This window comes from Neorhizobium tunisiense, assembly GCF_039631515.1.
Taxonomy (GTDB): Bacteria; Pseudomonadota; Alphaproteobacteria; order Rhizobiales; family Rhizobiaceae; genus Neorhizobium.
Map to the genome: position 1 here is coordinate 341,370 of NZ_JBDIUU010000004.1, position 51,541 is coordinate 392,910.

At 61.4% G+C, this 51,541-nt stretch carries 45 protein-coding genes (1 of these 45 running past the window's edge); 26 read left to right on the plus strand and 19 right to left on the minus strand.

Features of this window, described 5'->3' with window-relative positions:
- The 8 genes from ABCW43_RS17925 to uxuA all read left to right on the plus strand — a co-directional run.
- Positions 1 to 776: the 3' portion of a chromate resistance protein ChrB domain-containing protein gene (locus ABCW43_RS17925; protein WP_345926832.1), read on the plus strand. 37 nt of this gene lie to the left of the window's left edge; the window shows 776 of its 813 coding nt (coding positions 38-813); its start codon lies off the left edge, out of view; the stop codon is at positions 774 to 776.
- Positions 777 to 781: 5 nt separating this feature from the next.
- Positions 782 to 2,182: a chromate efflux transporter gene (gene chrA, locus ABCW43_RS17930; RefSeq protein WP_345926834.1), complete on the plus strand. Its 1,401-nt coding sequence runs from the start codon at positions 782 to 784 to the stop codon at positions 2,180 to 2,182.
- Positions 2,183 to 2,418: 236 nt separating this feature from the next.
- Complete coding sequence (locus ABCW43_RS17935) at positions 2,419 to 3,132, plus strand: FadR/GntR family transcriptional regulator (protein WP_345926836.1); 714 nt, start codon at positions 2,419 to 2,421, stop codon at positions 3,130 to 3,132.
- 57 nt (positions 3,133 to 3,189) lie between these two features.
- Positions 3,190 to 4,164 carry a sialic acid TRAP transporter substrate-binding protein SiaP gene (locus tag ABCW43_RS17940; RefSeq protein ID WP_345926838.1) on the plus strand — a complete coding sequence of 325 codons (975 nt, stop codon included), beginning with the start codon at positions 3,190 to 3,192 and terminating at the stop codon, positions 4,162 to 4,164.
- 70 nt (positions 4,165 to 4,234) lie between these two features.
- Positions 4,235 to 4,810: a TRAP transporter small permease gene (locus ABCW43_RS17945; protein WP_345926840.1), complete on the plus strand. Its 576-nt coding sequence runs from the start codon at positions 4,235 to 4,237 to the stop codon at positions 4,808 to 4,810.
- Between the two features lies 1 nt (position 4,811).
- Positions 4,812 to 6,218 (plus strand): TRAP transporter large permease, encoded by a 1,407-nt coding sequence (locus tag ABCW43_RS17950; protein ID WP_345926842.1) that lies wholly within the window; start codon positions 4,812 to 4,814, stop codon positions 6,216 to 6,218.
- 56 nt (positions 6,219 to 6,274) lie between these two features.
- Positions 6,275 to 7,330 carry an L-idonate 5-dehydrogenase gene (locus ABCW43_RS17955; protein ID WP_345926843.1) on the plus strand — a complete coding sequence of 352 codons (1,056 nt, stop codon included), beginning with the start codon at positions 6,275 to 6,277 and terminating at the stop codon, positions 7,328 to 7,330.
- 10 nt (positions 7,331 to 7,340) lie between these two features.
- Positions 7,341 to 8,540, plus strand: a complete 1,200-nt coding sequence (uxuA, locus tag ABCW43_RS17960; RefSeq protein WP_345926846.1) for a mannonate dehydratase — start codon at positions 7,341 to 7,343, stop codon at positions 8,538 to 8,540.
- A 54-nt stretch (positions 8,541 to 8,594) separates the two neighbouring features.
- Here uxuA and ABCW43_RS17965 read toward each other — a convergent pair whose 3' ends face one another.
- Complete coding sequence (locus ABCW43_RS17965; protein WP_445738965.1) at positions 8,595 to 9,677, minus strand: Ldh family oxidoreductase; 1,083 nt, start codon at positions 9,675 to 9,677, stop codon at positions 8,595 to 8,597.
- 134 nt (positions 9,678 to 9,811) lie between these two features.
- Positions 9,812 to 10,534: a FadR/GntR family transcriptional regulator gene (locus ABCW43_RS17970; protein WP_345926848.1), complete on the minus strand. Its 723-nt coding sequence runs from the start codon at positions 10,532 to 10,534 to the stop codon at positions 9,812 to 9,814.
- A 156-nt stretch (positions 10,535 to 10,690) separates the two neighbouring features.
- On the opposite strand from ABCW43_RS17970, the gene gudD reads away from it, so the two are divergent.
- Both gudD and ABCW43_RS17980 read left to right on the plus strand, forming a co-directional pair.
- Positions 10,691 to 12,082, plus strand: coding sequence for a glucarate dehydratase (gudD, locus tag ABCW43_RS17975; protein WP_445738966.1), 1,392 nt, complete (start codon positions 10,691 to 10,693; stop codon positions 12,080 to 12,082).
- Between the two features lie 78 nt (positions 12,083 to 12,160).
- Positions 12,161 to 13,129, plus strand: a complete 969-nt coding sequence (locus ABCW43_RS17980) for a Bug family tripartite tricarboxylate transporter substrate binding protein (protein WP_251090140.1) — start codon at positions 12,161 to 12,163, stop codon at positions 13,127 to 13,129.
- A 19-nt stretch (positions 13,130 to 13,148) separates the two neighbouring features.
- Here the strand turns inward: ABCW43_RS17980 and ABCW43_RS17985 are convergent, their stop codons facing one another.
- The 3 genes from ABCW43_RS17985 to ABCW43_RS17995 all read right to left on the minus strand — a co-directional run bounded on the left by ABCW43_RS17985 (position 13,149) and on the right by ABCW43_RS17995 (position 16,413).
- Positions 13,149 to 13,454, minus strand: coding sequence for a hypothetical protein (locus ABCW43_RS17985; RefSeq protein WP_345926851.1), 306 nt, complete (start codon positions 13,452 to 13,454; stop codon positions 13,149 to 13,151).
- A gap of 334 nt (positions 13,455 to 13,788) precedes the next feature.
- Complete coding sequence (locus ABCW43_RS17990) at positions 13,789 to 15,198, minus strand: tannase/feruloyl esterase family alpha/beta hydrolase (RefSeq protein WP_345926853.1); 1,410 nt, start codon at positions 15,196 to 15,198, stop codon at positions 13,789 to 13,791.
- Between the two features lie 237 nt (positions 15,199 to 15,435).
- Positions 15,436 to 16,413: a LysR family transcriptional regulator gene (locus ABCW43_RS17995; RefSeq protein ID WP_345926855.1), complete on the minus strand. Its 978-nt coding sequence runs from the start codon at positions 16,411 to 16,413 to the stop codon at positions 15,436 to 15,438.
- 125 nt (positions 16,414 to 16,538) lie between these two features.
- Here ABCW43_RS17995 and ABCW43_RS18000 point away from each other — a divergent pair, with 125 nt between their 5' ends.
- The 10 genes from ABCW43_RS18000 to ABCW43_RS18045 all read left to right on the plus strand — a co-directional run bounded on the left by ABCW43_RS18000 (position 16,539) and on the right by ABCW43_RS18045 (position 29,497).
- Positions 16,539 to 17,459 (plus strand): ABC transporter permease, encoded by a 921-nt coding sequence (locus ABCW43_RS18000; protein WP_105435320.1) that lies wholly within the window; start codon positions 16,539 to 16,541, stop codon positions 17,457 to 17,459.
- A gap of 10 nt (positions 17,460 to 17,469) precedes the next feature.
- On the plus strand, positions 17,470 to 18,309 hold the full coding sequence (locus tag ABCW43_RS18005; protein WP_345926858.1) for an ABC transporter permease: 840 nt from the start codon (positions 17,470 to 17,472) through the stop codon (positions 18,307 to 18,309).
- A gap of 41 nt (positions 18,310 to 18,350) precedes the next feature.
- Positions 18,351 to 19,928, plus strand: a complete 1,578-nt coding sequence (locus ABCW43_RS18010; RefSeq protein ID WP_345926860.1) for an ABC transporter substrate-binding protein — start codon at positions 18,351 to 18,353, stop codon at positions 19,926 to 19,928.
- Entirely contained in the window at positions 19,925 to 20,764 is an 840-nt protein-coding gene (locus ABCW43_RS18015; RefSeq protein ID WP_345926862.1) for a creatininase family protein, read from the plus strand. Before ABCW43_RS18010 ends, ABCW43_RS18015 begins: the two co-directional genes overlap by 4 nt.
- The gene (locus tag ABCW43_RS18020; RefSeq protein ID WP_345926864.1) at positions 20,761 to 22,413 is read left to right on the plus strand and encodes an ABC transporter ATP-binding protein; all 1,653 of its coding nucleotides are present in this window, start codon (positions 20,761 to 20,763) and stop codon (positions 22,411 to 22,413) included. Before ABCW43_RS18015 ends, ABCW43_RS18020 begins: the two co-directional genes overlap by 4 nt.
- Positions 22,410 to 23,087 (plus strand): RraA family protein, encoded by a 678-nt coding sequence (locus ABCW43_RS18025; protein ID WP_345926866.1) that lies wholly within the window; start codon positions 22,410 to 22,412, stop codon positions 23,085 to 23,087. The genes ABCW43_RS18020 and ABCW43_RS18025 overlap by 4 nt, the downstream gene beginning before the upstream one ends.
- Positions 23,084 to 24,634 (plus strand): gamma-glutamyltransferase, encoded by a 1,551-nt coding sequence (locus ABCW43_RS18030; RefSeq protein ID WP_345926868.1) that lies wholly within the window; start codon positions 23,084 to 23,086, stop codon positions 24,632 to 24,634. Before ABCW43_RS18025 ends, ABCW43_RS18030 begins: the two co-directional genes overlap by 4 nt.
- A gap of 11 nt (positions 24,635 to 24,645) precedes the next feature.
- Positions 24,646 to 25,518, plus strand: coding sequence for an N-formylglutamate amidohydrolase (locus tag ABCW43_RS18035; protein WP_345926869.1), 873 nt, complete (start codon positions 24,646 to 24,648; stop codon positions 25,516 to 25,518).
- A gap of 112 nt (positions 25,519 to 25,630) precedes the next feature.
- Positions 25,631 to 28,090 carry a PAS-domain containing protein gene (locus tag ABCW43_RS18040; RefSeq protein ID WP_345926871.1) on the plus strand — a complete coding sequence of 820 codons (2,460 nt, stop codon included), beginning with the start codon at positions 25,631 to 25,633 and terminating at the stop codon, positions 28,088 to 28,090.
- Positions 28,091 to 28,210: 120 nt separating this feature from the next.
- A complete protein-coding gene (locus ABCW43_RS18045; protein WP_345926873.1) occupies positions 28,211 to 29,497 on the plus strand; it encodes a GGDEF domain-containing protein in 1,287 nt (428 codons plus the stop codon).
- A gap of 219 nt (positions 29,498 to 29,716) precedes the next feature.
- On the opposite strand, the gene ABCW43_RS18050 is transcribed toward ABCW43_RS18045, so the two are convergent.
- Positions 29,717 to 31,099, minus strand: coding sequence for an MFS transporter (locus ABCW43_RS18050; RefSeq protein WP_345926876.1), 1,383 nt, complete (start codon positions 31,097 to 31,099; stop codon positions 29,717 to 29,719).
- A gap of 211 nt (positions 31,100 to 31,310) precedes the next feature.
- Positions 31,311 to 32,258 (minus strand): dihydrodipicolinate synthase family protein, encoded by a 948-nt coding sequence (locus tag ABCW43_RS18055; protein ID WP_345926878.1) that lies wholly within the window; start codon positions 32,256 to 32,258, stop codon positions 31,311 to 31,313.
- Positions 32,259 to 32,422: 164 nt separating this feature from the next.
- Here ABCW43_RS18055 and ABCW43_RS18060 point away from each other — a divergent pair, with 164 nt between their 5' ends.
- Positions 32,423 to 33,454 carry a LacI family DNA-binding transcriptional regulator gene (locus ABCW43_RS18060; RefSeq protein ID WP_345926961.1) on the plus strand — a complete coding sequence of 344 codons (1,032 nt, stop codon included), beginning with the start codon at positions 32,423 to 32,425 and terminating at the stop codon, positions 33,452 to 33,454.
- Between the two features lie 108 nt (positions 33,455 to 33,562).
- Here the strand turns inward: ABCW43_RS18060 and ABCW43_RS18065 are convergent, their stop codons facing one another.
- From ABCW43_RS18065 to ABCW43_RS18090, 6 genes are all read right to left on the minus strand, one after another.
- Positions 33,563 to 34,738 (minus strand): glycerate kinase family protein, encoded by a 1,176-nt coding sequence (locus ABCW43_RS18065; protein WP_345926880.1) that lies wholly within the window; start codon positions 34,736 to 34,738, stop codon positions 33,563 to 33,565.
- 142 nt (positions 34,739 to 34,880) lie between these two features.
- Positions 34,881 to 36,224: an SLC13 family permease gene (locus tag ABCW43_RS18070; protein ID WP_345926882.1), complete on the minus strand. Its 1,344-nt coding sequence runs from the start codon at positions 36,222 to 36,224 to the stop codon at positions 34,881 to 34,883.
- A 167-nt stretch (positions 36,225 to 36,391) separates the two neighbouring features.
- Complete coding sequence (locus ABCW43_RS18075; protein WP_345926885.1) at positions 36,392 to 36,751, minus strand: hypothetical protein; 360 nt, start codon at positions 36,749 to 36,751, stop codon at positions 36,392 to 36,394.
- Between the two features lie 179 nt (positions 36,752 to 36,930).
- Positions 36,931 to 37,647: a DUF6065 family protein gene (locus ABCW43_RS18080; protein ID WP_345926886.1), complete on the minus strand. Its 717-nt coding sequence runs from the start codon at positions 37,645 to 37,647 to the stop codon at positions 36,931 to 36,933.
- 75 nt (positions 37,648 to 37,722) lie between these two features.
- Complete coding sequence (locus ABCW43_RS18085; protein ID WP_345926888.1) at positions 37,723 to 38,463, minus strand: hypothetical protein; 741 nt, start codon at positions 38,461 to 38,463, stop codon at positions 37,723 to 37,725.
- On the minus strand, positions 38,460 to 39,002 hold the full coding sequence (locus tag ABCW43_RS18090) for an RNA polymerase sigma factor (RefSeq protein ID WP_345926890.1): 543 nt from the start codon (positions 39,000 to 39,002) through the stop codon (positions 38,460 to 38,462). The genes ABCW43_RS18085 and ABCW43_RS18090 overlap by 4 nt, the downstream gene beginning before the upstream one ends.
- Positions 39,003 to 39,123: 121 nt before the next feature.
- Between ABCW43_RS18090 and ABCW43_RS18095 the strand changes: the two genes are divergently transcribed.
- Positions 39,124 to 40,533: a S8 family serine peptidase gene (locus ABCW43_RS18095; RefSeq protein WP_345926892.1), complete on the plus strand. Its 1,410-nt coding sequence runs from the start codon at positions 39,124 to 39,126 to the stop codon at positions 40,531 to 40,533.
- A gap of 17 nt (positions 40,534 to 40,550) precedes the next feature.
- Here the strand turns inward: ABCW43_RS18095 and ABCW43_RS18100 are convergent, their stop codons facing one another.
- The 6 genes from ABCW43_RS18100 to ABCW43_RS18125 form a co-directional block, all read right to left on the minus strand.
- Complete coding sequence (locus ABCW43_RS18100) at positions 40,551 to 41,099, minus strand: hypothetical protein (protein WP_345926894.1); 549 nt, start codon at positions 41,097 to 41,099, stop codon at positions 40,551 to 40,553.
- A 240-nt stretch (positions 41,100 to 41,339) separates the two neighbouring features.
- Positions 41,340 to 42,266, minus strand: coding sequence for a dihydrodipicolinate synthase family protein (locus tag ABCW43_RS18105; protein ID WP_345926896.1), 927 nt, complete (start codon positions 42,264 to 42,266; stop codon positions 41,340 to 41,342).
- A gap of 10 nt (positions 42,267 to 42,276) precedes the next feature.
- Positions 42,277 to 43,158 (minus strand): SMP-30/gluconolactonase/LRE family protein, encoded by an 882-nt coding sequence (locus ABCW43_RS18110; RefSeq protein ID WP_345926898.1) that lies wholly within the window; start codon positions 43,156 to 43,158, stop codon positions 42,277 to 42,279.
- Positions 43,155 to 43,985: an NAD-dependent epimerase/dehydratase family protein gene (locus ABCW43_RS18115; protein ID WP_345926899.1), complete on the minus strand. Its 831-nt coding sequence runs from the start codon at positions 43,983 to 43,985 to the stop codon at positions 43,155 to 43,157. The genes ABCW43_RS18110 and ABCW43_RS18115 overlap by 4 nt, the downstream gene beginning before the upstream one ends.
- A 45-nt stretch (positions 43,986 to 44,030) precedes the next feature.
- Positions 44,031 to 44,750, minus strand: a complete 720-nt coding sequence (locus ABCW43_RS18120; protein ID WP_345926901.1) for a FadR/GntR family transcriptional regulator — start codon at positions 44,748 to 44,750, stop codon at positions 44,031 to 44,033.
- On the minus strand, positions 44,750 to 45,463 hold the full coding sequence (locus ABCW43_RS18125; protein WP_345926903.1) for a ribonuclease activity regulator RraA: 714 nt from the start codon (positions 45,461 to 45,463) through the stop codon (positions 44,750 to 44,752). Before ABCW43_RS18125 ends, ABCW43_RS18120 begins: the two co-directional genes overlap by 1 nt.
- 194 nt (positions 45,464 to 45,657) lie before the next feature.
- Between ABCW43_RS18125 and ABCW43_RS18130 the strand changes: the two genes are divergently transcribed.
- The 4 genes from ABCW43_RS18130 to ABCW43_RS18145 all read left to right on the plus strand — a co-directional run.
- Positions 45,658 to 47,607 carry an ABC transporter substrate-binding protein gene (locus tag ABCW43_RS18130; RefSeq protein ID WP_345926905.1) on the plus strand — a complete coding sequence of 650 codons (1,950 nt, stop codon included), beginning with the start codon at positions 45,658 to 45,660 and terminating at the stop codon, positions 47,605 to 47,607.
- A gap of 141 nt (positions 47,608 to 47,748) precedes the next feature.
- Positions 47,749 to 48,735, plus strand: coding sequence for an ABC transporter permease (locus tag ABCW43_RS18135; protein ID WP_345926907.1), 987 nt, complete (start codon positions 47,749 to 47,751; stop codon positions 48,733 to 48,735).
- 10 nt (positions 48,736 to 48,745) lie between these two features.
- Positions 48,746 to 49,867, plus strand: coding sequence for an ABC transporter permease (locus ABCW43_RS18140; RefSeq protein WP_345926909.1), 1,122 nt, complete (start codon positions 48,746 to 48,748; stop codon positions 49,865 to 49,867).
- 7 nt (positions 49,868 to 49,874) lie between these two features.
- A partial coding sequence (locus tag ABCW43_RS18145) for an ABC transporter ATP-binding protein (protein ID WP_345926911.1) occupies positions 49,875 to 51,541 on the plus strand: 1,667 nt, incomplete at its 3' end.

Consider the following 51,541-nt stretch of genomic DNA (forward strand, 5'->3'; position numbering starts at 1 on the left):
CCCGCATCATTGGCACCCCAAACCTGCCGACGATCATCGACGTCCGCAACGATGAGGATTTTGGAAGCGATCCTCGGTTGATCCCCGGATCGATCCGTCGAGACTTTTGCCGCGTCACCGAATGGGGCACCGAGATATCCGGTCCCGCCATTGTCCTTTGCCAGAGAGGACAGAAGCTTGGCCATGGTGTTGCGGCCCATCTCAGGGCGATGGGAAAACAAGCGGAGACGCTGGAAGGAGGATTTGAGGCCTGGCGCGACTCGCAAGGCATTCTCGTTCCCGAGGATAAGCTCCCTTCGCGAGACGTCCAAGGACGTACCGTGTGGGTGACAAGATCACGCCCAAAAATAGACCGCATCGCCTGTCCATGGCTGATCCGCCGGTTCGTCGATCCTTCCGCGATCTTTCTGTTCGTTCCGGCGAGCGAAGTCGCGCTGGTTGGCGATCGCTTCAATGCGACACCTTTTGATATCGAGGACGTCTTCTGGAGCCACCGCGGGGAACTGTGCACCTTTGACGTCATGATCGACGAGTTCGGATTGAAGAGCGACGCTCTTCTGCATCTCGCCACCATCGTGCGCGGCGCGGACACGGCCCGACCGGAACTGGCCCCTGAAGTGCAGGGGCTGCTGGCCATCTCACTCGGACTGTCACGGATGTTCAACGACGACCTTGAGCAACTGCAGGCAGGCCTGTTGGTCTATGACGCGATGTATCGCTGGTGTCGCGACGCCACGGAGGAGACGCATAACTGGCCAAATCCGAGGAAGGGGTGACGGCCATGACTGATACGGCAAAAAGCCTCATCGCCGGCCAGCCAGTCGCCGACGGCGATGTCGTACCTTTCTCCGAAGCAATCAAGGTCTGGGCACGGGTCGCCGCACTCAGCTTCGGCGGTCCGGCTGGCCAGATCGCGGTCATGCACCGGATCCTCGTCGACGAAAAGCGCTGGGTCGGAGAGCATCGTTTTCTTCACGCCCTCAACTATTGCATGCTACTGCCTGGCCCTGAGGCCCATCAGCTCGCCATCTACATCGGCTGGCTGCTCAACAAAACCAAGGGCGGCATGATTGCCGGCCTTCTATTTGTTCTACCCGGTTTCATCTCGATCCTGGCGCTGAGCTATATATACGTCCTTTTCGGCGACGTGACCGTCATTGAAGGGATGTTCTTCGGCCTGAAATGCGCCGTTCTCGCGGTCGTCGTTCAGGCGGTTTTCCGAATCGGCAGTCGCGCCCTCAAGAACAAGGTGATGGTGGCGATTGCCGCCGCTGCGTTTGTCGCGATCTTCTTTCTTCACGTCCCGTTTCCGCTGATCATCATAAGCGCGGGCGTCATCGGATACTTTGGTGGACGTGCCGGGGGCGCTGCGTTCAGGGTCGGCGGTGGGCACAAATCTGGCTCGGGCAAAATCCTGGAGGATCGGGACTCCCTTCTCGGCGAAGACATCCATGCACAATCGAACCTGGCCTGGTCGCTGAAGACCTCAGGCGTCCTTGCCGCGCTGTGGCTCCTTCCGGTCGCTGTTCTGCTGCTGACGCTCGGCCGCGATAACGTATTTTCGCAGATCGGTGTATTTTTCAGTCAGATGGCCGTCGTCACCTTCGGCGGCGCCTATGCCGTGCTCGCCTACGTCGCACAAGAGGCCGTCGAGCAGTTCGGCTGGCTCCGTCCGGGTGAAATGCTCGACGGACTGGGCATGGCAGAGACGACACCCGGGCCACTGATCATGGTCACGCAATTTGTCGGGTTCCTCGCAGGCCATCGCGATCCGGGAGCGATCAATCCACTGACCGCAGCCACCCTCGCCGCCATCCTGACGACCTGGGTTACGTTCCTCCCAAGCTTCCTCTGGATTTTCGCCGGAGCACCATTCATCGAAAAGATGCGAGGCAACATCGCCCTGACGGGAGCAATGTCGGCAATTACCGCGGCCGTGGTTGGCGTGATCCTCAACCTTGCCATCTGGTTCGGCCTGCACGTCCTGTTTGGCGAGGTTCGGGAAATAACAGCAGGTCCCTGGTCCATGGATATCCCTGTCCTGAATTCGGTTATTTTGCCGTCGCTCGTTTTGACGGCCATCGCCGCCATGTCAATCTTCCGCTTCGGCCTGTCGGTCGTCACGACGCTTCTGGTGTCGGCAGCTCTAGGAATCGGCTGGAAATTGATGGCCTTGAGCTAATATTTGCCAGACTCCTTGATCGGAATTACGCGAGGGCCATCTTGCGTCCTTAACTGCATATCTGAGTGACTCTCGAAGCATCCGTTGCCGGCGCCCATGCTATCTTCAGAAGTGCTTACATGCCATGAAATAGGCATCTGCTCGCTTGACAGATTTCTCAATTAACTCATAGTGGAAATTGGTCAGACAATCTGACCGCCTGCGCATCAAGGGAGTGATGCGCCCGGAGGAACTCGATGTTCGTGGCTTTGGAGCCGCGCCGGCTTTATCGCCAGGTTGCGGAACAGATTCGTGTGCTGATCGATACGGGGGAACTGAAGCCGGGTTCGAGGCTTCCGCCCGAACGAGAGCTTGCCGAGCGATTTTCCGTTTCCAGGCCAACAGTCCGCGAAGCCTTGATCGTGCTCGAGGTCGAAGGCCGGATTCAGATCCGGATGGGGTCCGGCGTCTACATCAGCAGCGTCCCGCGACAGCCCACTGGCGTCCTGCCGAACGACGAAGGAGGCGGCCCCCTCGAAATCCTTCAGGCGCGCTGCCTGATCGAAAGCGGCATTGCGGAAGAAGCTGCGCGTCTCGTGACACCCGACGGCATCGCCCGCATCGATCTGCTCTTGGAGCGCATGGAGCAGTCGCTGAACGACGGGCCGGTTGCTCTTGCCTGCGACCGCGACTTTCACACGGCGATCGCCGACATCATCGGCAATTCGGCACTGAAGCACTTCACCGGGCTGATCTACGATACGCGGATGTCGCCCTATTTCACCAAGCTCGCCAGCTATTTCGAAGGGCCGCACACATGGAAACTGGCGCTCGAAGAGCACCGTGTCATTCGTGACGCCATTGCCGCGGGGGACCCTGCCGCGGCGCGCGAGGCCATGCGTCGTCACCTGACGCTGGCGCAAAAGAGATTCTCGGAAAGCTTCGGGGAGGAGCCGACCCGAGAAGACTGACCGTCCGCCATCGCGGCCGGGTCGACCATACAGTTCCGTTTCACCTGGGAGGAAAGAATGAAACACCGACTGAAAACATTGCTGGGCGCCGCTGCAGTCATCGTAGCCTCGACGCTTTCGGCGCATGCCGAAACCGTGCTGAAATGGGCGCATGTCTATGAGACGCCCGAGCCTTTCCACACCGACTCGGTCTGGGCTGCCGGAGAGATCGCCAAGCGAACCAATGGCCGCTACAAGATCGAGGTCTACCCGGCCTCACAGCTTGGAAAAGAAGCCGACATCAACCAGGGCCTCAAGCTCGGCACCGTTGATATCATCATCTCCGGCTCCAGCTTTGCGGCGCGCGATCACAAGCCGATCGGCGTCACCTATTATCCCTATATCTTCCGCGACCCGAGCCATCTCCTGGCCTACACGAAGAGCGACGTCTTCAAGAAACTCGCCAAGGGTTACGAAGACAAGACCGGCAACCACATCGTCGCTCTCAGCTATTATGGAACGCGCCACACCACATCCAATCGCCCGATTTCGAAATGCGCCGACATGGCGGGCCTGAAGATGCGCGTACCGGATGTTCCGGCCTATCTGGCAATGCCGCGCTCCTGCGGTGCCAACACGACGCCGATCGCCTTTGCGGAAGTCTATCTGGCGCTGCAGAACGGCACTGTGGAAGCCCAGGAAAATCCGCTGACGACGATCGAAGCCAAGAAGTTCTATGAGGTTCAGAAGAACATCGTGCTGACCGGCCACATCGTCGATCATCTGAATACCGTCGTCTCCAAGACCCGCTGGGCCAGCCTCTCCGACGAGGACAAGAAGATCTTCACGGACGTGATGCTTGAAGCCGCAGCCCGCACGACGAAGACCATCGAAGCCCGCGAAAAGGCGCTCGTCGATGAATTCAAGAAGAAGGGCCTGACCGTTACCGAAGTCGACAAGGCAGACTTCGAGAAGAACGTCATCGACAAAGTAAAGCTCGAGGACTTCGGCTACGAAAAGGCCGATTGGGACGCCATCCGCGCGTTGAAGTGACGATCCCGGCCCCGGCGTGCAACGCGTCGGGGCAACCCCTTTGCGATTTTTCATGAACGGAGTGGACCCGATGACGGAGCATTCGCACGCGCCGATAAGCGTGGAAGAAATGGCGCATGCCTTTGAGGAAGAAGCAGCGCCCGTTGACCTGTCTCCCTATGCCATCGAGGATTGGGTGACGCTTGCGGTCTTCTGGGCCATGGGTCTATCCGTATTCCTGCAATTTTTCACACGCTACGTGCTGAACGACAGCTTTGCCTGGACGGAGGAAATCGCCGCCAACTGCCTTGTCGTCGTGGTGTTTCTCGGTTCGGTGATGTGCGTGCGAATGGTCCGCCACATTCATGTGGACCTGCTCTACCGCTTCCTGTCGAAGCGGGCCGGAAGGCTCCTGGAACTCATGGTCGATGCCATCAGCATTGCCTTCTTTGCCTATATCACATGGCTGATGTGGCGTTATCTCGAGATTGTCGGGGAAGAGCGAATGGTCACGGTCGACCTGCCGCGCGGCATCGTCTTCTACACCGTCTTTGCAGCTTTCGCGCTGATGTTCCTGCGGTCCGTCCACAATCTGGTGAAGGACATGACCGGCAGCAAGACCGTGCGCGAGCAGGCGCAGGACGACATCCACACGGGGGGAATCTGACATGCTGCTCCTGATCGGATCATTCCTCGCACTTCTGATAATCGGCTCGCCGGTCGCCGTTTCCATGGCTGTCGCGTCGCTCCTCTACCTGGTGATCTACGGCGTGGCACCTGACATCATCGCCGCGCAGCGCATGATCGCCGGCGTCGAAAGCTTTCCGCTGATTGCCGTGCCGTTCTTCATCCTGGCTGGCAACCTTATGAACATTGCCGGCGTGACAGGGCGTATCTATCGCTTCGCGCTCTCGCTCGTCGGCTGGATGAAGGGCGGCCTGGCCCAGGTCAACATCATCGGCTCCGTTGTCTTCTCCGGCATGTCCGGGACGGCGCTGGCAGATGCTGCCGGTATCGGCACGATCGAAATCAAGGCCATGAAGGATCATGGCTACCCGGTCGAGGCAGCCGTCGGCGTTACGGCGGCGTCGGCAACGCTCGGCCCGATCTTTCCACCGTCGCTGCCTTTCGTCATCTACGGCATGATGGCGAACGCCTCGATCGGCGCGCTGTTCATGGCCGGCATCATTCCCGGCATCGTGATGACACTGCTGATGATGCTCACGGTCTATATTTTCGCGAAACGCAAGGGCTGGGGCTCCGATACGCCCTTCGAACTGAAACAGTTGCTCGGCGCGTCGCTGGAAGTGGCGATCGTGCTTGCCTTCCCTGCCACCGTCTACCTGATGATTCTGGCGGGCCTGTCGATCAACGTCGCGGTTCTGATCGGGCTTGTGTTGCTGGTGGCGCTGGACTGGTACTTCGACTTCTCCGCTGTCATGGCCCTGATGACGCCGGTCCTGTTGATCGGTGGCATGACCATGGGCTGGTTCACGCCCACCGAAGCCGCCGTTGCTGCGGTCCTCTGGTCGCTCTTCCTCGGTCTGGTGCGCTATCGCACGATGACCGTGAGGGCATTGGCCAAGGCATCCTTCGACACGATCGAAACGACGGCCTCCGTTCTATTCATCGTTACCGCGGCGTCCATTTTCGCGTGGCTGCTGACGGTCAGCCAGGCGGCGCAGCTGTTCTCCAACTTCATGTTCGGCCTGACGGACAGCTGGTGGACTTTCCTGATCATCGTCAACATCCTGCTTCTGATCGTCGGCGCCTTCCTGGATACAATCGCCGCCATCAGCATCCTGGTTCCCATCCTGATACCAGTTGCCGCGCGTTACGGGATCGACCCGGTGCATCTCGGCCTCATCATCACCCTCAACCTGATGATCGGCCTGCTGACACCACCGGTCGGCATGGTGCTCTTCGTTCTCTCTCGCATCTCCAAATTGTCGGTGGAGCGAACCGCACTCGCCATCCTGCCATGGATGATCCCGCTGTTCATCGCGCTCGGCCTTATCACCTTCATACCGGCGATCACGCTCTGGCTGCCCACCCAGCTGGGCCTCATCCGATAGCGCCCGAGTTCATGTGCAGTGGACCGGCGACCTCTTGAACGAAAGGTACCAGTGCGATGTTAACGCGCGTTGCCCGCCTTCACGCTCAGCGTGACCTCCGAGTTGAGACGCTGGATGCCCCCGACCTCGGTCCAGGCGACGTGCTGCTGGCCATGGCGGCGGGCGGCATCTGCGGCTCCGATCTCCACTACTATCAGGATGGCGGTTTCGGGCCGGTGCGGGTTCGCGAACCCATCATCGCCGGCCACGAGGCTTCCGGCTTCGTCGAGGCCTTGGGCGAAGGGGTTACCGGGTTCGAGTTCGGGCAACTGGTGGCAGTCAATCCATCGCAGCCCTGCGGCCATTGCCAATACTGCCGGACCGGCCAGCCGATCCATTGCCTCGACATGCGTTTCATGGGGTCGGCGATGCGCCTACCGCACGAAAACGGCATGTTCCGCGAGAGGCTGGTCGTCCCGGCCATCCAGTGCCATCCGGTGGGAAATGACGTGTCGCCGGGCGAGGCCGCCTGTGCGGAGCCGCTTGCCGTGTGCCTGCATGCCGTCGCCCAGGCAGGAGACTTGTCGGCTCGCAAGGTGTTGGTCACGGGGGCAGGTCCCATCGGGCTTCTGACGGTTGCAGCGGCCCGGCACGCAGGTGCCGCTACTATCGTGGTGACGGATCTGGCCGATGCAGCACTGTCGCGGGCGCCATCCATGGGAGCGACCGAGACGATCAACGCGGCTTCCAACCCGGACGGGCTTCTCCCTTTCCAGGAGAACAAGGGCAGCTTCGACGTGGTGTTCGAATGCTCGGCTTCAGCTGCGGCACTGCGCTCTGCGTTTGCTGCGATCAAGCCGCGCGGGACGCTCGTCCAGGTCGGCGTGACCGGTGACATGACCATCCCGCTCAACGCGCTGGTCGGCAAGGAGATCGTCTGGCGGGGCTCGCAGCGCTTCCATGCCGAATTCGCCGAGGCGGTCGATCTGATCGCCAGGCGTCGCATCGACGTGCGGCCGATCATTTCGCACAGCTTCCCGCTGGATGCGGTGACCGCGGCTTTCGAACAGGCCGGAGACCGTTCCAAGGCCTGCAAGGTGCAGATCACATTCAAACAGACTGAAAAAGCGTGAAGGACGAGACATGAGACATACGTGGCGCTGGTTCGGCCCGGTCGACAAAGTAACCGTCAGAGATGCGGCGCAGGCCAGCGCGGAAGGCATCGTCTCGGCGCTCCACCACATTGCGACCGGCGAGGTCTGGCCGGTGGACGAGATCGCAAGGCGGCACGACGAGATCAAGGCTGGCGGCCTGGTATGGGATGTCGTGGAGAGTGTTCCCGTTTCCGAAGACATCAAGACGCAGACCGGCGAGTGGAAGCGTCATGTAGCCAATTGGCAGGAAACGCTGCGGCGTCTGTCGGCATCGGGCATCCGCACGGTCTGCTACAATTTCATGCCGGTCCTCGACTGGACCCGCACGGACCTGCGCTGGGACACGCGCCATGGCGCCAAGGCCATGCGGTTCGACCTGACCGATTTTGCAGCCTTCGATATCCATATCCTCAAACGTCCCGAAGCCTGCGGCGACTATCCGGAATGGCTGCAGGAGGATGCGGCTCAGCGGTTTTCCGAGATGGCGGATGCGAAGATCGCCGCGCTGGGCAAGAACATCGGGGCGGGGCTGCCGGGCTCGGCGGACGGCTACACGCTCGACCAGCTGCGGGAAAAGCTCCGTTTCTACCAGGGTATCGACCGGGCACGGTTGCAGCAGAACCTCGTCGACTTTCTGACCGAAGTCACGCCGGTCGCGGAGGAAGTCGGCATCAACATCTGCGCCCATGGCGATGACCCGCCCTGGCCGCTGCTTGGCCTTCCGCGCATCCTGTCGACCGAAGCCGATTACGCCCATATGCTGGATCAGGTCGGTGCTCGCGCCAATGGCGTGACGCTCTGCACCGGCTCGCTGGGTGCAAGGGCCGACAACGACCTGCCCTTCATCGCCTCGCGCTTTGCAGACCGTATCCATTTCGTACACCTGCGGAACGTGACGCGGGACACTGACACGGTCCCCTGCTCTTTCTTCGAGGACGAGCACCTGGAAGGCGCAACGGACATGGTTGCGGTGATCGCCGCTTTGCTTTCGGAAGAAGCCCGTCGGCGCGGGGAAGGCCGCGAGGATCATCGCATCCCCATGCGGCCGGATCACGGGCAGGAAATCCTCGACGACCTGACCCGCGGTGCGCAGCCGGGCTATCCTGCCATCGGGCGGCTCAAAGGGCTGGCGGAGCTTCGCGGCATCGAGCGAACTCTCACGCATCCCCGCTATGGCCTGGGGCCATGATCATCAGGTAGCTGCGGTTGCCGCGGCCCCATCGGCTCCTCCGCCGGCAAGTCGTCACGGTAGAAGCGCGGGGGTCTCCAACCTGAAGCGTTCGCCAAGCTTCGCGAACGCCTCCCGCGTTGCCGGATCCAATGGAACGCCACGCTGTTCGCGCTCTTCGGCGACCATCCATTCGCGGTCGCCCGGTGCCATCACCCGCATGCTCTCGCGCGGCGGCGAAGAGCGCAGCACCTCGACATAACGCCGCATGCCGGTTGTGAAGACGTCTTCCGGCACGAAAGCGCCGGGCTTCATGGCCAATACGAAAGCGCCAAGAGCGCGGGGGGTGGAAAAATCCGGGCCGTTCATCGGCAGGAGGTCGAAGCTCAGCCGCATGCCCGACAGGACCGCGCTCAGGATTTCCACCAGGCCCGCCAGCCCCGCGCCCTTGAAACCGAACTCGCCGCCGACCGGCGCCAGCATGTCCGCCAGCGACGGATCACGGATGTCGCGGCCCTCGACATCCGAGGCGACGCCCGTCGGAAGCTCACGGCCGAGGCTGCGGTAGAGCTTTACGCGGTTATAGGGAATGGCGCTCGTCGCCATGTCGAGCAGCCAGGGCCTTTGACCAGTGACCGGCACAGCAAACGCGATCGGATTGGTGCCGTGGAACCGCATCGCCCCGTCATGCAGGCGTACGAAACTGTCCGAATTGCAAAAGGCGGCGCCGATATAACCCTTCTGCGCCGCATCCAGCGCATAGGCGCCGGCAGGGCCGAAATGCGAGCTGTTGCGGATCGAGACGGCGCCTATGCCGCATGTGTCGGCAAGCTCAATCGCCTTGTCCATGGCGCGGTAGGCGGCAAGCGCCCCGTGGCCATGATCCGCGTCGAGCAAGGCCACCGCAGGCACGGACTGCGTCACCGTCATGTTCGGACGCTTGTTCACCCGGCCACCGGTCATCGCGGTGATATAATGGTCGAGCAGGCGCACGCCATGGCTGTCCACGCCAAGCCGCGAGCCATGCATCATTGCGCGGGTCGCTGCATCCGCGGTTGGCTCATCCGTCCCAGCGGCGAGAAAAACCGCGCGGCAGAACCGCTCGACATCGTCGATTGCCGCATGGACCGTCTCCTCGGGGGCTGAAATCGGGCTCAAAACGTCTGTCCTCCGTCGATCACGAGTATCTGGCTGGTCATGAATGCTGCCTAGCTCGACTGAACCTCCGCCGGCACGGAGCAACGGCACCGACGACCGGGCCGACTTTGCCGGTATCGGTACCTTTGGCCGCTTCACACGTCGTCTTCGACGAGAAGTCGAATGACGCTCTGCTTCATGTGAAAACTCATGACCTCCTGTGCCTGCCCCGGGTCACCAGCCTTGATGGCTTCAAGGACGCGGCGATGCTCCTCGACGACACGTGGCGCAACCTGGTCGGGCGGCCGTTCTTGCAGCTTGCGGGTGAACTCCATCATCAGCTTGATCTGGTTGCGCATCGTACCGAGCGCGAAGGGGAAATACGGATTGCGAGTGGCTTGCGCCACGGCCATATGAAAGGCGAAGTCTGCTTCAAAGACACTCTCGCCGGGCGGCAGGGTCAGCATCCGCCGGTGGGCTTCCTCGATCCCGTGGATCGCTTCGGGATCGCAAAGCCGCGCCGCGTCCTCCGCTGCCGCGCATTCCACCACCTGGCGAAACCGCATGCAGCGCTTCATGTCGAACACTGTCTGGATCGACAGCCCCTGGATATCAGCGGCCGACGGCACGACATCCGCTCGAGGCTGCACGAAATTGGCCGAGCCTCGCCGGGAAATGATCCGGCCGGCGTCACGCATCTTCACCAGCGCCTTTCGCAGGACCGGACGTGACACGCCGAATTGACGGGCGAGCTCCGCCTCCGGAGGCAGACGCCCGCCCTCCTGCCAGGCCGGCGCCTCCAGCATCGCTTCGAGCCGGGCGAACACATGCGACGACAGGTCCTTCACGGAGCGGGTTTGCTGAATTTTCTCATCCATCGCCGCATCCTATCCCCGCCCTTCGTCCTTTCCAATAGGGCCGGATGATTACTAATATTTACTTATATTGACAAATGAGTTCGCCTGCGCGATCTATTTGAGGGGGACGCCCGCGCCCAAGCCGGCCCCAACACCGCATGACCTGAAAAGCCCGACATGACAGAGGACCGGATGCTTATCGAGCCGAATTCGTCGACACACTCCGTAGACAGCCATCTCGCCCGGCATACACCGCGCGTGGTTTCCGTGCGGGCGATCCCGGTTGCGGGACGCGACAGCATGCTGCTCAACCTCAGTGGCGCGCACGCCCCCTTCTTCACCCGCAACCTCGCGATCATCGAAGATGATTCGGGTCACGTAGGCATCGGCGAGGTTCCAGGCGGCGAGACGATCCGTCAGACGATCGAGGAAGCAGGCCCTCTCCTGATCGGGCAGACGATCGGCGATTATAACGGGCTGCTCGACCAGGTGCGGAAGACTTTCGGCGACCGTGACAGCGGCGGCCGCGGGCTGCAGACCTTCGATCTGCGTACGACAATCCATGTGGTCACGGCGCTGGAGTCGGCGCTGCTCGACCTTCTCGGCCAGCATCTCGGCGTCCCGGTGGCGGCCCTTCTCGGCGACGGCCAGCAGCGCGACCGGGTCGAAATGCTGGGTTACCTCTTCTACGTCGGTGATCGCCAGAAGACGGATCTCCTCTATCGTGACGGCAAAGGCGAGACCGACGCCTGGTTGCGGCTGCGCGACGAGGAGGCGCTTACGCCTGAAGCGATCGTCCGGCTCGCCGAGGCGACGCAGGAGCGCTACGGTTTTCGTGACTTCAAGCTGAAAGGCGGGGTCTTGCGAGGCGATGACGAGATCGAGGCGGTGACGGCCATTGCTCGCCGCTTCCCCGAAGCCCGCGTCACGCTCGACCCGAATGGCGCCTGGTCGCTGGAGGAAGCGGTTCGCCTCTGCAAGGGGCGCGGCGACGTGCTTGCCTATGCGGAAGACCCCTGTGGCGCCGAGCAGGGCTATTCCGGCCGCGAGATCATGGCCGAATTCCGCCGCGCCACCGGCTTGCCGACCGCCACCAACATGGTGGCCACCGATTGGCGCCAGCTCTCGCACGCGATCCAGCTGCAATCGGTAGACATCCCACTCGCCGACCCGCATTTCTGGACCATGCAGGGCTCCGTGCGCGTCGCACAGGTCTGCCAGACCTTCGGCATGACCTGGGGCTCGCATTCCAACAACCATTTCGACGTGTCGCTGGCGATGTTCACCCATGTGGGCGCGGCAGCGCCCGGGCGCGTCACCGCACTCGACACCCACTGGATCTGGCAGGACGGACAGCGGCTGACCCGCGAGCCGCTGAAGATCGAGGACGGACATATTGCGGTGCCGGACCGGCCGGGGCTCGGCGTCGAGCTGGACATGGAGCGCGTCGAGGAAGCCCACCAGCTCTACCTGAAGCACGGGCTGGGCGCCCGCGACGACGCGACCGCCATGCAATATCTCGTCAAGGACTGGCGCTTCGACAACAAGCGGCCGTGCCTAGTGCGCTGACGAAGGAACGACAGGCCGCCATGCGCCGCGGCGGCCATCACCAGAAGCGGCGTCTAGGATCATTGAGGAGGATGAACCATGAAAGCACGAACACTGCTCGCCATCTCGCTTAGCCTCGGCATCGCCCTTGCCGCAGGCGCCGCAAGGGCGTTCCCGGACGGCCCGATCACCATTATCGTCCCCTTCCCGCCAGGGGGCGCGACCGATACGACTGCGCGGTTCATGGAGCCGCACATGTCCAAGGTGCTGGGAGCAAACATCGTCGTTGAAAACAAGCCGGGCGCCACCGGCGCGATCGGCGCCGGCCTGGTCGCCGATGCCGAGGCGAACGGCCAGACCCTGTTGGTCGCCTCGCTCGGCACTTTCGCCACCAACCCATATCTGCAAAAGAAGCTCTCCTACGATCCGATGAAGGACTTCGATCTTCTGACGGTCGCAGTGAGCACGCCCAACGTGCTGGTCGCCACGCCGAAATTCAAGCCGGCCAGCGTGCAGGAACTCGTGGCTGCGATGAAGGAAAAGCCGGAAAGCGTTACCTTCGCAAATTCCGGCACAGGCTCCTCGGACCACCTGACTGCTGCCCTCTTCTGGCAGGCGACCGGGACCAAGGGCGTACATGTGCCCTACAAGGGAGGCTCGGCGGCACAGGCCGACCTCGTCGGCGGACACGTGGACGTATCGTTCCAGAACCTCGGTGCCATCATCAACTTCGTGCAGGGAGGGCAGATGAAGGCGCTCGCACAGACGGGTGAGAAACGCCATCCGCTGCTGCCGAACGTGCCGACGCTCACCGAACTCGGATACAGCAATATCGTCGTCAACGCCTGGCAGGGCGTTGCAGCCCCGAAAGGTCTGCCGGCCGACGTCAAGGCAAAACTCAACCAGGCGATCCAGGCGTCGCTCAAAGACCCCGAGGTCGTTGCCAAGTTCAACAAGCTGGGCTTCGACGTCGTCGCCAATTCCAACGAGGAATTCGGCACCTATCTCAACAAGGAGATGGCGCGCTGGAAGGACGTCATCGAAAAGGGCAATATCAGCGCGGAATAATCCGTGGGTTCACGGCCACCTAAGTCCTGCCGGCGGCTTCCTCACAAATAGGGGAAGCCGCCTCAAGGTCTCTTAAAGGGATTTTTCCTGCATCCGGCCCTGTATCGGCGGCCTCGATGCGAAAGAGATCTTTCATCGACGCCACCACATCCTCGATCCGCTCTGCGGGACTGCGGCTTTCCAGCTCGACCGGCACGACTTCCAGCACGCTTGACAACTTAAACGACCGGACACCATCAGTTACAATTGTGTACAATCTTCCATTTTCAATCCTGATGCCTTCAGCAAAAAAATCATCACTGTCCGCAACTGTCACCAAAAACATTCAAAACTCCACGCCATCTTTGGATACCCCATAAGATCGAGCGGAGTGCATCATTTCAAATTGGGAAAACGACGTAGGCGCGGCTAAGTCCGGCTGCTCCTTTCGGTGGTCCCGAGTGGGGCATGTTCAACGACAGACTCTCGTTCCGCGGCCGGCGTCCCATTCTCCCCAATGTTGGCGCGGAAATAGATCGTCTGGCGGATATGCGAATCACGAGCAGTGAACAATGATGGCGATGCGGGAAGACCCCCACCATCAGCAATGGTCCCGCCTCGCGACTGGAGTCCGGAATCCAGTCGCTTGCCTTCAATAGCGCAACGCCAGGGGACCCATGTCAGCGGTTCCGGCAGTCGAAACTTGCCGCGTTGTCGACATTCCCATCCCCTTTGTATTGCGCATAGGACGGGTAGGGGCATAGCGGACGGGTCCGACCGGGAAAAGCCTTGCCCGAAGCTTCGACACTTCGCGGAGCTTCATCCTTTTCCACCCAGTCGACCAGCTTGCTCAACATGTCGAACTGGTCGAGGCTGGCAGGTCCGCCACGGCAATGGGCCATGCCCGGAACGAGATAGAGCTTGGCCCAGTCCTCCACCCGCTTGCCGGTCTTGGTCGCAGTGCTCATCCGGTTGAAGAAATCGACCGTATCGTTGGAGGAGAACCACGGATCACTGACCCCGTGAAAGAAAATGATCTTGCTCCCCCGGGCGGCGAAGGAACTGAGATCCGTCCATTGATCGGCATTGATCAGTCGCTGCTGCGGATCGCCGATGTCGGCTTTCTCGACGGCATCGTCCACATCGAAACTCATGGCGTTGTTCTTGAACTGCCGATTGCGCTTGTCATCGAACCGCATGAGCCCCGGAATGGGATCTGCAGAGTTCATGACGCCGGTATCGTAGGGAAACGCCACATAGGCGGGTCGGCCTGACGCATCGAGCGTCGGCGAAAACGTCTCAGTCACCACGTCCACCTGCTGCTTCGTGAGGCAGCCCTCGGCTTTACCGGCAGGGCAAAGGAGGCTTGCCGGATCGAATTTGCAAGCGGCTGTATTTGCGATCATTCCATCCTCGATGCCATCAAGACCATCGCAGGACTTCAATATCCCCTTGAGAACCAAATCGCGATCGGCATCCGAGAAGGCTTTCGCTCGGTCGGGCGCGCCGTCGGCGCCGGCCGGGGATATCTTGTTCATCGCAACGTTCTTGGCGGCGAGCGACATGTTCGAACGGCTTGTGCGCATGGCCGGAGCCCCGGCGATAATACCGTCGAACAGCGTGGGAAACCGTTGCGCAGAGGCCATCGCCTCACGCCCACCGGTCGAGCATCCTGCGAAATAGGAGCGATCGGCAACCTTGCCGTAGTAGGCGGCGACCAGTGCCTTGCCGAGCACGGTGACCTTCTCGACCGACCAGCCCGCGAAATTCAGCGTCGCAATCTGATCCGCCCTGAAAGAGGCGTCCCAGGCTTCGCCCTTGTGGCCGCTGTCATGGGAAATGACGGCGAAACCACGCGAAAGACCGTTCTGAGTTCCGGCGGCCACATCTCCCAGGGCTGGCCGCACGACGCCATTCAGACCTCCGCCGCCTTGGACCAGAAACCTTCCTGTCCAGTTGTCCGGCAAAGCAATGGAAAAACCGATGGCATAAGGCTTGCCGTCGGCGCCGGTGCGGTGTTCGAACGACCCGCTGACGAGACAATGCGCCGGTCCCTTGTCCTTGATGTGATCGGCGCTCGCGACCTTCATGTCGAATCCGGTCAGTTGAAGGGTTTTCGCCGCCGAGCATTTAGCTTCGGGCGAAGGTTCCGCGGCGACGGCCGGTGTCAAACCGGGCACAAGGGCAACAAAAGCTGTGGCAACAACCAGCCTGATCATATCCGATCGTCCTCCTCCATGACGCAGCCTCCTCAAGCCGCGCCACAACGCACCAGAGTTCAGGCTCCCTGTCAATCAACGACAGCGCCGCTTTCCCGTAACAGCCGGTCAGTCGGACCGTCCGTCGATCGTTTCCAATTGTGCCGGCGGGATGGACCTAGCTGGCCACTTGATAGCGGTCCTCACGTCCTTCATTGCTGCAATTCGACGCGTCGTCTCGACGAAATCGAGCACGATCTTTGATTTCTCCTCCGCATGCCAGGCGACGAGCAATTCGACTTCTGCTGGAATGTCGTCAAGCCGCCTGTACACGAGATAGGGGCTTGGATTGTGGGCGAGCCAGGACGGCGCGATCGCTATCCCGACTCCGGCCGCCACCAGCGTGCCGATCGCCAAGGTATGCGAGACCTCCTGCACGATGACCGGATAGACGCCGGCGCGGCGCAGTGCGCCCATGATCGCATGGTAATAACTCGCTCCAACAGTCGGGGCATAGGTGATGAGGGGTTCGCCGGCGAAATCCTTGACCGTCAGGTCCTCCTTCTGCGCCAGCCGATGTTCCCTGGGCAGCACCGCCACGAAACCTTCCTGCGAGATATGCTCGGTCTTCAGGAAACCTGCCGGGTTGGTCGGGCGGATGAAGGCCACCTGAACCTTGCTGCTCTGGAGCAGTTCGAGCTGCTGCGCCGTGCCGAGCACCTGCACGTCGACGGTCATCGCCGGATAGCGCTTTCGAAAGTCCGAAATTACCGGCGGCAGGACATGCGATAGCGCCACATGCACGCCGCTGACGGAAATCGTTCCGCTATCGTCACCCGAAATGGAACGGGTATGCGTGACCGCCCTGTCGATGCCGCCTAGGATTTCCTGGGCGTGCCGCAGGAAGATTTCGCCGGCCGGCGTCAGCTTCACGCGGCGCGTCGTCCGGCGGAAAAGCTTGGTGCCGAGGCGGTCTTCGAGCTGCCGGATTTGCTGGCTGAGCGGCGCTTGCGCCATGCCGAGTTTGTCGGCGGCGCGGCTGAAATGCAGTTCTTCCGCGACGCAGGCGAAATAGTGGAGGTGACGAAACTCGATGCCGTATTTCATATCGGAAACATATCAATGCCCCTGCGATTTTGTAATAGATAATAATCTATTCCCGTGATTAGTTTTCAAAAAAACGACAATAAGAATTGGAACAGCTGGAGCTTCGGCTCCCGAAACGGAGCGTGATGACGCGTTTCTGGGTGTTAAAAATTCTGCGGACCGTGTTGACGCTTTGGTTCGTGGTAACTTTCGTATTTGTGGTGCTGAGAACGTCAGGCGATCCGGTCGTGGCGCTTGTCGGCGCCGATGCCACGCCGGAGGAAGTCGAGCAGTTCCGCCAGCTCTGGCGTCTCGATGATCCGCTCTGGATCCAGTATTTCCGCTACGTCGTCCAGATGGCGACAGGCCAGTTCGGCATTTCCTATCGCGACGGCCGCGAGGTCATTGACATCATCGCCGAACGGGTTCCGTGGACGCTGATCCTCGGTCTTTTCTCCTATATCGGCGCCATCCTGATCGGCGTACCGGCCGGTATCATCGCCGCCATCAAGCGCGGCTCGACTTTCGATAACCTGATCATGGCAACCGCCGTGTTCGGCTTCGCGCTGCCGAACTTCTTTCTCGGCATCCTGATGATCCTGCTGTTTTCCTTGAGCCTGCAATGGCTGCCGAGTTCCGGCACCGGGACCGTCTGGCACCTGATCATGCCGGCGATCACGCTTGCGACCTTCACGGCCGGCACGCTCGCCCGCTTCACCCGCTCGGCGATGCTCGAGGTGCTGGACAAGCTCTATATCCGCGCCGCAGCCGCCAAGGGCGTCGGTTACTGGAAACGGATCATCTTCCACGCGCTGCCGAATGCCAGCATTCCGCTCGTCACCATCATCGGTCTCAATCTCGGCGAACTGATCGGCGGCGCCATCGTCGTGGAAACCGTCTTCGCCTGGCCGGGCGTCGGGCGCCTTCTGGTAACGGCGGTCTCCTCGCGCGACCTTGCGGTCGTGCAGGGGTTGGTGCTGATCATGGCGGTGACGATGGTACTCGCAAACCTCGTCGTCGACCTGCTCTACGGCCTTCTTGATCCGCGCATCCGCGTGCAGAATTGAGGGCCGGCCGATGAAGCGCATTTCTCCCATTCTCGTTTTTGCCGTTGTCATCCTGGTGATCGCCGTGTTCGTCGCGATCGTCGGCAATATCTTCACGCCGCACGGCATGTCGCAGCAGAACCTGCTTGCCCGCCTGAAACCGCCGGCCTTCATGAGCGGCAGCAATCCAAACTTCCCGCTCGGCACCGACCGCATCGGTCGCGACATGGTCGCAAGAGTGATTGCCGGCCTGCAGATGTCGCTTTCGGTGGCGATCGCCGGCACGATCATCGGCGCCGTCTTCGGCTCCCTGATCGGCTTCATCTCTGCGCATTTCCGCGGCTGGGTCGAGGAAGTGCTGATGATGCTGGTCGACTTCCAGGCATCCCTGCCCTTCATCCTCATCACGCTGACGCTGCTTGCCTTCTTCGGCAACAGCATGACGCTGTTCATCATCCTGATGGGCCTGTTCGGATGGGAGAAATATGCCCGCCTCTCCCGTGGCGTGGTCCTGTCGGCGATCAACCAGCCTTATGCCAAGGCGATCGTCGCACTCGGCGCCGGGAACGGCCGGCTCTACCTCAAGCATGTTCTACCGAACGTCGCGAGTGCCCTGATCGTCCAGGTGACCCTGACGTTCCCGCAGATCATCCTTCTGGAAACGTCGCTCAGCTTTCTCGGGCTCGGCATCCAGGCCCCCCAGACCAGCCTCGGCCAGATCCTCGGTGACGGCCGAGACTACCTCTCGACCGCCTGGTGGATCTCGGTCTGGCCCGGCCTGGTCATCTTTCTCGTCACTCTTTCGATGAGCATCGTCGGCGACTGGCTGCGTGACCGCCTCGATCCGATGCTGCGTGCCCGAACAACCTGAAAATGCCGTTTGACTATAAATGAACAAGGGAAGGTGGAACGATGTTTACAAGACGTGAAGTAGGAAATCTCATTCTCGGAGCGGGGGCGCTGTCGATGGTGGGTAGCCTGCCGAAAGCAAATGCTGCGGACAGGCCGTCGCTCAATATCGCGGTCGACAATCTCTGGGCCAATATGGCGACGATCAATGGCATCTCGACGACGTCGCGCCGTATCTTCCCGAACTTCTACGACAACCTCGTCGACCGCGACTACATCAAGGACGAGAACGGCCTGATCTTCGCGCCGAAGCTTGCCACCAAATGGGAGCAGAAGGGCAATATCTGGACCTTTACATTGCGTGAGGGCGTGAAGTTCCACGACGGCACCGAGATGACGGCAGAGGACGCCGTCTTCACGCTATCCCCGGAACGCCTCTGGGGCGCAAAACCCTTCGAGCCGCGCGGCAAGACTTTCACCGCCGGCTTCAAGCGCGTCGAGGCAACTGGCAAATACACGTTCGAGATCGAGACCGAGCGGCCGGACCCGAACATCCCGAGCAAGCTCACCGGCTATATCGGCTTCGTCGTGCCGAAGAAATACTACATGGAAGTCGGCGTCGACGCCTTCGGCCAGAAACCGATCGGCACCGGCCCCTACAAGGTGACGACCTTCCGCTCCGGCGAGATCATGGTCCTGGAAGCCTTCGACGACTATTGGGGCGGCCCGCCGCCGGTCAAGCAGATCTCCTGGAAGATCGTTCCGGAATTCGCCGCCCGTATGGCCGGTCTGGTCTCCAAGGAATTCGACTTCATCGTCAACATTCCGACCGACCAGGAAGCTGCGCTTGAAAAATACCAGGGCGTCACGCTGAAGCGCGTTCTCGCCGACAATTATCCGGCTTTCGCCTTCAACACCCGCCCCGATCCGGAAGACAATCCGTTGGTCGATGCCAACCTGCGCTACGCCATGGTCCAGGCGATCGACATGAACGCGATTGTCCAGGCGCTCTTCAACGGCACCACGGAACATCCGGCAGTGCCCTTCAACTTCAAGGAATACGGCAAATTCTATGACCCGAACTTGCCGGTGAAGCTTCCCTACGACGTCGCAGCCGCCAAGGCGCTGGTCGCCAAGACCAAGTACAAGGGCGAGAAGCTCCTCTGGCACATCACTCGCCAGTATTATCCGAACTACGAGGCCGCAGCCGAAATCATGGTCGAGCAATGGCGCGAGGTCGGCATCAATGTCGAGGCGCAGATCCTCGACAATTTCGAACTCGTCTACCGCCGCCCCTATCACCTTATGAACATGTCGATGAGCTCCGACTTCATCCCGGGCGACCCCTACCAGCCGCTGTGGCTCGATTGGGGTCCGACGGCGTCGCGCTCCACCGCCACCTGGAAGACCTGGGACCCAACCCCGGAATATCTGGCGGCCGGCAAGAAATTCGACCAAGCGATCGAGTTCGAGGACCGCAAGAAGGCCTATCTGGAACTTTCGGACGCATGGCAGAAGGTGACGCCCGGCTACTACATGTGGAAGAGCGTCTATAACTGCGCCCATCGCGCCGGCATTGAATTCAAGTTCAAGCCGAACGGCGAAATGCGCATCTACGGCGACTACTTCAAGTTCGTATGATGAGCATCAAACGCAAGCATGCGCTGAAGGACATGACGTTCGCGGAGTTCCGCGAACGTCTGCCCGAAAAGCCCGTCATCCTCCTGCCCTTCGGCAGCCAGGAGGAACAGGGACCCCATGCCCCGATGGGCGATTTCATGCTGACCGAAGCGGTTGCGGCGAGGGTGGCGGAAGCCTCCGGTGCGATCGTCGCGCCGATCATTCCCTTCGGTTACGCCGATTTCTTCAAGACCATTCCGGGCGGCATCCAGTTCCGGCCTTCGACCTTCTCGGCCGTGGTCGAGGACACCGTGACTGCCTTCCTGGACCACGGCATCGAGCATATCCTGATCCTGAACGGCCATACCAGCAATGCGCCGCTGTTCGACCAGACGCTGCGCCGCATCCGCGCCGAGCGCGGCGTTTCGGTCGCCTTCATCAATCTGTGGCAGGCCATCCCCGACGCGCTGTGGAAAGAGTTGCACGGCTCCTCCGCTGCGGCGGCCCGCGGCCATGGCGGCGATCCACTGACCTCGATCTACCTGTATTTGTTCCCCGAACTGATGCGCATGGATCTCGCCCGTCCCTCGGTGCGGGAAAAGGCCTTTGGCCTGCCGACCGGCGGCGTCAACAATGTGCAGTTCGAGGGCATGCCGGTGCATGTGCCGCTCAATTGCGACGAGGTGAACGCCGACGGCATGCTCGGCGGCGATCCGCTACTCGCCAGTGCCGAGAAGGGCGCAAAAATGGTCGAACATCTTGTGGGTTTCTGCGCCCGCTTCGTCGAGCACCTGCGTCGCTGCGACATGCGCTCGGTGACGGCCTTTTCACCGCAGACGGAAAAGGCAGTCTTATGAACAACGAGCGGCTTTCCATCGAACGCCTGAGCGTGCCGCTGCCGGGCGGTGCCGATCGCGCCTTTGCGGTCGAGGCCCTGTCCCTTTCGGTCAGCAAAGGCGAAATCCTCTGCATCGTAGGAGAATCCGGTTCCGGCAAGTCGCTGACCGCGCTCGCCGCCATGGGCCTCCTGCCCCGCAACCTCGGTAGGCCCAATGGCCGGGTGATGTTCGAGGGCAAGGACCTGCTCGCCCTCGACGAGGCGGCGCGGCGGGATATAACCGGCCGTCGCATCGCGATGATCTTCCAGGAACCGACGGCGGCGCTCAACCCGATTTTCCGGGTCGGAGAGCAGGTATCGGAGACGTTCCGCATCCACACGTCGCTCAGCCAGGCGGACATCCGCAAGAAGGTCATCGACCTGTTCCGCGAGGTACAGCTCCCCAATCCCGAGCAAATCTATCACTCCTATCCGCACCAGCTTTCCGGCGGCCAGTGCCAGCGGGTGATGATCGCCACTGCCCTCGCCCTCGATCCGTCGGTTTTGATCGCCGACGAACCGACCACCGCACTCGACGTCACCACCCAGGCACAGATCCTCAAGCTGATGCTCGACCTGCGTGCCAAACACGATACCGGCATCATCTTCATCACCCATGATTTCGGCGTTGTCGCCGAGATTGCCGACCGTGTCGCCGTCATGCAGATGGGCAAGCTGATCGAGATCGGCACGCGCGACGAGATCCTCAACCATCCGAGAGAGGACTATACCCGCCGCCTGCTCGCTGCCGTCCCGACACTGACACCGCGAAAAGAGCGCGAGGGCCTCGGTAAGCCGGTGCTCGTCGCCAGGAATATCGTCAAGACCTTCACGCGCTCGGGCCTCTTCGGTGGCGGCCGCACGGTGAAGGCTGTGGACGACGTCGATATCACCATCCGCCGCGGCGAGACGCTGGGCCTGGTCGGAGAGTCCGGTTCCGGCAAGTCGACGCTGGCGCAATGTGTCATCCGGCTCGTGCAGCCGGAAAGCGGGGACATCCTGATCTCCGGCGGCGATTTCGCCGGTCTTTCCGGCAAGGCGCTGCGCGAGGCGCGCCGCAAGGTTCAGATCGTCTTCCAGGACCCCTACACCGCACTCGATCCGCGCCAGAAGGTCGGCGACTCCATCGCCGAAGGCCCGGTCATCCACGGCCTCGACCGCAAGGCGGCGATGGCCCGCGCGCTAGACCTCCTCGAAGCCTGCGGCCTCGACCGCGCCTCGGCCACCCGCTTCCCGCACGAGTTCTCCGGCGGCCAGAGGCAACGCATCTGCATCGCCCGGGCACTCGCCGTCGAACCGGAACTGCTGATCGCTGACGAGAGCGTTTCCGCCCTCGACGTCTCTGTGCAGGCGCAGGTGTTGAAACTGCTTGCCGACATGCAAGAGAGGCTTGGGTTCGGCATCCTGTTCATCACCCACGATCTCAGGGTTGCGAGCCAGATCTGCGACAATATCGCGGTGATGAAGAACGGCCGCATCGTCGAGCGGGGCGATCCGGCCTCGCTGTTCGGTGCGCCGAAGGAAACCTACACGCAGGAACTGCTCGCCGCCGTACCGGGCAAGGGCTGGCAGCACCACGCCGATAAAAGCGAGGCCGGGACGGTAAAATCCCGGGAGGAAACCCCATGAAGAAATATCAGATCGGCAGCGTGCCGAAACAGGTCGATCCGGAACTCATCGCCAGGTTCGAGAGCGTCGAAGTGGCGACGATCGGCCATTTTCGCCACCGCGGTTTCGTGCATCATTCGATCACACCGGTGGTCGAGCCGGGCAGGACACTGGTCGGCACGGCGGTGACGGTGGCGATCCCGGCGACCGATTCCACCCTCCTGCATCATGCGATCGGCTTCATCCGCCCCGGCGATTTCCTGTTGGTCGACCGGCTCGGCGACGACCGGCATGCCTGCATCGGCGGCGGCGTTGCCTTCGCGATCAAGACCGCCGGCGCCATCGGCGTCGTGCTCGACGGTCCCTGCACGGATGTCGAGGAAATTCTCGAACTCGATTTGCCGTTCTGGTCACGCGGCGTCTCCGGCATCACCACCAGGCTCAACGATCTCGGCGGCTCGCTCAACCTGCCGATCTCCTGTGGCAATGTCCCGGTCATGCCGGGCGATATCGTGGTTGCCGATGCAAGCGGCGTCGTGGTGATCCCGATCGATGAGGCTGAAGACGTCGTCGAGGAGGCAATCGCCCGCCAGGCACGCGCCGGTCGCAACAAGGACAAGATCGCTGCCGGCGAAAAGCTCGGCGACCTCTCCGGCGCCAGCCGTCTGGTTGCCGCTGCGCTGGAGCCGAAATGATGGAAAATCCGCAATACAATCATCTCCGCGTCGAGCGCGGCATCTATCGCAAGGTGGCCGGCGTCAGCGAGCGCGGCGTCGTCACCTCTCAGCACTACGCGGCGGCCGAGGCTGGGGCGGTGGTTCTCGCGGCAGGCGGCAATGCCGTCGACGCCGCGGTAACCGCCGCCTTCACCTTGCAGACCGTCGAGCCCTGGATGACCAGCCTTGCCGCCTGCGGCTACATGCTGGTCGCCCAGCCGGACGGAAAGGTCGAAGTCGTCGAATTCACAGGGCGGGTACCTTCATATTTTGACGAAGAATTCTACAAGCCCGATCCCAGCATCAAGACCTTCATCGGCCACCCCGCTTCGATCGACAACCGCAATGTCCGCGGCTTTACCGCCGCCGTCGTGCCCGGTTGCGTGCGCGGTTTCGCCGAGGCCTTGAAACGCTACGGCACGATAGGCTTCGACCGGGCGCTCCAGCCCGCTATCGATCGCGCCCGCAAGGGCATGTATGTCGACTGGCACACGACGCTGGCGATCGCGATCGCCGAAGGCGAGCTCGCCATGGATCCGGGCGCCCGTTCGATCTTCTTGCCGGACGGTCACGCGCCCGAGCCGGGCGCCGCCCTGCCGCTGCCGCAACTCGCCAAGACGTTGGAGCAATTGGCGCACGAAGGCCCCGGTTCGCTCTATGGCGGCGCGATCGGCGAAAAATTGGTCGCCGACCTCAATGCCGGCGGCAGCTCCATCACCCTGGATGACCTGGGCAACTACGTCCCCCTCCTCTATCCGTCCCGGACCATGCCGCTGCAAGGCAAGACCGTGCATGTGGCGGGGGAAACCAGCGCCGGCCAGCGGCTCTTCGATGCCCTCGATCACTTCGACAGGAAGCGCGGCAAAGGCCCGGTCGACGCTGGTTTCTTTACCGCCATGGCCGAAGCCCTCTGGGAAAGTTTCGGCGCCCATCGCAAGCGCCTCAACCCGGCCGAGACGACCAACAAGACCAGCACGACGCAGGTCAACGCCGTGGATGCCGAAGGCCGGATGGTGGCGATCACCTTCACCCTGCTCAACCGGTTTGGCGCACGCGCGCTCTCCCCTTCGACCGGCATTCTCTTGAACAACGGCATGTCCTGGTTCGACCCGACGCCCGGCCGCGCCAATTCGCTGACGCCGAACGCCTATGCGCCAAGCAATATGTGCCCGGTGGCGATCACCGACGAGAACGGCGCTTTCGCAGCCTATGGCGCCGCCGGCGGCAATCAGATCGTGCCGTCGCTCGCCCAGCTCACCGGCATGATCCTGCATGCCGGCCTCGACATCGAGGAGGCGATGAACATGCCGCGCATGACGACCGGCCCGCACAGCGACATCATCGTCAATGTCGACATGCCGGCCGAGCAGATCGAGGCACTTGAAAAGATCGCCAAGGTGAAGCCCGCGGCAGCTGTCGTCTATCCCCGGCCCTTCGCCGCTCCGGGCATGGTGGGGAGGCGCGGCAATGCCTTCGTCGGCATGCCCGACATCACCTATCCGGCCGCCTACGCCGCCACAGCCTGAACGAGACCAAGATGACAGAGCTGACTTTTGCCCCCGTCGAGATCGACGGTGTTCTGAAGATCATTCCGCCGACGGCACCGGCCGTCCCGCTGGTGTTCGACTCGCCGCATAGCGGCCTGACGCTGCCGGATTTCGAACGAACGGTGTCAGACGAACTGGTGCGCCTCGCCTCCGACACCTATGTGGATGACCTTTTCGGCTTTGCGCCGTCGATCGGCGCGCCGCTGCTGATCGCCCATTTTCCGCGCAGTTTCCTTGATCTCAACCGGTCGCTGAAGGATGTCGACCTGCAAATGGTTGAGGGCGAATGGCCTCACCCAACCCGCGACAGCGCCTCGGCCCGCCGCGGCATGGGGCTCACCTGGCGTTACGCCTGGGGTGATACGCCCATGTACGGCCGCAAGTTGACGGTGAAGGAGCTGGAAGATCGCATCGACACCTATTGGCGGCCCTACCACCGCGCGCTGGTGCGGCTGCTCGACGACACCTATGCCGCCTTCGGCAAGGTCTATCACGTCAACTGCCACTCGATGCCGGCGATCGGCCATGTGCTCTCGCCCGATCCCGCCGGCACGGTCCGCAAGGATATCGTGGTCGGCGATTACGAGGGCGTGTCGAGCGAACCGGATTTCGTGAACCTGGTCGTCGAGACGCTGCAGGGGTTCGGTTATTCGGTCTCGCTCAACGTGCCCTTCAAGGGCGCCGAGCTGGTCTCGGCCTATAGCTCACCTGGAAAAAACCGCCACAGCATCCAGATCGAACTCAACCGCAAACTCTACATGGACGAGGATACCCGCGAGAAGATCGAAGGCTATGACGAGCTGAAAGTCAATCTTACCAAGCTTGGCACGGTCATGCGCGACTACGTCATACACAGACGCTGAGACGCGCAGGGCGCCACCGGTTCCCGCGACAAGCGGCCATAAGCTCTCTTTAACGCTCGATACGTATTGTGGGTGTGCAACAGGCCAGTGGCGGAATGGTAGGCGATCCTCATTGACGATAGCGGTTCCCGTTCAATTATCCTCATCTTCGCTGCCCGCGGCTCCGGACAGCCGGGCCGCTTCGATGGTGATCGCCCAAGGCATTGCTCATCGACGGACCGCAATTCTCGTCATCGGCGGGGATGCGGCCAAGCTGGACTTCGGTCGACTGCCGGCGGAAAACATCGAGCTTTCGGTTGCTTCAGCCTTCGACCGCCCGGAGAGCCTGCAAGCGATCGTGGAGGCGTCACAACCTCACCTTATCCTGCTCGACATAAAATTAGCGGACCTATGCGGTGTCCAAATCTGCCGCCAGCTGAAACACGGTTCGGTGACGTCTGAAATACCGGTAATCCTGGTCGCTCCTCCGGGCGATATCGACGGACGGATTGCTGGTTTTGAGGCCGGTGCGGTTGACTGTGTCTCAAGCACGATCGACGGCAGGGAACTTGGTGCGCGCGTGAACGCGCAACTTGCCTCAAGCAGCAGTCGCAAGCAGATTCTTGGCCAGGATCAACGGCTTCGGACCGCACTCGCCAGCATGAGCCAGGGGGTTTGTCTCTTCCATGCGGACGGTACGTTGGCGTTGTCCAACAGTCGCTACGCCGAGGTTTACGGGGTGGACCCGGCCTTGATCCACCCCGGGCAGTCGCTCGAAGACATTATAAAGTTGAGGGACGACATCGGTGCCTTTCCCACGATGTCCCGAGAGGAGTATCTCGAATGGGCGCAAGACACCAATGCCGGCGCTTCGCCGCAAGTCTGGATAAAAGAACTTAGATCGGGAAAGGTCATCCGAGGCTGCCATCAGCGTACGGCTGACGGAGGATGGGTCTCGACGCATGAGGACGTTACCGAGGCGCGACTGGCCGAACGATCTCTTGCTCAAGCGCATGCTCAGGCCGAGCGTGCGGAACAGGAGGCAAGAGCAGCGCATGCGCGCCTGCTGGCCGCCTTCGAGGTCGTCCCGGAAGGCTTGGCACTGTTTGATGAAGATGATCGATTCGTGATGTGGAACCGCCGCTATGAGCAGCTTTACGCTGACAGCGGCGCTCCCCTGGTCAAGGGCATGGGTTTCGAGGACAGGCTTCGCAGCGGGCTGCAGCGTGGCCAATATCCCGACGCGATCGGCCGGGAGGAAGAATGGCTGGCCGATCGATTGGCCCGTCACGCGGAGCCAAAGAGTGCCCATGAGCAGCGCCTGCCGGGGAACCGCTGGGTCCGGATAGAGGAACGACGCGTTTCGGGCGGCGGAAGCGTGGGGATTCGCGTTGACATCACGGATCTCAAGATGCGCGAGGCTTCCTTCCGGCTCCTGTTCGAAGGAAACCCTCTGCCAATGTGGGTCCAGGATCGGGAGAGCCTTCAATTTCTCGACGTCAACCAGGCAGCTCTTGATCACTACGGTTATGATCGTGACCTTTTTCTTTCCATGACTCTCTTGGACATCCTTCCTCCAGAGGATCGAGAAAGAATGAAAATTGCGGGCGCGGAGCATGCGAGCGAAGCCAATCGTTCTCAGCGGCACCGGACGGCGCGCGGAGCCGAAATCGAGGTCTTCATCTATGCGAGCCAGCTTGCCTTCGATACTCATCCGGCGTCACTGATTGCCGCCGTCGATGTCACCGAGCGGAAACGTGCGGAAAGGGCACTGCTTCAGCATCGCGATGATCTCGAGGAAACAGTGCGCAGCAGAACCGCAGAAATTGCCCGTCAGGCTGCGGAACTCGAACGGATGCTCGATCAAGAGCGGCAGGTCAACGAGCTGCAGCGGCAGTTCGTCTCGATGGCTTCTCACGAATTCCGGACGCCGCTTTCGATCATCGACGGCGCGGCGCAACGGCTCGTTCGCCGCAAGAACGCGGTGACAGCGGAATTCATCGGAGAGAAGACGGAGCAGATCCGCAGCGCAGTTTCTCGAATGCTGGAATTGATGGAGAGCATCCTTGCCGTCGGGCGCTTGGATCACGGCCACATCGACATCGTCCGGAAGCCATGTGCATTGGGGGACATCATCAGGACCTGCAGCGGGCGGCAGGAAAGTATACGCAAATCGCACCGGTTCCTGCTCGATCTGGAGCGGCTTCCCTCGACTATTTACGGCGACGGAGTGGCGCTGGAGCAGGTATTCACCAATCTCTTCTCGAATGCTGTGAAATACGCGCCGGACTCTCCAAACGTCTATGTGACGGGGTGGCAGCAAAACGACTTTATCCAGATTACCGTTCGCGACGAAGGCATCGGCATCGATGCGGACGACTTGCCCAAGATGTTCGGGCGCTATTTCCGGGCAAGAAGTTCGTCCGGCATCGCCGGGACGGGTATCGGCCTGAACCTGGTGAAGCAGGTGGTAGAGTTGCATAGCGGCGAAATTCACGTTGACAGCGTGAAGGGCGAAGGGACCGTCTTTACAATCAAGCTGCCGATAGCCAGGCCTGACCAAATGGACGCGGCCCGGACGTTGACCGACTAGATGGGCCTGCCGACCGAAACCGTAAAAGTAACAACCCCCAGTTCGAGGTCTTTGCGAACCGGTTCTGGCCGGCGCAAGAGGCCGACTTGTCCCCAGCCATATAGGCCCTAAATCCAGCACATGGACGCTGAGCGAATCACAGGTTCTACCAAATCGGCAAGACCGTCTTCGCGGAAACCTCTCGAGAGGCCGAGCCCTGCCATTGTTGAACAAGTCGAGCGTCTGTTGGGTGGGCGCACGCGGAATATCCGGCTCAATGGGGAACTGGCCCGGCTTTTTCGCGAACGCTCCTGGCCGCAGACTGCCAAGATCATCCGCGCGTGGATGATTTGGGTCAGCGTGCTCGACGTCCTGACGTTGGGCCTCTACGCGATCCTGCTTCCAACCGAAACCGTGATGTCGATGCTTTGGCCGGCATCCATCCTTCTCCCCGCAGCTCTTGTCGCCGCGATGGTCTTCATGCGGCCGCACGCTTTGTGGCTGCAGGGAGTTGTCCTCCTCTCGGCTGTCTTTTTCATCCTCCTGTCCGTAGCCCTTGTGGGCGTCAACGCCGGCGGCGAGTTTTATGAGCGGCATCTCACCATCATGCTTTTTGTGGCCGTCACCGCCATCATTATATTCCCCATCCTACTTGGCTGGGCGGTGGCAATCGGTGCTTCGGCTCTCGGTATCTACTTGGTGTTTCAACTGCACAACCCGGATATCGAAGTAGGAAGTGCTCTGGCCAGCGCCCTGTTTTTCGCGAGCGGCGTGGCAGCAACCATCGTTGCCCGACGCACCGCAACGATCTTGGCTCACAAGAGCTTCCTGCTCGAGTTGCGAGACCGAAGTCGCCTCGCCGAACTTGCCGACGCCAATTCCCAGCTGGAACTTCTTGCACGAACCGACCCGCTGACCGGCGTCGCCAACCGGCGCTCGATGATGGAAACGCTCCATGGCTTCTGGAACGATGACCTTTCACGAACCAGAGGCGCGGCGATGCTGATGTGCGATGTCGATGACTTCAAGCGCCTTAACGATAGTCTCGGGCATGCCGAAGGCGACCGCTGCCTGGTGAAAGTTGCCGGCATCATTCAGAGCAGCATGAGAGACGAGCGGGACCAGGTCGCCCGTTACGGAGGCGAAGAGTTTCTCGTCTTCCTTCCCGGCGCTGATGAACAGGAGGCCAGGATTGTCGCCGAAAGAGTTCGCAGCCGCGTAGAAGCGGCAACGCTTCCGAACCCCACCTCTCGCGTCGTTCCTTACGTCACGGTCAGCATCGGGGTAGCGGCGCTGATGCTGGACCGCGAACTCGTATCGGCGGAGCATCTTCAGCGCCAGGCGGACGCCGCGCTCTACCTTGCCAAGAAGGCCGGCCGGAACTGTCTGATAGTCCATGCTCCAGAGACCGGCCAAACCTCCGATTAAACCTGCTCCGCTCGGGTGGTGGGCTGGGGACGAAATCAAGTTCCAACATCCCGTTTGCCGACCGAGCCAGCGAAATCCTCCTTGAGTAGGATTGACGAACCCGGATATCGATCGACCGCAAGCTGCGAGCCAAGCCTACAACATCGAAGTCTACATATGATGATGGCTTGGCGGTTGTACGCCAAGCCATCATCCCCTCTTCGAAAGAGGTAGTGCCCTTTACGGCGAAAGTTCCTCCAGAACCTGACCCTTGGTCTCGACCGCGAAGAGGGCCGTCACCAGGGCGCCAACGAGAAGGATCGCTGCGAACGCGCCGAAGACATACTGGATACCCATCGACGACATGACCCAACCCACCGCGATAGGGCCCGCGGAGGATCCGAGACGAAGCCAGGCGCTGCCTGTACCCGTGCCGATGGCGCGAAGGCGGGTCGGGTAGATTTCCGCCGAATAGAGATAGAGCGAGAAAGTTACGGTTTGGACGATGGCGTAGGCAAGACCGGCGAGGATCAGAACCTGGATCGCGGACGTCGCACCCAGCCAGGCGAGGATGACAAGCGGGATCGGCGCGATCAGAAGGGCTCCGGTGTACCAGCGCTTGCGGCCGACTTTATCGATGAGCAGCGCGCAGATAACCGCCGCGATGACGCCACCGACCGAGGTGATAAACCCGTATAGGATACTGGTTTCCAGTGGCAGGTTGAATGTCTGGCGATAGAGGGTCGGAAGCCAGGTGATCGTGCCATTGGCGACCATATAGGCACAGAACCACATTGCCCAGATCGACAGCGTGCGCTTGAGGTAGATACCCTGGAAAAGTTCGCGCCAGTCCGATCGACGACGGACGGGGGCGGCTACGATTTTCGGCTCCGGCAGCTCCTTGCCGGCAGCACGAGCGCTGTTCTCCAGCTTCGTGACGATGCGGTCGGCTTCCTCATAGCGGCCGTTGGCCGCCAGCCAGCGAGGTGATTCATTGAGGAACCAGCGCAGCGGGATCATCAGGACGGCAGGGATCAGGCCGACGACGAACATCGCCTTCCAGCCATAGGCTGGGACCATGAAATAGCCGATCAAGCCCGCGCCGACGAGGCCGAGCAGGAACATGACCTCATACAGCAGGAAGAAGCGGCCCCGCCCCTTCGAGCTGATCAACTCGTTGATATATGCACTCGCGACCGGAACTTCTCCGCCGGTTCCGATGCCTTGGATGAAACGGAATGCCATCATCATGCCGGCCCCGGCCGCAAAAAGGCATGCAACGTCCATGCTGACGAATAGCAGGATGGTGAATAGCAGCACTTTGAGACGGCCGATCCGTTCGGCAAGCCAGCCAAAGCAAATGGCGCCGATCAACTGTCCCAGGTAGCCCATCGACAAGATCATTCCCGTCTGTCCCGGGGTCAAACCCCACTCGCGGACAAGAACCGGCATGGCATAGGCTATGGCAATGACGGTGTAACCGTCAAAGAACGTCGCTGCGCCGACGATATTTCGAGCCCAGAAGACCTCCCGGGTCACTGGCAGCCGTTCTAGGCGGGCGCCGATTTCGGCTTGGGTATCGACGGCCGGCGACTGCGCGGCCATCCGTTGTTCGATATTCATGTTTCCTCCCTCTGCCTGGCCCACTCTCCCGGCCTGGCGTCGAACCTACGCGTTGGATGTCTTAAACCTCGGGACCCTTTGGCATGGTGTGGTTGTGAATCCGGAAGGCATGGCTCTCTCATCGGCTAGCCAGGCACCAGCGTGACAGACGGTGCGACCGCAATCCCCTCCTCGTAAGACCCCCCCGCTTGAGCGGCGGGGGCGTCCTCAGTCACTCAGCTGCCAGAAGCTGCTCAACCCGGCCAATGCCGGCAGCATCAAAGGCTGCAAAGATCTCCGCTTCGGCCTTTTCGCCGAGGTTCTTCAGCGGCTCGCGGATGGTGGCATGGTCGAGGACACCACGATGAACGAGGCCGAGCTTGAGGGCGACGGTGCCTTCCATATGGGAACCACGGTGGTAGACGGCACGGGTGACCGGAAGGAGACGTTCGAAGATCCGGCGGGCTTCCGGATAGTTCTGCGCCTTTCCTGCCTTGATCAGGTCGATTAGCAGTTCCGGTGTGATATTGCCGTAACCGACAAGCAGGCCGTCGACATCGAACATGGTCGGCAGCAGCCATTCGTCATGGCAGCTCAGGATCTGCAGGTTCGGGTTGGCCTTCTTGAGTTCCGGAATCTCGACGTACCAGCGCTTCATGTTTCGAACGCCGTTTTTGGTGGCGACGACGCCATCCTGGGTCGCGATCGCAAGCTGGGTCTCCAGGTCGTAGGAAGCCTTGGTGGCATCCGGGTACTGGAACAGGATGCACTGCAGGCCCGATTCCTGCCAGATCGCCTTGTAGCGATCCTGCGGGGCGCCTTTCTGGAAGCCGAAACGCAGCCAGCCATGGTTCGGATAGACAAGAGCACCGGTCGCGCCGGCAGACTTGCACTTCTTGGCTTCTTCAGCGGCGACCTTGGTGCCCTCGCCGGTGATACCGGCAATGATTGGAACCTGACCACCGACGGCTTCGACATAGGTGCGGATGAGCTTCAGGCGCTCTTCCTCGGTCAGGAAGGTACCTTCGCCGGCATGACCAAGGATAACCAGGCTCTTGACGCCGTCCATGCCTGCAAGCCATTTGGCAATACGGGCATTGGCCGGATAATCGACCTCTCCGTCGCGGGTAAACGCGGTAACGGGTGCCGGGCTCAGGCCTCTCAGATCCATCGTGGGCATAGGTTTTCTCCTCCTAGATAGCCGCTGTCCGTCTTCGTGATCAGCGATGGGATCGTTAATGGGAACGTTCCCACTATCGTTTCCGATTTTACTGGAGTCAACATTTTTTTTGTTGCATGGTTGGCGCGTTGATCGCGAGAACGCCGCAGATGGAAAAAAGCGAAATGGATTCAAAGCCCGAAGAAGCGAGCCGTCAGACACGGGTGACCATCCTTGATGTTGCATCGGCGGCTGGCGTTTCGAAATCCACGGTATCGCGCATCCTCGATGAACGACTTCCCCGATCCGACAACGACACCTCGCGCCGCGTCCGGAAAATCGCCGAAGACATGGGCTATGTCAGAGACGTCTCCGCAGCGAGCCTCCGACGCGGCAATACGATGACGGTTGGCGTGATCGTGCCCCGGCTGACCGATACCGTCATGGCAATGCTTTATGAAGCCCTGGCAAAAGCATGCAGCAAAAGTGGCCGCTTCGCGATTGTCGCAACGACGGATGACAAGCCCAAGGCCGACAGACTTGCTGCCGAGTCTCTTCTGAAACGAGGCGTCGACGGATTGATCCTTTCGACTGCACGCGAGGATGACGACTTTCCCGACGAGCTTGCGGCCCGAGGTGTACCTTTTGTGCTGGCGTTGCGTACCGATGGACGGAGCCTGTCTTCGGTGGGCGACGACAGGCTGGGCGGATATCTGGCGACGCGCCACCTCCTGGACCTCGGTCATCGTCGTATCGGAGTAATTGCCGGTCCTTCATATGCCTCCAGCTCGCGCGGGCGCGTCGAAGGCTACAGGCAGGCACTGGAAGAGGCCGCTATCTCGGTCCGCTCGGATTGCATTGTGCCGTCGACCTTCGGGATCGACGCCGGAGCGGATGCGGCCCTGCAGCTCATGCGCCTCGAAGATCGCCCGACGGCGGTCTTCGCCGTGAACGACAACACCGCAATCGGTGCTCTTTCCAGCCTGTCACGCCTCGGAATATCCGTACCCAACGATGTTTCAGTCGTTGGATACAACGATATCCCGATCGTCAGTCATCTTCCGACCCCGCTCACGACACTGCGCGTCCCCTTCGAGCAGATTGCCTCAAACGCTTTGGATCTGCTCACAAGCGGCGCCATTTCAGCTGACGATCGAATCCGCATTTCGGCTCCGACCCTCATACCCAGAAAATCGTCCGCCAAGCCCAGTTCTTGAAGGGCGTCGAACTATTGCCCTACTGATCGCTTGGCAAGACGGCAGCGCCGTGCGCCGGCCGTTCAATGGACGCGCCGCTCCGGCTGCCGCATCTGGATGGAACCAAATTCACGCTACCTGCCTCCATCGTGCCCCGACTTTCATGCCCACTATAACCATGCGAGCGGCATCCTCCGCCGCCCGCGTAAGCAGTTTTGGCGCGAACGAAATGGCATCTTCCAACGAGCAAGGTCTGCTCAATATCGAGGCGAAGGCATCGATACCGTGCTCGAAATTGAGCCGTACACCCTTTCCGATAGTCCCGGCGAGCGCGATGACAGGCACACCAGCGCTTTTTGCCCGTGCAGCCACTTCGGCCGGGACCTTTCCGAAAGGGGTCTGCCCGTCAAGACTGCCTTCCGCGGTGATGACCAAGTCGGCCTGCCGGATGAAACGGTCGAGCTCCAGATATTGCATGACGATGTCGTAGCGTCGGTGCAGCCTGCCGCCGAGGAGACCGAGGACCGCGGCACCGAGCCCGCCCGACGCGCCAGAGCCGGGCGCCAGGCCCACATCGAAACCCGTCGAGCTTTGAATAGCACCGGCATACGTCTCCATGGCCGCGGCCAGCAGTTCCACCTGTTCCGGCGTGGCTCCCTTCTGTGGTCCAAAGATCTGCGCGACGCCCCGTTCGCCGAGAAGCACATTATGCCAGTTCACGGCAGCGTCGATGCGCACACGGTCAAGGCGCGGATCTCGGCCGCACACATCAATTGCGGCGAGGCGGGTAAGTGCCGCGCCGCCGCGAGGCAAAACCTCGCCCGACACGTCAAGGAGCCGGATACCCAGTGCTTCGGCCATACCGGCGCCGCCGTCATTGATACCGCTGTCACCGCAGCCAAGAAGGATGCGGTGCGCGCCCCTGTCAAGCGCGGCGCCGACGAGCTCGCCAACGCCGTAGCTTGTCGTTAGGCAGGGATTGCGCTGGTCGCGCGGCACGAGGCCAAGTCCGGCGGCCGCAGCCATCTCGATCACGGCAGTTGGCTCGCTGTCGCCACCCAGGAAACCGAAATGTGCCTCGACCGGATTGTTGACCGGACCGGTCACCATCAGATGATGCAGGGTGCCGCGGGTCGCCTTGATGAGCGCCTTGGTAAACCCCTCGCCACCGTCGACCATTGGCGCCTTGAGGACGGTCGCGCCGGGAAGGGCACGCAGGACGCCGGTCTCGATGCAATCCGCCGCCTGATCGGCCGAGAGGCTTTCTTTGAACCCGGAGGGCGCGACGAGAACCGTGAATGCCATGGGGTGCTCCTTCCATTATGACAAGGATGTGACAAGGGAGGAACGGGGCAGAACCTAGTCTATTCCGGCAGCACCAAAATAAATTAGCCGACTAATAAAAAAGGCCGCACGCGGCGGCCTTTCCCTTGTGTTGTCCCGACATTCAGTGCAGCGGCAGGCCCTGCAGCGGCCAGGCGAACGTGGCAAAGATCACGATCAGCGCGACGAACGGAACGATCAGCAAACCGGCAAACCGGATCAGGTCGGCTTGTCCGAAAGGCGGCGGATCCATTGCGGCAAATAGTGCCACCGGCTTGGCAGATACCATCAAGGTCTGACAGAAGCCGCTTCCCAGTGTGACAACCATCACGAGATTGAGCGGATCAACACCGAGAGCTGCGGCCGGCAAGGCAAGCGCAGGTATGAGGACGATTACCCTCGCCGTGCGCGAGGTAATGACGAGATGCGAGAGCGTCGAGACGATTGCTGCGAAGGCAATGATCAGCGCAGGCCAGGTGGCAATGCCATTGCCTGCAAGCCCAACCACCCGCTCGGCCAGCACCTGTGCCGTCCCCGTCTCGAGCAACGCTTCGCCGATGACGAGCGTGCCGGCCAGGAAGAGCAGGAGGTTCCACTCCACGCCCTTGAGAGCTGCTTTCAGCGGCAGGCCGGAGACCCTTTGGTTGGCTAATAGAAGAGCCGCGGCGATGCCAATGAGAGGCATGCCAATGCCGTGCATGGGCTGGGCCGCGAAGAGGAGGATCATTGCGCCGGTGATGGCGAGCACGGTCCATTGCAGGGGCGTCAGGGAGGTGGGAGCTTCGTCGGCGACCGGCTTCGCGATCGCCATCGCCCGCTCCTCCTCGGTAAGGAAAAGGCACAGCAGCACCGCGCAGGCGCCGAGCGAACACAGCAGCGAGAACGGACCGGCCAGCACGATCCAACCCAAAAAGCCGGGACTTTGGCCGCGCAGGTGCTCCATCATGCCGGCGGCCACGAGATGGGCGCCGGCGCCGATCAGCGACGCTCCAGCGGAGAGCAGGATGACCGAGGGAAAAAGCAGCGCAAGTGCCAGGTTGACCCGCGCATTGCCGATCGTCGCCGCGAGGCCTAGATAAACGGGCGCCAACATTGCGGCACGGGCCGAGGTCGAGGGAATGATGAAGGCGGTGGCGAAGATCAAGAAGGTGAGCGCCCAGAAAAGGCCCTGCACGGTCCCGAACAGAGTGAGCAGCAGGCGGATGATTTGTTCGATCACGCCGACCTGCCGCAGCACACTGGCAACGACGAACGCCGCCAGCATCAACCAGACGATTTCATTACCGAGAGAGCGATAGAGCACGTCCTCGTCGATCGCACCGAAGACAGCCAGAACCCCGGCACCGGCTAGTGCAACGGGCGTATCCGGCATGTCGAGAATGGTCCAGGCGGTAGTCGTTGCGACGAAAACAGCGAGCGTCAGCCGCATGGGCATGGTGAGGCCGTCAATTGCCAGGAAGATCAGCATGCCGCTGAACGCGAGCACGATTGCCGCCGCGATCTGCTTGACGCGGGTAAGCGATACCATGCGCTCCAAGGTCGCAGACGGTTCCCCACGCCGATCGGCGTGGGGTCCGGGAAGGGCGATTGCATAAAGGGCCATCATACCCTCCTTTCAGTCTCTCAGGTTGGAGCTCAATCGTCGTCGGACGACGAATTCGAAGAGGAATTGGAGGAAGAATTCGAACTCGAGTTGCTCGATGAGTTAGACGAGCCGTTCGAACTGGAATTGCTCGACGAATTGGAATTGCTGTTGGAGTTCGAGTTCGAGCTGGAATTGCTCGAGGAATTCGACGAGCTGTTGGAATTGCGGCTCGAGTTCCAGCCACCGCGCCGATCGTCATCCCGACTGCGGCTGTAGCGGACGTGGCTCGCCGTGCTGCTGCGCGTCATTTTCTGCAAAAAGCGATGCACCGGGTCGTCGGCGACAGCAGGTGCAGGCGCTGCTGCGCCGATCAACAGGAATGCGCTCAGGGTTGAGATGAACTTCTTCATGGCACTTCTCCTTTGAAGGACAGCCTCGTTGGCTGCGAGTGAGAAACGGCAACGGGCGAGGAATATTCCAGGCAAAACAGAATATTTTTCAACACGATAGGCCATACGCACGATCCACGCGGCATCGCCGCCGCTGTGCGAGTCAGCGACGGGTAGATCGGGCGGCACCCGTAGAAAGGTCATCGCTGGGCGCGGGCGAACCGGCGATACCAGCCATCGGAGGCAAGCGTCTTGCGCAAGATCGTCTTTCGCACAGTGCCCTCGGCAGCGCTTTCGGCGCGGATATCGGCGGCGAGGTCGGATGTCTCGCGGCGGAAGGGGATAACCTGGACGATCGGCGTGCCACGTTCCAGCACATGCAGGCCGTCCTCGCCGGTGGCGAAGAAGGGGAAGTGAATTTCCGATTGGTAGGTGTCTGTGTCAACGACGCCTGCGACGACCTCGAAGACACCGTTCGGGCGGTTGAGCGGCGGCACGAAGAGGCAGCTCCAGCCGGGTGAAGTGCGGATGGTCCAGTAGTTGTGGAATTTACAGGGCGGCATTGAATCACGCGGATGGCCGGCGACCTGATGGCCGGCATGATTGCTGACCATCGTCCGGTCGAAATCCCAACCGCAATCGACGTTCTTGCCGTCAGCAGAAATTTCCAGCCGGACAGTGGCTGACAGGCCGATTATCCAACCAGCTGCCATGGCGTCGAAGAACGGCATGCAGCGCTTCACCGTCAGGCCGCTGTTTGTGGGGGCGACATGGGCGTGGTCCACCGGTGGAAGCTTCCGGAACCAGTCCGGGAGCGCCGTTTTGGCCCGAACCGGCGGCGGGATCACTCCTTCATCTTCCTTGCGGCACGAAAAGATCAGTCGGGGCTGTGGCTTCCTCAGAAGGGTAAGTGCCATGGCGGTTCTCCTCATGAATTGATGCGGGAAGAACGACGCCGGGACAGATTTATTCCTGATTTGCGAAAATAATCGTCAGGGTGCGAGGGCCGCTCGCTCCTCTTCGGCGGACAGCGGTGTACCAGCCTGGATCGACGAGAGATATGCATCGATCGTTTCTTGCGAGGAGGCCGGCACATAGCCCTCGGCTTTCACCGATGTCAGCGCGAGCTGCGTCACCCAGGCCTGATCATGTCGGCAGGCGATGGAGAGCGTGCTGCCCGACGGTTGCTTCAATTCGTATTCGCGGCAGAGAGAACCGTTTTTGTCGCGAAAGGTGGCGATGATATGCAGCATCTCTCCGAACCCGAGCGCAATATCCCGACCGGACGCTTCGCGGTCCAGCACCCCGGCGACCTCGGCGCTGGAATTCATCACGGATGGGTTCAGATTGAGACCTACTGTGAAGCCGACAACACCCGTGACCACTAAAACAATACCTGCCGCCAAGGGCATGACCCAGCGGTGCTTTGCCCAGCGCTTCACCTGTCGCTGCCTCGGGCGCAAGGCCACAACGTTGCTGGCTTCGGATTGCCTGCCTTGCGCCTCTTCCGCCATGCGGCGCACGGATGTCAGCAGCGCCTCCGGCAACGGCTCGTCGATCAACGGCTTCAACGCGCTGGCGACCAGCATGCGGCTTTCGAGGAACACGGCCAGCCGCTCGGCCAGTGCTTCGTCCGCTGCAAGGGCTGTTTCAAGCCTGACGCTTGTCGCCTCATCGAGCTCGCCGTCAGCGAACGCCATCAATGTCTCGTCATCAAAATCATATCGGGTCATACGATGCCGCCTTTCGCATCGGACGAACGTCGTTCCCCGAAACTTATTCCTGTCAGCTGTGCAAGATTTTTTCGTGCCCGGGCGAGACGGCTCATCACAGTTCCAATCGGGATCGACAGCACTTCGGCTGCGTCGTGGTAGCTCAGCTCTTCGACACAGACCAGCACCAGCACTTCGCGCTGTTCGTCCGGCAGCTTCTGTAGCGCTGCGGTGACGTGGAGGAGGTCCATGCGAGCAAGCGATGCGGCCTCGCCGGATGGAACGGAGATCCCGCTTGCTTCCTCCAGGTCGGCTTGAGGACCGGCCGTCCTTTGGCGCCGCAGGTGGTCGATCCACAGATTGCGTAGAATGCGAAACATCCACGCGTCGAACCTGCTGTCGGGCGCAAAACTGTCAGCGGCAAGGATCGCGCGCTCGCACGCCGCCTGCACCAGATCGTCGGCAAGCTCCCTTGAGCGGCAGAGCGATATCGCAAACCGCCTCAGGTTCGGCAGGAAGGCAACCAGCCGTTCCGGTACTGTCTGCATGTCGGTGACCATCCCACTTTTTTGCATGGCAGGGAATAAGCTGTCGAGTCAAACGTACTTCCGGGATAGTTTAATCGGAAGCGGCTTCGCAGTCTGAGAAACTGGATCGGGAAAGCTGCCACGGAGACAGATCATGCTGCTCATAGTCATAGTAAAATCATTGCGCTGCCTTGCTGCCGTAATCACCGTGGGCGCAATCACGGCCCTGCCCCTACCCCTGCCCCTGAGCGACGTTGCATTCATTCCTGCCGCGCTTGCCGATGACGACGATGGAGATGGAGATGACGATGACGGCGGCGGTGAAAGTGGAGGACGAGGTGGCAGCGACGGATATTATCGTGGTGGAGGCGGGTTAACCGACCTACGTTCGCTCTTTCGCTGGCCTTCCCGCGAGCGTCGTGCACCCGCGAGCGGTGCGATCCCAGTGCCAGTCCGTTCGCAGAACGAGCTTGTCGCGATGGGCCTTGAGGAAGCCGCTATCACCGGATTGGTCCAAGAGGGGTTCCTCATTGAAGATCGCACCCAGGTTTCGATCATTGGCAGCGAAATGGTCCGGCTTACCGTGCCGCGCAACATGACGCTCGATGCAGCGCGTGCTGCAGTTGTTGCTCGCAGCGCGACGGCGTCGGTCGATTTCAATCACTTCTATCAGCCGCAAACGGAAACCAGAGGAGGCTGCACGGGGCATGGCTGTGCCCTTGTCCGCGAGATCGTTGGTTGGCCGGCCGGCGAAGTCGCGGGATGTTCGAAGCAACACCGCATCGGTCTCATCGACACGGCAATCAATACCGACCACATGGCCCTGATGAATACCCGGCTGGAGGTCATTCGTCTCGGTAACGAGGAGGAGACGAAATCCGGGGCGCAGCATGGCACTGCTGTTGCCGCCCTTCTGGTCGGCGCCTCAGACAATCGGGTTCCAGGCCTGCTGCCTGGAGCCGAGCTCATCGCCGTCGATGCCTTTCGGCGATTTGGCAGATCGACGGATATTGCCAGCACGTATGACCTCGTGCGCGCGCTCGATCTGCTAAGCCAACGTGACGTCAAGGTCGTCAACCTGAGCTTGACCGGCCCGGCAAACGCGCTGCTGGAGAAGTCAGTGGAAGCGGTGACCGGTCGCGGCATGATCCTCGTGGCGGCCGCCGGCAATGACGGTCCAAATGCCAAGCCCGTTTACCCCGCGGCCTATGGTGATGTGATTGCCGTGACGGCGGTCGACAAGGCGCGCAACCCTTACCGACGTGCCGTTCGTGGCGACCATATCGACATTGCTGCTCCCGGCGTCGGCGTCTGGACCGCCGCGTCCATTTCCGGAGCCCGACAGAAAACCGGAACATCCTTCGCCGCACCCTTCGTAACGGCAGCAGTCTCGATGTTAATTGCTGAGGAGCCAAATATGTCGCTTGAAAGGCTGGAAGCGAAGATAAGTCAATTGACCGACGACATCGGGGAGCCCGGGAAAGACCCTGTGTTTGGTTGGGGTCTCCTAGACGCAAGCGGGCTTTGCAAAGGCAACGGCGAGATCAAGCCATCTGCACTATGAGCCCGAGCGTCGGTCGCTCATGTCCTTCGGGCGGAAACAGCTGGAGCGCGGAGCTGAGGAATAACGGCATTGCAGCCGCGCGCGGCAACTGTGGACTCACGGGCCACGCCAACCGAAAGGGTTACGGTGGCAAGATGGTAGCTCCCTACTAGGCCCCGCGAGGTCACGGTGCCGGCGGAATCGACGGTGAAGCGCCCCAGATTCAGCGTCTTGCTCTGGGCCGAGGAGAACATGCCTTCCTCACCGGTATCGAGGATGGTGACCTCGATGACGTCGCCGCGGCGCAGCCGGCTATCCGCAAAACCTGTTGAGCGCAGGACGCTCAGGCCATGATCGGTCGCGGAATAGCCAAGTGGAGCAAGGTTGAACGGTTCCATCGGCGCATTCGCCAGCCGCTCGACGGGATCTTCTGGCCGGTCTGGGGATCCGTCGCGTCGTAGAACCTGCCGGCTGTCGGGCGGTTCGACGGTGCGGCGCAGGCGCTGAGAACGGCAACAAAGACGCAAGGGGCAAGCTTCCGCATCCCGTATCCTTTGGGAAAGCCTCGTTTCCTTGACAAGTGTCAAGTCGATGTCTCACCGCAATACGAACCGGGCACAAAAAGGCCATTGTGACAGCTTGGGGGCGAGTAACTGTGGTTGATGCGCAACTCTACCCCGGCTGGTCGACCTGTCCGAGCCCGAACCGCCCTTGATATTTGCCGCCAACCGACCTCGCTTGGTGCGCTTACAAGCGAGGAATGTGCGACGGGCAGCACCCTGATTCGGCCTGAAGTTTCGCGCGAGGCTCAGCCGAGGTCGCCGACTTCAATAGCTGGATGCTCGGCCGATCAGCGATGGCCATTTGCCGAGCGTTTCGGCCAATTTTATCCGGTCTTCCGGGGCGAGCCGCGGCAGGCCGGGAACCCGCACTTCGCCGACGGAAATGCCAAGCCCTATCTCCACGGCCTCCTTGACGACCGTAACGTTTGCACCATTGCGGTACTGGGTCCGCATTCGCTCGAACGGCTCGATGATTTCGATCATCCGGCGAGCCTCCTGATAATCTCCGGACTCGAGCGCGGCATGAATCGCCAGCGAAATTTGAGGCGCGACGTTGACGAGGCCGGACGTGAACCCGCGGGCGCCGGCAGCAGTGAAGGCTGGCGCCCAGCTTTCCGCCAGGCCGCAAACGAACAGCGCGTTGCCCGCAGCGGATGCCGCGACGGCCCGAGACAGAAGCAGGATGTCAGTCGTTGCGAACTTGATGCCGGCAATGTTCGGATGAGCCGCGAGCCGCAGCATGTCGTCAAGGCTGAAACCATCCGCCCTGACATAAGCGACCATCGGCAGCAGGGAGGCATCGGCGAGATTGCGAAAATAATCGATCTGGGCGGCGGGTGCCGCGAAAGGGTCGACCGGCTGATGCGACATGACGGCGGACGCACCAATTGTCTTGGCTGTCCTTGCCATGGCAATCGCCTCTCGCAATGAGCGGCCAACGGCAGCCGTCACCGGCGCCTTGCCGTCAACGCCCGCGACTGCCGCTTCGGTGACGACCGTGATTTCCGCCGGAGTGAGCGCATAAAATTCACCGGTATTGCCGGCCGCGACGATATTGTGGATGCCGGCTTTCGCCACCCGCTCGTAAATCGCGCGGGTGATACCGATGTCGACCTCGCCATCCGCGCCGTATGCGGTGATCGGTACGCCGGAAATGCCGGTCAGGATTTCGCGGAATGTCTGGATATCCATAAGCTTTTCCTCAGATTGCGAAGCGATGAACAGGCGTGCCGCGAACCCCCGGCTCGAAGGCGTAGATCGTGCCGTCTTCGAAGGTGCCGTTGTTGTCGGTGGAGAGCGTGGTCACGTAGAGAGTAGCGAGATCGGGGCCGCCGAAGCAGGGCATGCTCGGCCCCTTGGCGGGCATCAGATAGACCTCGACCACCGTTCCGTCCGGCGAGATGCGGTTGAGCCGTCCCCCCTGTTGGCCGGCGATCCAATAGAACCCGTCGGCATCCACGGCGGCGCCGTCCGGCCGCCCTTCCTCCGCCGTGAAATTATGCAGGCGGCGAGGGAGACCTATGATGCCGTGTGCCGGGTCGAAATCGAAGATCTGGGCGTAGAGCCCACTGCTGTCGGAATGGTACATCATGCGCCCATCCGGGCTCCAGGCGATACCGTTGGAGGTCATCAGGTCGCCGTCGATCACTGTGTCGAACGACCCGTCCGGCTTCACCCGGTAAAGGCGGCCATTGCCCGTCTGCGGTACTGCCTCGTCGCGGGTGCCGACCCAGAAGCAGCCGTCAGGCCCGGCCTTGCCGTCGTTAAGCCGGCTGTCCGGCCGGCCGCCGTCCGGGTTGCAGAGTAGTTTCATAGAACCTGTTTGGGGGTTGAGCAGATATACGCCGCTTTCCAGCGCCACCGCGATGTCGCCATTTTCACAAAGTGCCAGGCAACCGATCTTCGCCGGCATTTCGAACCGGTCGACGCCGCCGCCTGCCTGCAGGCGGATTGCCGCGGGCGCGAGGATATCCACGAACCAGAGATCGCCGGTGCGGTCGTCCCAGGTGGGGGACTCGCCAACCTTCAGGGGAAAGTCGATGACGCGGCGAACCTTCGGTGTGATGGTCTTTGTTTCACTCATCGTGCAGCCTCCGTGAATACGATCAGTCCGTTCTCGTCGCGGAGCCGAATCGTTCCGTCATGTTGCGAATCACAGAAACCTCCGCCCTGGAAGAATGCCGCGACCGGACTTTCATCCACCGGCTCGAGGCGCAGATGATCGCGCGAGAAATCCTGTGGCCGGTAGCCGAGCCGCTCGGCAAGCTCATCCTTCCACCAGCCGGCATCATTGCGCGACATGCCATAGACGACGGCAGCAGCGATGTCGGGATGGGTGAGGCCGATCTTCACAAGCTGGAACAGATCGCGCGGGCTGATCCAGATCGCCGCCGCCCGTTCGCTGTTGGGATAGGGACCGGCATTGCCGATGCGGATCGACAGCGTGCGGATGCCCGCCTTGTCGTAATAAAAGCCGGCAACCATCTCGCCCCAGCATTTCGACAGGCCATAGCGCGTGTCGGGGCGAGGCACGTCAAGCGGCGTTATCGTCTGAGAGCGGGGATAAAAGCCGGTCGCGTGGTTACTGGACGCGAAGACGACGCGCTTGGTGCCGTTGGCGCGAGCAGCATCGTACAAATTGTACGTGCCGAGGATATTGCTCTGCACCATGTCGCCGATATCGGCCTCGCGAGGTAGCCCACCGAGGTGAATGACGCAGTCCATGCCGTCGAGTGCGGCAAGCATGGCGCCAGCGTCCGCGAGATCGCCCTCGAAGAAACTTTCGTTCGATGCGAGTTCTTTCACCGGCCTGATGTCGATCAGCCTGATGTGCTCCGCCTCTGGGCACAGAAATCCCCTAAGCTGCGTGGCGATATTGCCCGCGCCACCTGTTACCGCGATCCGTTTCAAAACCCCTCCTCGCGATGCCTCGCATCGCATGAAATCGAAGGCCTCCTAGCCTCCCACGCCCTGGAACATGCGGGCGCGCGCATTCAGTATATGGTTCTTCATGGCGTCATGGGCCGCCGTTTCACGCCGCGCCAGGATCGCCTCGACAATCGCCTGATGCTCGTCCTGCACGTGCCGCACGTGCAGCGGCGTCCGCTTCAGGCTGAGGCTGCGGGTCACCGACATGCCGATCGAAAAATGTGGCCTGAACCAATCGCGGACGGTGACGTGAAACTGATTGCCGGTCGCCGCGGCGATGGCATCGTGCAGGTACTGGTCCTCTTCCGCACCGAGTTCGCCGATCTCCAGACAATGTTCGAGGGCCTCAAGCGCCGAGAGAATACGGATCCGATCATTGGCCTGCCAGTTGCGTGCCGCCAGCTCTGCCGCTTCCGCCTCAAGTCCGGCGCGGAACTCGAAGAACCGTTGCACGTCGGCAAGCGATCCGACCGGAACCTGCCTCAGCACCGACGAGTCCGGCCGCTGCCGCACATAGGAGCCGGATCCCTTGCGCGAGACGATCAACTGGTCCCTGCGAAGCCGCTCCAGAGCTTCGCGCACCACGGGCCGGGATGCCCCGAACATCACTGCAAGGTTCGGTTCGGACGGGAGCCGTTCGTTGATCGGAAAGCGGCCGTCGGCGATCATGCCTACGATCTTCTCGTAGATGATGTCGCTGAAACGAGGCTCCGCCTTGGCGGCCGCTATCACGCCCGATTGGTTCATCAACGTCCCTTTTCACGTCTCCATTCGCGAAACGCCTGCTCGGCTTCGGCTTCCGGCGGATACAGTCCGAAAATGCCCTCGCCCGCCCTCACGCGTTCTTCGACGAAATCCTCGAAAACGGTCTGTTCGAAGGCTTCGTCGGCCACCTCTTCAGCCATCGCAGCCGGAATGACAACCACGCCTTCGTCATCGCCGACCATGATGTCGCCTGGATAGACGGGCACATCGCCGCAGCCAATCGGCTGGTTGAGGTCGAGGGCATGGTGCCTGATCAGGTTGGTCGGAGCGGAAGGCGCGGAGTGATAGGCCGGGAAAGGCAATTGCTCAATGTCGGGCGTGTCGCGGAATCCGCCGTCTGTGACGACGCCAGCCGCGCCGCGCATCCAGAGGCGGGTCATCAGGATTGCACCCGCCGAAGCCGCCGTCGAATCCTTCCGGCTGTCGATGACGAGCACATGCCCGGGCGGGCATTCCTCGATCGCCCGTCGCTGCGGATGATTCCGGCCGACGAAAACGCCCGTATGATCGATATCTTCGCGCGCCGGGATATAGCGCAGCGTGTAGGCAGGCCCGACAAGGCGCGGAGCCGCCTTGTTGATCTTGTGTACGTTGCGAATGAAGACGTTCCGCAGGCCATGCTTCAGAAGCACCGACGTCAGCGTGGCTGTCGAAACGCTCTGTAATTTTCGGCGCGATTCCTCGCTGAAAGTCATGCTTCTCCTCCCTGTCCGCACGGCTCTTTTAAACAGGAGTATTTAACCTGTAAAAATCTGTCAATACTTGTAATCATCTGAAAACCTGCTTATGGTCGTTTTAGCCGATGGGATGGAGGTCCTCGGCGGTCGTGGCGGTAGGGAACCTGCCATCGATCGCCTTTCAGGTCGGCGGTTCATTTGGGAGGAAATTTATGCGCGACGACGAAAATATGTCTTCCGGCTTTACCCGCCGGACGTTCCTCGCAGGCGTTGGCGGGGCTGTTGCCCTGTCAGTTGCGGGCGGCAGCGCCAGCGCGGCCGCGACCAAGGAGGCGCCGCAGCTTGCGGCTCTCGTCAAGGACGGCAAGCTGCCGCCGCTTGCCGAACGTCTTCCGAAGAACCCGATGGTCGTGAAGCCCTGGGAAAAGGTGGGCGCTTACGGCGGCACGCTGCGGCGCGGCCTTCGCGGCTCGTCCGACCATAACGGCATCCTGCGCATGGTCGGCAACCAGGGTCTGGTGCGCTGGAACATGGACTTCACCGAAACTCTGCCGAATCTCGCGGAGAGGTGGGATGTCAATGCAGACGCTTCCCAGTTCACCTTCTACCTTTTGAAGGGCGTGAAGTGGTCCGACGGCCATCCGTTCACGGCCGACGACGTGGTGTTCGCGATCGAGGATGTCGTCAAGAACAAGGAACTCTACAGCTCGACACCGGCGCAGATTGCCGTGGCCGGCAAGCCGGTCGTGGTCGAAAAGATCGACGACTACACCGTCAAGTTCACCTTCGCGGCGCCGAACGCGCTTTATCTGGAAAACCTGGCGACCCCGCTCGGCCAGCATCCGACACTGTTCGCCAAGCACTACTGCAGCAAGTTCCTGCCGAAATACAACCCGAACCTCGACGCGGACGTGAAAGCGGCCGGTTCATCGAGCTGGCCGGACCTCTTCCGTGCCAAGTGCGGCGACATCGAAATTCCGCAGCGCTGGGGCAATGCCGAGAAGCCGGTGCTCGATCCGTGGATGATCAAGGAAGCCTATTCCGGCGGCGCGACCCGGGTGCTGATGGTTCGAAATCCTTACTTCTGGCAGGTCGATACCGAGGGCAACCAGCTGCCCTATATCGACGAGCTGAATTTCGGCATCTCGCAGGACGTCGAGTCGCTGATGCTCAACGTCATCTCCGGCAAGATCGACATTCAGGAGCGTCATATCAATTCGCTCGCGAACAAGCCGACGCTGTCGCAGAACATGAAGAAGGGCGATTACCGCCTGCTGTCGCTCGTCCCGTCCGCGGCGCAGCAATGCTCGCTCTACCTCAACATGACCCACAAGGATCCGGTGCTGCGGAAGATCTTCGCAGACAAGTCGTTCCGCCAGGCGCTGTCGATGGGCATCAACCGCCAGGAAATCATCGACATCGTCTACTTCGGGCAGAGCGAGGGTTACCAGACCGGACCGCGTCCCGGCCACCCGTGGTATCACGAGAAGCTGGCCCGGCAGTTCACCGAATTTGCGACGGACAAGGCCAATGCCATGCTCGACAAGGCTGGTCTCGACAAGAAGGATGCCAACGGCATCCGTCTCCGGCCTGACGGCCAGCCGCTCTTCTTCGCGGTCGACGTCATCCCGACGCTCTATCCCGACCTCGTCGATGTGCTGGAACTGGTGAAGGCGCATTGGGCGAAGATCGGGGTGAGCATGAAGGTCAACACCATCGAACGTGCGCTCTATTATACGCGAGGCGATGACAACGCCCATGACGCGCAGGTCTGGCCAGGTCCCGGCGGCCTCGATCCGATGCTCGACCCGCGCGATTTCTTTGCCTTCCATCCTCAAGGGTCGCGCTACGCCATTCCGTGGACGCTCTGGTACACGTCCAATGGCGCCAAGGGTGAAGAGCCTCCGGAAAGCCAGAAGAAGCGCTTCAAGCTCTTTGACGAGGCTCGTTCCACGGCCGATACCGCCAAGCGCGGCGCGATCATGAAGCAGGTCTTCGATATCGCGGCGGAAGAATTCGAAGTCATGGGAATCTGCCTCGCCGTCGGTGGTTTCGGCGTGATCCGTAACAACCTGCGCAACGTTCCGGAAAAACAGCCGGACAGCTGGTCCTGGCCGAACCCCGGCCCTGCCCTGCCGCAGCAGTTCACGTTCACGAGCTGAGCGGGCACGCGCTGATTTACTCCAACTGTGCCGCCGCCCGACCGGCGGCGGCACCCTTCCGGTCCCATTGCATCAACTGCCCGAACGATGGTCTAAGGCTTTCGTATTGGCATGCCGTGCAATCCGAATTGCGAGCTTTGCATGCTGAAATTTATCATCAAACGTCTGTTATGGATGATCCCGTCGCTGTTTGCGGTGAGCTTCCTCGCCTTCGTTCTGATCCAGCTTCCGCCGGGCGACTTCGTCACCACCTATATCGCGACGCTTGCCTCTTCCAACGAAGTGGTCGATCAGAACACCGCAGCTGCACTGCGCGAGCGGTTCGGCCTCGACCAGTCCATGCTGGTGCAATATCTGAAATGGATCTGGGGTATCATCAGCCGCGGCGACTTCGGTATCTCGTTCGAATGGCAGCAGCCGGTCTCGGGTCTGATCTGGGAGCGCATGGCGCTGACCCTGGTACTCGCGCTCGCGAGCCTGATCGCCACCTGGGCGCTGGCGCTGCCGATCGGCGTCTATTCCGCGGTGAAGAAATACTCGATCGGCGACTACGCCTTCACGGCCTTCACCTTCTTCGGCCTGTCCATCCCGTCCTTCCTGCTCGCGCTGGTGCTGATGTATGTCGCGGCGGTTGAATTCGGCGCGGACGTCGGCGGGCTGTTCTCGCCGGAATACGAGATGGCCTCCTGGAGCCTTGCCAAGATGTACGATCTGCTGACACATCTGTGGCTGCCGGTCGCGATTTTGGCGATTTCTTCCACCGCAAGCCTGATCCGCGTCATGCGCGCCAACATGCTGGACGAGCTGCCCAAACCTTATGTGACGACGGCGCGTGCCAAGGGTCTTTCCGAATTTCGACTGCTGATCAAATACCCGCTGCGCATCGCACTCAACCCGTTCATCTCGACGATCGCCTGGCTGTTGCCGAACCTGATTTCCGGCTCCGTCGTCGTTGCGATCGTCCTCAACCTGCCGACCGCCGCCCCGCTGCTTCTGCAGTCACTGATGGCACAGGACATGTATCTGGCCGGCGCCTTCGTGCTTTTGATCTGCGCGCTCACCCTGATCGGCTCCCTGATCAGCGACATCCTGCTTGCGCTGGTCGATCCGCGCATTCGGCTCGAATAGGAGAACACCCATGGTCGATGTCTCCATCACCAATGTCAGGCCGGACCGCGCCGCCGTTGCCTCGCAATGGCAGCTCATCTGGTGGGCTTTCAAGCGGCACAAGCTCGCCATGGCCGCACTTGTCGTCACCGTCGCGATGTACATTGTCGCGATCTTCCCGGGCTTCTTCGCGATCAACGATCCGATCATGCAGAACGCCCGTTCGACCTTCCACCCGCCGCAGAGCATTCATTTCCTCGATACGGCCAACGGGTTCAGTTTCGGCCCGTATTATTACGGGATGAAGCTGACGCGTGATCCGAACACGCTTGCCGCCATCTTCGTCAAGGATACCAATACGAAGATCCCGATCCAGTTCTTCGGGCGTGGCTACACCTATTCGGTGCTTGGCCTGTTCGAGACGGACATCCACCTCATCGCCACCACCGACAAGAGCAAGCCGCTCTATCTCTTCGGCGCCGATCGTCTCGGACGCGACGTCTACAGCCGCACGGTGCAGGGTGCACAGATCTCGCTGTCGATCGGCCTTGTCGGCGTGTTCCTGTCGCTGCTGCTCGGCATCGTGCTCGGTGGCATTTCCGGATATTACGGCGGCCGGATCGACTTCGTCATGCAGCGCGTCATCGACTTCGTGCTGTCGCTGCCAACCATTCCGATCTGGCTGGCGCTCGCCGCAGCCTTGCCGCAGGGCTGGCCGGCAGCGCTGCAATACATGATGATCACCATCATCCTGTCTTTCACTGGCTGGGCACAGCTTGCCCGCGTCGTGCGCGGCCGCTTCCTGTCGCTGCGAACCGAGGAATTCGTCGCCGCCGCTCGTCTCGACGGCGTCTCGGAAGGCCGCATCATCTTCCGCCATATGCTGCCGAGCTTCTCGAGCCATATCATCGCCTCGATGACATTGGCCGTGCCGGCGATGATCCTGGCGGAGACATCGCTCTCTTTCCTCGGCCTCGGCCTGCAGCCGCCGACAGTCTCCTGGGGCGTTCTTCTGCGCGAGGCGCAGAACATCCGCTCCATCGCCACCGCGCCATGGCTGTTTATGCCGGGGCTCGCGGTCGTCGTCGCCGTCATGGCGCTCAACCTTTTCGGCGACGGTCTGCGTGATGCGGCCGACCCGTACAACAAGTGAGGCGCGGATGACTGATATCCTATCCATCACGCCCCGTCCTTCGATGGCGGCGGGCAAGACGCTGCTCGAAGTAAAGAACCTAGTGACGGAGTTTCCGCTTCGCACCGGCATCTTCAAGGCGGTCAACGACATCTCCTTTTCGATTGAGCCCGGCAAAACCCTGTGCGTGGTCGGCGAAAGCGGTTCCGGCAAATCCGTCACCGCCCGCTCGATCCTGCAGATCATCGATTCGCCCGGCCGCATCGCCTCCGGCTCGATCATCCTCAACCGCCAGGACGGCACCTCGATCGACCTCGCCAGGCTTGATCCGCGCAGCAAGGCGATCCGCGCGGTCCGTGGCCGCGACATCGCGATGATCTTCCAGGAACCGATGTCGTCGCTTTCGCCGGTGCACACCGTCGGCGACCAGATCACCGAAGTTCTGCGGCTGCATTTGAACATGAGCAAGGCGCAGGCCCGCAAGGAAGCCGCAGAACTGCTCCGGCAGGTGGAAATCCCCAATCCGGAACAGGCGCTCGACCGCTACGCCTTCCAGTATTCCGGCGGCATGCGCCAGCGCGCCATGATCGCCATGGCGCTTGCGTGCAAGCCGCAGCTGCTGATCGCCGACGAGCCGACCACCGCGCTCGACGTGACGACCCAGGCGGAAATCCTCGACCTGATCAAGCGCCTGCAGCAGACGACCGGAATGGCGGTTCTGTTCATTACCCACGACATGGGCGTGGTGGCACAGATCGCCGACGACGTGCTGGTCATGCATCACGGCGTCATCAAGGAATACGGGCCGGTCGACCAGATCTTTCATACGCCGAAGGATGCCTATACGAAGATGCTCATCGGCTCCGTGCTGAAGCTGGAGCAGAAGGCGGAAATCCGTCTGGCGCGACCGCCGCTCGACACGACCGCCGAACCGATCCTCGACATCCGCAACCTCTCCATGCATTTCGGGGAGATGAAGGCGCTGAACGACGTCTCGATCGCTCTGCTGCCCGGCGAGACGCTCGGCATCGTCGGCGAAAGCGGTTCCGGCAAGACGACCCTGGGCCGCTCGATCATGCGGCTCTACGATCCGGCATCCGGCGAAATGCACTACCGCCGCGCCGATGGCAAGGTGGTCGATCTCGCCAAGCTTGAGGGGCGCGAACTGAAAGCAGCCCGTCGCGAGCTGCGCATGGTCTTCCAGGACCCGTTCGGTTCGCTCAACCCGCGCATGACCGTCGCGCAGGTGATCGGCGAGCCGCTGCTGGTCAACGGGCTGTCGAAGGGCAAGGAACTCGACGAGCGGGTCTGCCACCTGATGGATCAGGTCGGCCTCGACCCGGCCGGGCGGGAACGTTACCCGCACGCCTTTTCCGGCGGCCAGCGCCAGCGCATCGGCATCGCCCGGGCGATCACCCTCAATCCGCGCATCATCGTCGCCGACGAGGCGACCTCGGCGCTCGACGTCTCGGTGCGCTTCCAGGTGCTGGATCTCCTGATGCGGCTGCAGGACGAGTTGAAGCTCGCCTACATCTTCATCAGCCATGACATCGGCGTCATTCGCTACATGTGCGACCGGGTCGGCGTCATGTATCGCGGCAAGCTCGTCGAGGTGGGCGAGGCGGAGAAGGTCTGCAACAACCCTGATCACCCCTACACGCAGGCACTGATTTCGGCCATTCCCCGGCCGGATCC

What these genes read in the sequence shown, in the direction of transcription:
- chrA (WP_345926834.1), top strand. Translation starts at nt 782, where the DNA reads ATGACTGATACGGCAAAAAGCCTCATCGCCGGCCAGCCAGTCGCCGAC.
- ABCW43_RS17935 (WP_345926836.1), top strand. Translation starts at nt 2,419, where the DNA reads ATGTTCGTGGCTTTGGAGCCGCGCCGGCTTTATCGCCAGGTTGCGGAA.
- ABCW43_RS17940 (WP_345926838.1), top strand. Translation starts at nt 3,190, where the DNA reads ATGAAACACCGACTGAAAACATTGCTGGGCGCCGCTGCAGTCATCGTA.
- ABCW43_RS17945 (WP_345926840.1), top strand. Translation starts at nt 4,235, where the DNA reads ATGACGGAGCATTCGCACGCGCCGATAAGCGTGGAAGAAATGGCGCAT.
- ABCW43_RS17950 (WP_345926842.1), top strand. Translation starts at nt 4,812, where the DNA reads ATGCTGCTCCTGATCGGATCATTCCTCGCACTTCTGATAATCGGCTCG.
- ABCW43_RS17955 (WP_345926843.1), top strand. Translation starts at nt 6,275, where the DNA reads ATGTTAACGCGCGTTGCCCGCCTTCACGCTCAGCGTGACCTCCGAGTT.
- uxuA (WP_345926846.1), top strand. Translation starts at nt 7,341, where the DNA reads ATGAGACATACGTGGCGCTGGTTCGGCCCGGTCGACAAAGTAACCGTC.
- ABCW43_RS17970 (WP_345926848.1), bottom strand. Translation starts at nt 10,534, where the DNA reads ATGGATGAGAAAATTCAGCAAACCCGCTCCGTGAAGGACCTGTCGTCG.
- gudD (WP_445738966.1), top strand. Translation starts at nt 10,691, where the DNA reads ATGACAGAGGACCGGATGCTTATCGAGCCGAATTCGTCGACACACTCC.
- ABCW43_RS17980 (WP_251090140.1), top strand. Translation starts at nt 12,161, where the DNA reads ATGAAAGCACGAACACTGCTCGCCATCTCGCTTAGCCTCGGCATCGCC.
- ABCW43_RS17985 (WP_345926851.1), bottom strand. Translation starts at nt 13,454, where the DNA reads ATGTTTTTGGTGACAGTTGCGGACAGTGATGATTTTTTTGCTGAAGGC.
- ABCW43_RS17990 (WP_345926853.1), bottom strand. Translation starts at nt 15,198, where the DNA reads ATGAAGGTCGCGAGCGCCGATCACATCAAGGACAAGGGACCGGCGCAT.
- ABCW43_RS17995 (WP_345926855.1), bottom strand. Translation starts at nt 16,413, where the DNA reads ATGAAATACGGCATCGAGTTTCGTCACCTCCACTATTTCGCCTGCGTC.
- ABCW43_RS18000 (WP_105435320.1), top strand. Translation starts at nt 16,539, where the DNA reads ATGACGCGTTTCTGGGTGTTAAAAATTCTGCGGACCGTGTTGACGCTT.
- ABCW43_RS18005 (WP_345926858.1), top strand. Translation starts at nt 17,470, where the DNA reads ATGAAGCGCATTTCTCCCATTCTCGTTTTTGCCGTTGTCATCCTGGTG.
- ABCW43_RS18010 (WP_345926860.1), top strand. Translation starts at nt 18,351, where the DNA reads ATGTTTACAAGACGTGAAGTAGGAAATCTCATTCTCGGAGCGGGGGCG.
- ABCW43_RS18015 (WP_345926862.1), top strand. Translation starts at nt 19,925, where the DNA reads ATGATGAGCATCAAACGCAAGCATGCGCTGAAGGACATGACGTTCGCG.
- ABCW43_RS18020 (WP_345926864.1), top strand. Translation starts at nt 20,761, where the DNA reads ATGAACAACGAGCGGCTTTCCATCGAACGCCTGAGCGTGCCGCTGCCG.
- ABCW43_RS18025 (WP_345926866.1), top strand. Translation starts at nt 22,410, where the DNA reads ATGAAGAAATATCAGATCGGCAGCGTGCCGAAACAGGTCGATCCGGAA.
- ABCW43_RS18030 (WP_345926868.1), top strand. Translation starts at nt 23,084, where the DNA reads ATGATGGAAAATCCGCAATACAATCATCTCCGCGTCGAGCGCGGCATC.
- ABCW43_RS18035 (WP_345926869.1), top strand. Translation starts at nt 24,646, where the DNA reads ATGACAGAGCTGACTTTTGCCCCCGTCGAGATCGACGGTGTTCTGAAG.
- ABCW43_RS18045 (WP_345926873.1), top strand. Translation starts at nt 28,211, where the DNA reads ATGGACGCTGAGCGAATCACAGGTTCTACCAAATCGGCAAGACCGTCT.
- ABCW43_RS18050 (WP_345926876.1), bottom strand. Translation starts at nt 31,099, where the DNA reads ATGAATATCGAACAACGGATGGCCGCGCAGTCGCCGGCCGTCGATACC.
- ABCW43_RS18055 (WP_345926878.1), bottom strand. Translation starts at nt 32,258, where the DNA reads ATGCCCACGATGGATCTGAGAGGCCTGAGCCCGGCACCCGTTACCGCG.
- ABCW43_RS18060 (WP_345926961.1), top strand. Translation starts at nt 32,423, where the DNA reads ATGGATTCAAAGCCCGAAGAAGCGAGCCGTCAGACACGGGTGACCATC.
- ABCW43_RS18065 (WP_345926880.1), bottom strand. Translation starts at nt 34,738, where the DNA reads ATGGCATTCACGGTTCTCGTCGCGCCCTCCGGGTTCAAAGAAAGCCTC.
- ABCW43_RS18070 (WP_345926882.1), bottom strand. Translation starts at nt 36,224, where the DNA reads ATGCTGATCTTCCTGGCAATTGACGGCCTCACCATGCCCATGCGGCTG.
- ABCW43_RS18075 (WP_345926885.1), bottom strand. Translation starts at nt 36,751, where the DNA reads ATGAAGAAGTTCATCTCAACCCTGAGCGCATTCCTGTTGATCGGCGCA.
- ABCW43_RS18080 (WP_345926886.1), bottom strand. Translation starts at nt 37,647, where the DNA reads ATGGCACTTACCCTTCTGAGGAAGCCACAGCCCCGACTGATCTTTTCG.
- ABCW43_RS18085 (WP_345926888.1), bottom strand. Translation starts at nt 38,463, where the DNA reads ATGACCCGATATGATTTTGATGACGAGACATTGATGGCGTTCGCTGAC.
- ABCW43_RS18090 (WP_345926890.1), bottom strand. Translation starts at nt 39,002, where the DNA reads ATGGTCACCGACATGCAGACAGTACCGGAACGGCTGGTTGCCTTCCTG.
- ABCW43_RS18095 (WP_345926892.1), top strand. Translation starts at nt 39,124, where the DNA reads ATGCTGCTCATAGTCATAGTAAAATCATTGCGCTGCCTTGCTGCCGTA.
- ABCW43_RS18105 (WP_345926896.1), bottom strand. Translation starts at nt 42,266, where the DNA reads ATGGATATCCAGACATTCCGCGAAATCCTGACCGGCATTTCCGGCGTA.
- ABCW43_RS18110 (WP_345926898.1), bottom strand. Translation starts at nt 43,158, where the DNA reads ATGAGTGAAACAAAGACCATCACACCGAAGGTTCGCCGCGTCATCGAC.
- ABCW43_RS18120 (WP_345926901.1), bottom strand. Translation starts at nt 44,750, where the DNA reads ATGAACCAATCGGGCGTGATAGCGGCCGCCAAGGCGGAGCCTCGTTTC.
- ABCW43_RS18125 (WP_345926903.1), bottom strand. Translation starts at nt 45,463, where the DNA reads ATGACTTTCAGCGAGGAATCGCGCCGAAAATTACAGAGCGTTTCGACA.
- ABCW43_RS18130 (WP_345926905.1), top strand. Translation starts at nt 45,658, where the DNA reads ATGCGCGACGACGAAAATATGTCTTCCGGCTTTACCCGCCGGACGTTC.
- ABCW43_RS18135 (WP_345926907.1), top strand. Translation starts at nt 47,749, where the DNA reads ATGCTGAAATTTATCATCAAACGTCTGTTATGGATGATCCCGTCGCTG.
- ABCW43_RS18140 (WP_345926909.1), top strand. Translation starts at nt 48,746, where the DNA reads ATGGTCGATGTCTCCATCACCAATGTCAGGCCGGACCGCGCCGCCGTT.